The sequence below is a fragment of the Methanovulcanius yangii genome (assembly GCF_018687785.1).
GTDB lineage: Archaea > Halobacteriota > Methanomicrobia > Methanomicrobiales > Methanomicrobiaceae > Methanovulcanius > Methanovulcanius yangii.
The window spans coordinates 2,231,895-2,278,866 of the sequence record NZ_LTBL01000001.1 but is presented as its reverse complement, the minus strand read 5'-3'; the positions used below and the strand labels follow the sequence as shown (position 1 = coordinate 2,278,866).

Here is a 46,972-nt window from a genome sequence, read left to right as displayed (position 1 = left end):
CGCCGCTCCCACTCTTCCTTCCTGAGGATCACCTCTCCCTGAAGCGGATGACATCCTGCATATCGGAGCGCAGATAGGCCTCCGCCTCGGAGAGACTCCTCCTTTCATCCGTGTGAATAAAAATCCAAAGACCGGATACCGGGGATACTCTACCGGACGCAATTCAAGCGGTTCGGAAAACCCTGCGACAAAGGTTTCGTAATCAAACCCGGCAATCGTCTCCGGGACCGTGCCCGCAGGCGGCTGCACCACCAAGAGGGCATACACATCATCACCCACTTCCTGCAGCAACCGATCCCAGTCGGGCACCATCCCTTCGAAATAGAACCTGTAGACATTAATGCCCCAGGCATATTCCGCAATGTCCGTCGTGCACCACCCGGCAAAGCGGAGGGGGTTCACCTCGATGGGAACGACCTTTCCGTCATCATTCACCCGCAATTCAATATGCAGGGGAAAATTTGTGATTCCCATCAGTGCCTGAATCCGCCGGAGAAGGTGGGTTACCGGCGCAAGCTGCTCCGCAACAATCTTCCTTGAGGTCAGATAGACCCGGTCGTCGACATCATCAACTGAGGAGAAGAGATGGGCAAGAATATTGAGTACCACCGGTTCACCCTGCGCATTAAAATACGCATCCACCGCAAGTTCCGTTCCTTCGATATACTCTTCGATGATGAAGGTCCCGGCGTCACAGACTTCCGGCGGATAGCCTGCAGCGATATCTTCCATACCCGTCTTTATGGCGTCAAGGACGTCCGTCCATTCCTCGTCCGTGCGGACGACATGCACACCCGCACTGAAGAAGCCAACCGCCGGTTTGATGACAAACGGTTTCGGGAGGAGCGCAACATCAAGCATATCCAGTTCTCCGAAGGGGACCGACCGGAAGAAAAACGTAGGATACAGGCCGGAGATGAGTTTTCGAAATGCTGCCTTGTCCTTGAAGAGGGCGATGGTTTTCGCAAGGTCCGTTTCGCCCAGATGCTCCGCAATCCATCCTATCGCATGCTCCGAGTTGGTATACATCCGGCAATCGCCCTCGTGTACGCACCGCACTACTTCAGCTCCGTCGACGAGGCGCATCCGTCCGTCCGTGTTCATTCTCACTGATGTTGCATTTCTGAGAACAGGAAGGTCCATCGTCACTATGGTGTCCACAAGATACCGGGATACATAGGGTTCATCCAGTACTATCAAACCTCATCAGTCCTGTATTCATTTGCAGGACGAATGGCAAAAGAATGCCGGAAGAGGCGGTATTCACCCTCCCGGCCCCCGGACATCTTCTCAGCCCCCATGGGGATGCATCGCCGGTGACTGCTTGCCGGTGTCGCACCGGGAAGGGTCTGCCACATTTATCTGTCCGAACACTCCATTCTGCCATGTACGCTGTGCACGGCAGGTTTTGCCGGGCCATCCGCATCTGCCTGCAGCTGTCAGCCGGTGCGGGAGGAAATACTCTGAGATGGGATATTTGGAGAAGAGATGACTTTGAATGCGACAGACTGGAATACAAAATGGAAGCGGCAGTGGAACAGGTACCGCGATGCCAGCATGGAACAGACAGGGGCTGCCTACTGGGACAACGAGGATGCGGCACGTGATTATTACCGGAAATCACTGGAGCATCGTAATGCCCGTGTCGACCCCGTTCTCGCCGGCCTTCCTCTGGCCCCCACTGCCCGCGTGCTGGACATCGGGGCAGGACCGGGGTCAATTACCATCCCGCTTGCCCGGAAGGTCGCTCACGTCACCGCCGTCGAACCATCGGGGGGGATGTATACCGTACTCCGGGAGAACCTAGCGACCGAAAGTGTGTCAAACGTCGACACCCTGCAGAAACTCTGGGAGGATGTGGATGTTTCCGCCGATCTGGATGGGCCATATGACATCGTCTTTGCCAGAAACTCCCTGAACGTGCCGGATATCAAAGATGCCATCGGGACGATGATTGCAGCCTCGTCAGACTATCTCGCCATCTATTGGTTTGCGGGCCTGACCCCCTGGGAGATGATGTCATGTGCCCTGTGGCCGGCACTCCACGGCAGGGAATTTGCCAGCCCGCCGAAATGCGACATCATATACAACCTGCTCTATAGCATGGGGATTTACCCCAGTGTCGAATCCGTACCCTTCCCCCACACCTATGTCTTCCCGACCTCCGAGGCAGCCGTGGAGTACTTTGCCCCCAGGTCCTTGCAGCCACCACGGCCCAGAAGGACGTGCTCCGACAGTATATTCTGGCCCATATGGGAAGTGACGGCACCACATACACCATCCCCGGACACTCTCATCATGTGAAGATCTGGTGGAGAAAGAGGGAGTCGCCGCCGTCGGACTGAGCACCAGATGCCATCAGGGCCCCCTTCTCCATACCACCCGCCCTCCCCGGGGAGATGAAGGACATACGATGCCGATGAAGCAGAGCAGACCCTTTCGGGAGGCATCGCGTTGCCGGTTCTCCCGTCCCTGCATCTCCGAACCCCCCACCATACTCCTTTATACGGAGAAGAATCATTGTCCCCCCTATGGAGACGTTCACCCCTCCCCGCCCCATGATCACCTTCGCAGGATTCGACACGGGCCGCGAGAAGGCTCTGGAGGATCTCACATCAGTCATCAGGAACGGGGAGATCGACCCTCCGCTGCTGCCCCTCATACGGGCCTTCTCACGGGTGCCCTCCTGCTACACACTCCAGAGCTGCTACGGCCATTTTGTCCATGCAGGAACGCAGGACATCCACACTATCAGACGGCTGCAACCCGGCGCAACCCAGGTCAGAAGGGTAACCTACCGTATCGCCTACGTGGCATTCTGCATCGAAAACAGCCGCCGGGGCCATCTTCTCTGCGAGGATCTCCGTGTGATCGCAAGGAACGACCCGGAGTATATCCAGTTCGGGAGTGCCGACTGGTTCTGGGATCAGACTCCCAACACCTATGCCATTCAGGTTTCCCCGTCACGCTATCAGACACAGGATAGCTGTCTTTTGACCCTGGACGAGGCACTCGTCGTTCAGGATGTGAGGGACCGGTTATTCACGGAGCTGATGCGGCTCGTGAAGGAGCATACGCCGGCGGGCAGGTAGCCCCGGTTCACGGAAATTCACCACCCCTCTGCCGCGACCGAAAGAGGAGACATTCCCACTGAGGAAGGGGAGGGGGAAGGGGAGGGCCTTCCCCGCCAAAATCACTTTTTCCCCCCGTATGACCGGACATGCTTCCAGGCACGGTGATGGGCAGGGAAATGCTCCTTATCCGCGTACATGCCGATATCCTCACGACGGAAATGCACCCGATCCCGGCCAACAGGACAGACTTTCAGGCAGATACCGCAGGGGGCGATGCGCTTGCGGTGGAGGCGTTCACTGTTCTCTGCGCATGCCTTCTTGTCAGTCAGGACGGCGGGATATTCACCTTCCTCCAGTGCGCCCGCGGGACAGCGAAGCACGCACTCCATACATCTGGTACAGAGTTCCTCTTCCATGACCGGGTCCTCGGGCAGTTCGGCGGTTGTAAGTACCGAACCGAACCTGACCCGTGGCCCGTATTCCGGGGTCAGAAGCATGTTATTTACGCCGAACGTTCCCAGACCGGCCATGTACGCGGCATGCCGGTGAGAAAAGAAGGCAACGGGGTTTTCGAGCAGGACATCGATGCTCCCGTAGCCGTCGCGGGGGACGAAGACCGACGGATACCCCTCTCCATTCAGGTACGAGGCGAGCCGATAGGTATACTGGTCCAGGAGGGTATTGACAGTGGTGTAGAGCTCGTGATAATAGATGGAGGGTGCAGTCTCAAGGACAGGAAGGTCGACCGGAAGGCCGATTACGATCACCGACCTGGCCTCAGGAAAGATGGACTGCGGATAGAATGCCTCCGGCATCCATGGGGTAAAGGGCGGATGCTCCCACCGCTTCACACCGGCGATTCCCACGAGCGGGATGTCCATTGTACGGCACCGTTGACGAATCGACTCCCTGAGATCTTCATCCATTGTAATCACTATGAGCTATCGCAGTGGTATTTGAAAGATTCTCCGGAAGTCAGTGCCTCTTATCCGGTACCGGAATTCCTACATCCCTCCTGGCGATGCAACGGTCCGCCGGCACCCACGGATGATCATTCAAACCCACATTCATATCGCGATTGTTCTAAACGAACACATATCATGGCGAATACGGCATCCAGGTGATATTCACTCGTTTCATCCGATGAAATTGATAATACATACATGAATGACGAATATCTCCAAAAATACACTGCATTTTACCGATTCACTGATTCCCACAGGAGAGCATTTATCACCTCCACCACCATCATGACCCCCATGAGTGTCATTGCCGTAAGCAGGGATGACTGCACGAAATGCGGAGTCTGTGTCAATGTCTGCCCTGCCTTCATTATCTCGATGGAGAAGGGCGACTATCCTCTGGTGACCGAAGACAAGGAGAAACGCTGCATGAGATGTGGTCATTGCGAGGTTTTCTGTCCTTTTGACGCACTGAAAGTAGATTTCAAAGGAGACTATCCGGCAAACTTCAATCCCCGGGCCCTGGACATCAAACCGGACCAGTTCGGCAAGTTCATGCAGTCCCGCCGGTCCATCCGGCAATTCCGCAAAAAGCCGGTGGACCCCCGCGTCCTTGACGATGTGATGGAGACCGTGCGGTTTGCACCGACCGCTGCAAACCGGCAGAAGGTCCACTACATTGTCATCATGGACACCGAAAAGGTCCGGAGGATATCCGCCCTTGCCATCGAGTGGATGCAAAAAGTGATGAGCGAACAGCCTGATCACCCGTATGCCGACATCTTCAACGGAATGATAGAGGCCTATGATCAGGGAATCGACCTCGTCTGCCGGAATGCTCCGCATATCATCTTCGCGGCAGTACCCACCAACAACCCATTTGCCGTCACGGACGCTGCCATCGCCCTCACCTGGTTCGAACTCGTGGCCAAGGCCTACGGGGTCGGGTCATGCTGGCTGGGGACTCTCAAGCTGGCAGCGGAGGAATACCTCCCGATCCAGGAGGAACTGCATATTCCAAAAGGCTATCTCCCGAATTACGCACTGATATTTGGTTTACCCAAGCTCCGGAGCAAAGGAGTGCCGAAGAGAGATCCCCTGAGTGTCGAATACATCTGAATATTTTTTTGGATATTATACGGATCGGATGTCATTGCCCTAATGTTTCGTGCATCCCCACATCCCTCCCCCGCTCATCGGACGGGTCCTGTTCCAGCATATTCAAGTCATCAGGCAGAGAGATTTTCTGTACTATGGAGCACACGCCTGCGGCGGATTCGTCCGGAGCGCAGGAACAGGAACCCCATCACCCCGTAGACTTCCCGACGGGAAAACCACGGGTACATTCGTCCAGATGCTCGATTCTGTTTCCGGGTGACGAGGGGTCGGCCGCCATCGAAGAGGTTGGTGGAAAGGCATTCTCCCTCCTGGAGCTGTGCAGGGCAGGGCTTCCCGTCCCCCCGGGGTGTGTTCTCACCACCGCGTTCTTTGCGTCATGGTCCGCATCGGTGATGGCAACGGAGGTCTGGCGCTCCATGGCGGCATCCGGCACCCCGATCGCGGAATCCGGTGTGAAGGCACTGCAGGATCACTGCACAGGCCTTGCGTTTTCTCCACTTCAGGGAGAGGTGCTGGCGTCTGCACTCCGGCGCCTTGGCACCGATCCCGGCATCTGGGCGGTACGATCGTCGTCACCCGCGGAGGACGAGCAGGAGGCATCGTTTGCGGGCATCTACCGGACCGAGATCGGGGTGACGACGAACGGGCTCGAGGATGCGATTCGCAGGGTCTTTGCCTCTTCATTTGAGGGCCGGGTCCTCTCCTACCACAGGGCCCACCGACGCGACCCGGGCCCTCCGGCAATGGCGGTCATCGTCCAGAAACTGGTTCCCGCCGATATCTCCGGCATCGCGTTCTCCGCAAACCCGGTCACCAACAGCAGGGAGGAGATCGTTATCAATGCCGGATGGGGACTGGGGGAGACAATCGTTACCGGCCGGACATCACCCGATGAACTAGTGCTCACCCGGCAGGGGTCAACGATCGTCGACCGGAAGACCGGGGCGAAGGAGATCGCCTGCTTCGCCCGTCCCGGCGGCGGAGTGAGGGAATGTCACGGTTACCACAGCGAACGGTTCTGCCTGGATGGATACGACCCCTTCGTTCTGCGTGACCTCGTCCTGAAGGCGGAAGAGGTATTCGGTGATGCCGTCGATGTCGAATGGGCAGGAAAGGACGGCAATTTGATGATCCTCCAAGCCCGCCCCATCACCACCATGGTGCCGCTGCCGGAAGCCCTGAGGACCGGCGGCGGAGGGGAGCCGGTACGGATGTACCTTGACCTGACACTCGTCGAACACGGGATGCAGGGCGCCCTCTCGCCGCTCGGGTCTTCATGGATGGACGGGATTCTGGGTTGTACGGTAGAGTCGCTCACCGGCAACTCCTGTGCGGGCCGGGATGCAATCTGCGGCATTGCCCAGGTGACGGAGGGACGGATGTACCTTAACATCTCCAATCTCCTGTGGATCATGCATCCACGCATGATCGACCTTCTGTTTGGGGGACTGGACACCTCCTCCGCAGCGATCATACGGGACTGCGACCCCGCAGCATGGAAAAATCCCGTCCGTCCGGCTCTTCTCCGGGGCATGACGGCGGCCTCCCTCTGGCAGTCCCGCGACCTCCTTCTCCATGCGGGACGGGGATTTCTCTCCCCTGAGGCGGTATCCCGTGAGTGCAGGAGATCGGAGGCTGAGTTCCTTGCGTCACTCGATGAACTCGAGTTGCAGGATCTCCCGTTCAGTGAGTACTGTGAGAAGGCCGGGCGGCTGATCGTCTGGTGGGTGAAGGAGAAGACCGGTGCAACCCTGATCAACTCCGAGTGCGCCCGCATGACGGTCCGCAGGATGTTTGCCGGAGCACCCGATGACATCCGGGCGCTTGCCGACAGGGTTGACCGTGCCCTCCCGAATAACCGGACGACAGGGATGGCGCTCTCCCTGTCACGCCTCTCCCTTCTTGCAGGGGGCGAAATCGACGACGACGTCACCATGCTTGCGGAGCGGATTCGTCAGGGAGAGATGCCCGAGGAGTTCATGAAGGAATGGACGGACTTCATGGAAGAATACGGGTTCCGGGGACCGCGGGAGATCGATCCTGCATCACCGGGGTACGCCAACGACCCGCTCCTTGCCCTTTCCCAGATACGAACCTACAGAGAGGCAGATCTCAGGGGGCAGGGACCCGCGGAGCGGTTTGAGAACGAGCGCCGCCGCCGTGAGGAGGCGTGCCGCCTCCTGCGTGACTACAGCAGGAAAAAAGGCAGGCTGCAGGAACGTCTCTTCGTTCGGATGGAGACCCTGCTCGACATCTTCGGGGGCACCCGTGAAGATCATAAATATTACCTCGTCATGGTCACCGCAAGGGTGCGCAGGCGTGCCCTTGCCGCGGGAGAGATTCTCGCATCCAGGAACCAGATCGGGCATGCAAATGAGGTCTTCTGCCTCTCCATTGCAGATATCCAGGCCGCACTCGACAATCCCGGGGTCCGGATGCAGCCCGCCGTTGCCGCAAACCGGACACGCTTCGGCAGGATGAACCGGGTCAGCCGGTACCCACCGGTCATCGACTCCTCGGGGCGGATCATCCGCCCCAACACGGATGGGGAGGATAACGGGGCAGAGATTTCCGGATACGGCGTCTCCGACGGAACCGCCCGCGGTCCGGTCAGGGTGCTTCACCATCCGACTGAAAAAGAGGTTTTTCCGGGGGATATTCTCGTCATCAGCGCCTCGGACCCGGGGTGGACACCCCTCTTCCTGACAGCCGGCGGGGTCATCCTTGAGGTGGGGGGGCTCCTCCAGCACGGGTCGATCATCGCTCGGGAGTATGGCATTCCCTGCATCGTGGGGGTCACCCGGGCGACTGAGCGGTTTGAAGACGGCCAGTGGGTGGAGATGGACGGAGGAAACGGGATCATACACAGGATTTCACCGGAGGACATCCCCTGCACCGAATAACCGACGGGCAGGATGGGACCGACACCTCTCTATTGCATCCCATTTCGTTGTTTTGACATCGTACATTCCGAAATCTTATATTTTGGCATGCCGACTTTCAGGGAATGAGGTGGAAAGAATAGTTGCGGAGAAGACCGGACCACCCGGTCTTGCCGCCGATATGGCCCGCCGGATGTTCTCCGGGGATGCCGACCCCTTTGTCCGATGGTGGTATATACAGGGTTATTTTGAGGGGGAAGATTTTGGCCGGCGGGATTTTACCATCTGTTTCTTTTCACTCCGGCTTGCGGATGATGCCGGTCCGTCGGGTGAGGCAATACGGAGCCCTGGTGCGATGTATCTCTGCTCTGTTGTCGATGCGGCAACGGGCGTTCACCACCGGGAAGTGCGGGTGGATGCGTCGCTGCACAACTGGTACCTCAGGCAGCTCGACACGTTCCCGGACAGACTCGGCGTGAGCAGGTACGTCAGTGACACCATCAGGAGGGAGATTGAGGAGCACGGCCTCTATCCCCCCATTAACTGCCCGCCGACGACGATGGAGACCGAGAAGACCCCTTTCTCGGTGACTTGGGACGACGCCCGAATCACGTTTCTTGACGAGGAGATCATCATCACCTTCCATGACCCGACCCACGGGGAGATGATGTCATGCGCCCTCATTCCCCAGGTCCCGTTTACTGACCTTTCATCCATCGCGCCGTCGGGTGCCATCGGCATGGAATATGTCACCTGCCCGCGCCTGAAGCTCAATGGTGTCGCAGGAGGGGCGCCGGTCTCCGGGGAGGCATGGTGCGATTACCAGTCCGGCGGGACTGAATGGTTCCTCACAGAGCAGGAGGAGACCGGATGTATCGAAACGGACGGCCGACCCTGTTACCATCCTCTCGGCTGGGACTGGTGCGGCATACAGCTGGATGACGGGCGCTGCCTGATGCTCATGCACCGGCGAAACCTCCGGTCAAAGGAGACGGTCTCAACATTTTGCATCCTCTTTTCTGAGGACGGCACTGCAGAATGGCACCCCCGGATAACGGCACGCCCCATTCGTACGTGGGAGAGCCCGCGGACTCACATTCACTACCCGGTGAAATGGGAGTTTGCGATACCCGCTATCGATGCGATATTGCATTTCTCTCCCGCAACGGATCAGCAGGAGATCGAGATCATCGGGATGGACGGCGGTCTCTGGGAAGGGTCGGGGAGTGTCACGGGGAAGATAGGAGAAGAAGGCGTATCCGGACGCGGCCAGCTGGAACTCTGCGGCTATGGATTCATTGCGGACGTAGCGGACTTTGTCGGACGATTTGAAGGGAAGATCAACGAACGGCTCGAACAGCTCTTCCCCCGCGAGATCGATGAAGCATGGTGCGCCTCTCTCTTCGGTGAGACACAACCCATCCTTGATTACACTCCCTTTACCGAGACCATCTCGCGACCGGTCTGGGACCTCCTCTCACGGGGCGGAAAGCACTGGCGGCCGATCTTCGGCATTCTCATAGCCGATGCGGTAGGCGTCAGGTCCACCGAAGAGACGGAGAAACTCTTCGTGATGACCGAACTCCTTCATTCGGCGGCTCTCATCATCGATGATATCGAGGACGAGTCGCTGCTCCGGCGGGGTGACACCACCATTCACCAGAGATATGGAACGGATATTGCCATCAACGCGGCAAGCACCCTCTACTTCTTTCCTCAAAGCATCGTATCGTCCTGCCCGGACCTTACCCCCGACCAGAAGCACGACGTGCTCAGGCTGATGACCAATACCTCTTTGCGGGCGCACCTCGGCCAGGGGCAGGACATCTACTGGTCAAGGAATCTCTCCCCCGCCGCTCTGACGACGTGGCGGGAGGGGCACCTCGACGAGCAGATCCTCCAGATGTACGCCTACAAGACGGCATCGGCGACGGAAGGGGTCGCGGAGCTTGCCTGCATCCTGCAGGACGTGACACCGGAGACGAGAGCGGCCTGCCTCCGGTTCGGCAGGACCATGGGAATCGGTTTTCAGATCATCGATGATGTGCTGAACTTCTCCGGCGACGAAAAATGGGGAAAGGTGGCTGGCGAGGATCTCAGAAACGGCAAACCGACCTATGTCATCCTCCGGGCCCTCGATCTGCTGGACCGGGATCGCTCCGACCGGTTGACCGCCATCCTCTGCACACCCGAACTCCGGATGCAGGATGTCGTCCTCCAGGAAGGTATCGATCTTGTACGGGCATCGGGAGCCCTGGAAGACTGTTCCGGCGAGGCTATACGACATATCGAAGCGGAGTGGGCGGCATTCTCCCGCCGGATTCCCCCCTCGCCGGGAAAGCTCATGCTCCGCGTAATTTGTGCAAATCTCGTCAATATGGCCTATGAGGTGTGATTCAGTGAATGGTTGTGGCCCAATCCTCTCTACCTCATTCCTGTTTTCTTCGCCGGACAGGAAGTTCTGAAATGCATTCATAGACCTTCTCCGCAAGGTCGGGATTTCCCAGGAAGAGACGGGAGAGGTCCCGTTTTGAAATCTTCCTCAGATAGATATTGCCGAGGGCAGCAACGATGACCGCCCCCAGGAGGACGAAGATCATATCCAGCATGGTATCGTCAAGCCCGTGCTGCATCTCTATTCCCAGGAATGTGTCGACGGTATATTCAAAGATCTCCCAGAGCCCGCCGACTGCTACCGTCAGCATGACAATCAGGAAGATGATGACCGGACGGTTGAAGTTGTTCTCGGTGTATTGATCGAGGAGGAGCACCAGAGTAAATCCGATGAGCGCGACGGTCGTTCCCGATATGAAATGCGCTATTTTGTCGTAATACGGGTATAGTGTGGTATACCAGTCAAAATACTGGCCGCCGATATGGATGTAGAGGGAGAGAACGATGAGAAATGTCAGCCACCACGGGACTGTAATATGTACTTCCCGCTCCATGATCATCGGGACCATGGTGAGGAGAAGAACAATAAAACCGCCAAAGACATAGGAGTAGTTCCCGACCATCATACTGTCGATGATTATGAAGATGATCATCACCTGAAGGAATATCGTCATATATCCCCCGAAACGTGAACGGGACAGGTGCGGCATAGTCTTCTATTGACCATGCACCGATATCAAACCAGAGGGCGACCAGGCAATGTGGGGGCACCCCGGCAGCCAGCGGACATCCACAGGGACAACAGGAGGCTCAGGTTGAATCGGCGATGCGCGCATGCCTTCTGCATGTGCGGCGAATTCACAGAGAACGCCTAAAAACACTTTAATAAGATGAAATTTTAGGCGGCGCAGATAGCTTTATTACGTAAACAGAGGTACCATACATTTCATAAGGCAAATTAATGAGTAAAATTGCGCCTAATTCTAAAATAACCAGTTATATTGGCCCTGTTGAAAGCCTGGAGAGCTATGTCAGGGCCGACTGGTGGAGGGAGATCTTCAACGCAAACTACCTCCGTACGGATGGTGATGTGATCGAGGACACCTCCATTACCTCGGAAGAAGTCGATCTCTTTTGCAGTGCCCTGAACCTCTGTCCCGGCGATACCATTCTTGATCTCTGCTGCGGACAGGGACGGCACTCGCTCGAGCTTGCACGACGGGGATTCTCTGACGTTACCGGGCTGGATCGCTCCCATTATCTCATCACCCGTGCGAAGAAGCAGGCAAAAAATGAAGGACTGGCTATCAGTTTCCGCGAAGGTGATGCACGAAAACTTGCCTTTCAGGCCGACACCTTCGACCATGTCCTCATCCCCGGCAACAGTTTCGGTTATTTCGAATCATATGAAGATGATCAAAGCATCCTCAAAGAAGTGTTCCGGGTGGCAAAGCCGGGAGGAACACTCCTCCTGGATATCGCCGACGGCGCGTGGCTGAAGGAACATTATGAACCCCGCAGCTGGGAGTGGATCGACCAGAACTACTTCGTCTGCCGTGAACGAAGCCTCTCGGAGGACGGCGAAAAACTCATTTCACGCGAGGTGATCACTCATGTCCGAAAAGGAGTGCTTGCGGACCAGTTTTATGCGGAGCGACTCTATAGCCGGGAACGCATCGAAGAGATGCTTGGGGCATGCGGCTACCACGACATCACCTTCCACGACACCATCATCCCGAAATCCCGGAAAAACCACGATCTCGGCATGATGGGCAGGCGTCTGGTCATCACGGCACGGGTACGGAAGGAGTGGACGTCCAGAAAGCAGGTGGCAAAGGCAAAACGCAGCGTGACCGTCGTGATGGGTGACCCGCGGCTGAAGGACAGGGTCCGTCCGTCATGCGTCTTTGACGAGGATGATTTTTACACCATCGAGCAGCTTAAATCGGCCCTTTCGAAGTGCGATGGTTACTCATTCACCTACGTAGACAACCATGCGACACTTATCAAAACCCTTCAGCAGAAGGGTAAGAAGGCGGATTTCATCTTCAACCTCTGTGATGAAGGATATTTCAACGATCCCCTCAGGGAACTTCATATTCCGGCCGTCCTGGAGATGCTCGACATCCCGTATACCGGCGGGAACCCCCAGTGTCTTGCCTACTGCTACGATAAGTCCCTTGTGCGTGGTGTTGCGCATGAACTTGACATCCCGGTCCCGAAGGCATTCATGATCACTCCCGGCGACAGTTCATTCATCGAACAGCCTCTCAGGTTCCCGGTTATCGTCAAACCCAACCTTGGGGATTCCAGTGTAGGAATTACCAGGAAGAGTGTCTGTGGAGATATCGAAGAGCTGCAGGAGGCGATCGAGGATGTCAGGACCAGGTGTGGACAGGAGACCTCCATCCTCGTCGAGGAGTTCCTCTCCGGCAGTGACATCAGTGTCGGCATCATTGGAAACCTCCCGGACATGTATGAGGTGCTGCCGATCATCGAGGAGGACTACTCCGCACTCCCCTCGTCCTACCCGCGGATCTGCGGCTACGAGGCAAAGTGGGACCCGTCCTCCCCGTACTGGAACCTCAGGTCCGTACGGGCTCATCTCTCCGAGGATGTGCAGCGGTTCCTCGTGGCAAGCTGCCTCAAGCTCTTCGGGAGGCTGAAATGCAGGGACTATGCACGGTTTGACTGGCGTCTCGATCACAACGGCACCCCCCGGCTCCTTGAAGTCAACCCGAATCCCGGGTGGTGCTGGGACGGTCATCTCGCAAAGATGGCGGCCCTCGCGGGGGTATCATATCCGGAAATGCTGGAAAAGATCCTTAAGAGTGCCGAACACAGAATCCTCGACTAAAGCCCATTTCACCGTATTTTCCTTAATAATGCATCTGATTCCCCGGATATTCCCCTCATTCGGGCGAATTCCTCTTTTCAAGCAGGGATTGCCAAATAACGAGCCATCCCACAATACCCTTAAATATGAGGAATCTGTAGTTGAGGGTTGGTGATTGTGATGGATGCATATGCAGGCAATATTGCGTATATCGATCTGACAGCGGGGACGGTAAAGGTCAAACCTACTCCTGCGTCATTGAAAGAGGACTATATCGGCGGGAGAGGGTTTGGGATCAGGTTCCTGACCGACATGGTGCTCCCGGATATTGACCCGCTGAGCGAGGACAATGTCCTTGTCTTTGCCTCCGGGCCGCTCACAGGGACGGGCATTCCGCTGGGAAGCAGATATGAGATCTCAACCCTCTCTCCCCTGACTGGATGCGCCATCAGTTCCAACAGCGGCGGTGTCTTCGGATGGAAGATGAAGAAGGCGGGATTCGATGCGGTGGTTATCGCCGGAAAGGCACCCCGGCCGGTCTACCTCTTCCTGGACAACGGAGAGGTGTCCCTGTATGACGCCGCGGAGATCTGGGGAAAAACGACCAGTGAGACGACGGACATCATCCAGCAGATACATGATGACAAAAAGATACGGGTCGCCTGCATCGGACCCTCCGGCGAGAAGCTTTCCCTTATCACCTGCGTCATCAATGAAAAGTACCGGGCCGCAGGAAGGGGGGGCAGCGGGGCCGTCATGGGATCGAAAAACCTCAAAGCCCTTGCAGTACGGGGCGAGCAGGAGATTGCAGTCGCCGACGACGACAAACTCAATCTTGTCAAGGACCGTATACGGAAAAAGATTGAGGCCGACGGCATCGCGCAGGCCCTCCATGACTACGGAACCGCTGTTCTGGTCAACATCATCAACGAGAACTACATTCTCCCGACAAATAATTTCCAGAGCGCCCATTTTGAGGGAGCGGAGAAAGTGTCGGGAGAGACCATCAAGGAGACGATATTCAAAAAACCGAAGGGGTGTTATGCATGTATCGTCCAGTGCGGACGAATACATGATTTCGAGGGGATAACCGGGGAAGGGCCCGAGTACGAACCGGACTGGGCATTCGGCCCCGACTGCGGCATTGACGACCTCAAATCGATCACCCTCGCAAATAACATCTGTAACGAGTACGGCCTTGATGCAGTCTCAGCCGGAGCGACCATCGCCTGCCTCATGGAGATGGCAGAGAAGGGGTATATCACACATCCCATCCGGTTCGGCGATGCCGAAGGGATGCTCGCCGTGCTCAGGCAGATGGCGACACGCGAGGGAATCGGGGAAGAGCTTGCGGATGGTTCCTACCGGTTTGCCGAACGCCATGGCCACCCGGAACTTTCCATGAGCGTGAAAAAACAGGAGCTTCCGGCATATGATCCGCGGGGGCTCCAGGGACACGGGCTTGCCTATGCGACTTCGGTCCGGGGAGGCGATCATGTCTACGCGTATATGATATCCCCCGAGGTCCTTGGTGCACCGGAGAAACTCGACCCGTACGAGACCGTAAACAAACCGGAGTGGGTGAAGACCTTCCAGGACCTCACAGCGGCAATCGATGCAAGCGGCATGTGTCTCTTCACCTCCTTTGCCCTCGATGCCGATGACTATGCCGACCTCATGACCGCCGCGACCGGCATCCGGTTCGATGCCGCAGGGCTCATGAAGGTGGGCGAGCGGATTTGGAACCTCCAGAAACTCTTCAATCTCGATCGCGGGATTGGAATGGAGACCGATACCCTCCCTCCGCGGCTTCTGGCAGAACCCCTCCAGGAGGGGGCCCCGAAAGGAATGGTCTGGAAGCGTGACGAACTCCTGAAGGAATATTACGCTCTCCGGGGATGGGATGAAAAAGGAGTCCCAACCACGGAAAAACTGAAGGAACTGGCAATACACTGAAGAGAAAGGGAAATACCTGCGGAGAGCCGGGCCGGTCTGAAAATCCGGGACAGTCCATATCCGGGGAAAGACCGGCCCTTATCAAAGACCATGGCACAACAGCCCATATCGATCACCGTCAAAACCTTCGCAACCTTTCGCGAGGTTGCGGATGCGACCATTGCCCTCGACATTAACGGAGGAACCACCGTCGGCATGCTGCTGGATCTGCTCACCACCAGGTACGCCGGGCTCGGGGACATGGTGTTCACGGAAACGGGAGAACTCAAAAAGTATGTCAATATCCTGAAAAATGGACGGAACATTCATTTTTTAGATGGAATGGAAACGGTGATCGAAGACGGTGATATCATTGCCCTCTTCCCCCCTGTGGCCGGTGGATGAGCATTTCGGACCAATATACCCCATTTGGCGGAGATTATCCCTTCACTTGCTTCAGGGATCCCGTTCCCGGATATATCCCGAATATTATGTAGCATGAGAGGTTACATACCAGATACCAACGGACGAGGGCATCCGGTGAAAGCGCATGACCAAAACCCCACGGGTGTACATGCCATGTCGCGATGGCACGGCCGAACCACCATAACCCATCATGGCCGAGATTGAAACAGGGGAGACACATGTCATGAAACAAACGGCTGAAACCAGCGAGGGAGCATTTCCAGGAAGGGATTGGGATCAACCCCTCTCGATCGTCATTCAGGCAGGCCTTATCATCAGTGAAGCCCATTTTGAGACCGGCCGCGTGCTTGAGGGGATACGGGCGACCATCCTTCGTCTCGAGTCCATCCTGAAGAAGACCGACCATATGTATCGGTGGGTGATGCAGGGGACAGGGCTGTCCGCATCCTCGGCAAGGGGATCGGGCAGGTCGTATTCTTCGACAATGAGTTCGGAGATCGAAGGAAAGGCCTGCATGAAGACAGGATCATTATCATAATCACCTGCCTCAATGAGGGAGAGATAATATGGCGTGATGCAAAGAGGAAAGCGTGCAATGGTCTCTTCAAGCTCTTCACGGCGGTCAGCCGGGAACTGAATGCCAAGGAGGCGTTCAACCGTGTCAATGTCACGGATGGAGTGGCCAATTTGCCACTCCCAGTCTTTCCAGTTTGATTTGAGTGTTTCGGGATCGATTCGTTCGGCGATTTTCTGCTGATTTGATGAATACACGTGCATAAAAAAACATTCCCTGGAGGGTGGTCCGGTCTTCTAACCTATCTGTGCCATCCATATTAAGTGTTGAGGAAAAACCCAATAATTTTGTCCGGATGGGCAAAATACGTTCGAATTGAGATATTTTTGATCTCCCCCCCCGAATTGCAAATTGCGCTGATCTCAGCCATGGTATCCCTGTATCGGGGCAGGAGATCCCCCCCCTTACATATTCCCGGACAATACCCTGATCATTTGGAAGATCACCACATTTACATGGCCAAAAGTGAGTTTCAACCCAAATTACGCATCAGTTTTCGATTCAATCCATTCCGGGGATTTTCTGTGATGCCCCATATTCCCGTATTGCCAAACCACCGTCACCGTCGCATCCGGCAACCCGAGAGGAGAGCGCAGACGGGAGGGAGGAGAAAAGCCTGACCACCCGTGCAGCAGCCGTCGTAGACGCCGGTAATATTTTTTATATCATCACCTGCACTATTCCCTCATCCTCGTAAAGGGGTGATACCATTGAAAAAAGAAGAGTACAGGAGCATATTATCCGGAGCAATTGAAAAAGAGGTGGAATCCTACACCTTCTACCGCGAGATCGAAAGCTGCACAAATGACGAGACCCTGAAGAAGATCTTTGGAGAACTCGCAGACGAAGAACGCAAACACAGGGAAACCCTTGAGGAATTCCTGACAAAACCGATCAAGTCCCTGGAGTTCGACGAGGCACAGGACTACAAGATATCCGAAACCCTCGAACTTCCGACGATGACGACGGAGATGAAACCCGCCGACGGTATTGCACTGGCCATCAAAAAAGAGGAACTCTCACGCGATATGTACCGGGAACTGGCCGAGCTGAGTACCGGGCCGCAGCAGAAGCAGATCTTCACGAACCTGGCCAACATGGAGTCGCATCACAAGGCACGCCTGGAAGACATATTCACGAACATGGCATTCCCTGAAGTCTGGTAGACGCACTGCTTAATTTCCGCAAAAACGACAACTGCCAACGGAGGGGGGGGGCGGTTGTCTCTGCGCGACAGGCATACCACAAAGACGGACGGCCGTTTCGACAGCCCCGGACCCATTCGTTGAAGGAGGACGAAACCGCACGCGGGCAACCCTTTGCCTCCGCCACGGCAGGTATTTTGGCGCGGCACCACACAATCAGATATATGGATGTGAAGAGCAGTGCTATCAGGACATACCGGACCTTCCTGCAGATAATTCCCCAGATCATCGGCATAATTCTTCTCATCAGCCTTGCACTGACACTCATTCCGCCGGAGATGTATGGGACGGTATTTACCGGAAACCCTGTTGCCGATCCCTTTGCGGGGGCGACGATCGGCAGTATTGCAGCAGGAAACCCGGTCACGAGCTACGTCATCGGAGGAGAGCTCCTGAATTTCGGCGTAAGCCTCACAGCAGTGACCGCTTTTATCATCGCCTGGGTGACGGTGGGCCTCATCCAATTGCCGGTCGAGATGAATACTCTCGGAAGCAGGTTTGCAATCACACGCAACCTCTGCGGGTTTTTCTTTGCCGTCATCATCGCCGTCCTCACACAGGCCACCCTCATCCTGATAGGGGTGGGGGCATGAACGGGATGCAGAAAAAGACCTCGCAGGGAGACAGGATGAAAGACAACGGCACCGGTCCGAAGGGCGGGAGGGGGCAACCGGCGTTTCCCATGATCTTTCTGGGAATTGCCGTTGCATGCTACCTCATCCTGGCATTCCGGGATTACGGGGTCTTCAGTGAAGCCGTCCGGACATTCATCGGGATCATCCTCCAGATTCTCCCGGTCCTGGTTCTGGTCTTCGTGTTGTTCTTCGTAATCGACCTCTTTGTTCGTCCGCAGGCGATTGCCCGCCACCTGGGATATGAATCGGGTATCAAGGGATGGATTCTTGCAGTGGTGGCAGGCATCATCGCAACCGGCCCCGTCTATGTATGGTATTCAATGCTTGCCGATTTCCAGGAAAAGGGCATGCGCATCGCATTTTCGGGGGTCTTTCTCTATATGCGTTCGGTAAAGCTGCCGTTCATCCCCCTGATGATCTACTATTTCGGCGGTGCCTTCACTGCCGTCCTGACCCTCTACCTGATTATCTTCTCCTTTTTTGCAGGCATCTGCTGCGAAAAAGCGGTCCTGTGGGTCGGCCGGAGCCGTTGACCACCGGTTCGCCCATTCAGAACACCACGTGAATAATTCGATCAGGTGACCTGGGCGCTGCGACTCGGGGCGCCCGGTCCCAATCCGCCGCTCCCACTCTTCCTTCCTGAGGATCACCTCTCCCTGAAGCGGATGACATCCTGCATATCGGAGCGCAGATAGGCCTCCGCCTCGGAGAGGACTCCTCCTTTCATCCGTGTGAATAAAAATCCAAAGACCGGATACCGGGGATACTCTACCGGACGCAATTCAAGCGGTTCGGAAAACCCTGCGACAAAGGTTTCGTAATCAAACCCGGCAATCGTCTCCGGGACCGTGCCCGCAGGCGGCTGCACCACCAAGAGGGCATACACATCATCACCCACTTCCTGCAGCAACCGATCCCAGTCGGGCACCATCCCTTCGAAATAGAACCTGTAGACATTAATGCCCCAGGCATATTCCGCAATGTCCGTCGTGCACCACCCGGCAAAGCGGAGGGGGTTCACCTCGATGGGAACGACCTTTCCGTCATCATTCACCCGCAATTCAATATGCAGGGGAAAATTTGTGATTCCCATCAGTGCCTGAATCCGCCGGAGAAGGTGGGTTACCGGCGCAAGCTGCTCCGCAACAATCTTCCTTGAGGTCAGATAGACCCGGTCGTCGACATCATCAACTGAGGAGAAGAGATGGGCAAGAATATTGAGTACCACCGGTTCACCCTGCGCATTAAAATACGCATCCACCGCAAGTTCCGTTCCTTCGATATACTCTTCGATGATGAAGGTCCCGGCGTCACAGACTTCCGGCGGATAGCCTGCAGCGATATCTTCCATACCCGTCTTTATGGCGTCAAGGACGTCCGTCCATTCCTCGTCCGTGCGGACGACATGCACACCCGCACTGAAGAAGCCAACCGCCGGTTTGATGACAAACGGTTTCGGGAGGAGCGCAACATCAAGCATATCCAGTTCTCCGAAGGGGACCGACCGGAAGAAAAACGTAGGATACAGGCCGGAGATGAGTTTTCGAAATGCTGCCTTGTCCTTGAAGAGGGCGATGGTTTTCGCAAGGTCCGTTTCGCCCAGATGCTCCGCAATCCATCCTATCGCATGCTCCGAGTTGGTATACATCCGGCAATCGCCCTCGTGTACGCACCGCACTACTTCAGCTCCGTCGACGAGGCGCATCCGTCCGTCCGTGTTCATTCTCACTGATGTTGCATTTCTGAGAACAGGAAGGTCCATCGTCACTATGGTGTCCACAAGATACCGGGATACATAGGGTTCATCCAGTACTATCAAACCTCATCAGTCCTGTATTCATTTGCAGGACGAATGGCAAAAGAATGCCGGAAGAGGCGGTATTCACCCTCCCGGCCCCCCGGACATCTTCTCAGCCCCCATGGGGATGCATCGCCGGTGACTGCTTGCCGGTGTCGCACCGGGAAGGGTCTGCCACATTTATCTGTCCGAACACTCCATTCTGCCATGTACGCTGTGCACGGCAGGTTTTGCCGGGCCATCCGCATCTGCCTGCAGCTGTCAGCCGGTGCGGGAGGAAATACTCTGAGATGGGATATTTGGAGAAGAGATGACTTTGAATGCGACAGACTGGAATACAAAATGGAAGCGGCAGTGGAACAGGTACCGCGATGCCAGCATGGAACAGACAGGGGCTGCCTACTGGGACAACGAGGATGCGGCACGTGATTATTACCGGAAATCACTGGAGCATCGTAATGCCCGTGTCGACCCCGTTCTCGCCGGCCTTCCTCTGGCCCCCACTGCCCGCGTGCTGGACATCGGGGCAGGACCGGGGTCAATTACCATCCCGCTTGCCCGGAAGGTCGCTCACGTCACCGCCGTCGAACCATCGGGGGGGATGTATACCGTACTCCGGGAGAACCTAGCGACCGAAAGTGTGTCAAACGTCGACACCCTGCAGAAACTCTGGGAGGATGTGGATGTTTCCGCCGATCTGGATGGGCCATATGACATCGTCTTTGCCAGAAACTCCCTGAACGTGCCGGATATCAAAGATGCCATCGGGACGATGATTGCAGCCTCGTCAGACTATCTCGCCATCTATTGGTTTGCGGGCCTGACCCCCTGGGAGATGATGTCATGTGCCCTGTGGCCGGCACTCCACGGCAGGGAATTTGCCAGCCCGCCGAAATGCGACATCATATACAACCTGCTCTATAGCATGGGGATTTACCCCAGTGTCGAATCCGTACCCTTCCCCCACACCTATGTCTTCCCGACCTCCGAGGCAGCCGTGGAGTACTTTGCCCCCCAGGTCCTTGCAGCCACCACGGCCCAGAAGGACGTGCTCCGACAGTATATTCTGGCCCATATGGGAAGTGACGGCACCACATACACCATCCCCGGACACTCTCATCATGTGAAGATCTGGTGGAGAAAGAGGGAGTCGCCGCCGTCGGACTGAGCACCAGATGCCATCAGGGCCCCCTTCTCCATACCACCCGCCCTCCCCGGGGAGATGAAGGACATACGATGCCGATGAAGCAGAGCAGACCCTTTCGGGAGGCATCGCGTTGCCGGTTCTCCCGTCCCTGCATCTCCGAACCCCCCCACCATACTCCTTTATACGGAGAAGAATCATTGTCCCCCCTATGGAGACGTTCACCCCTCCCCGCCCCATGATCACCTTCGCAGGATTCGACACGGGCCGCGAGAAGGCTCTGGAGGATCTCACATCAGTCATCAGGAACGGGGAGATCGACCCTCCGCTGCTGCCCCTCATACGGGCCTTCTCACGGGTGCCCTCCTGCTACACACTCCAGAGCTGCTACGGCCATTTTGTCCATGCAGGAACGCAGGACATCCACACTATCAGACGGCTGCAACCCGGCGCAACCCAGGTCAGAAGGGTAACCTACCGTATCGCCTACGTGGCATTCTGCATCGAAAACAGCCGCCGGGGCCATCTTCTCTGCGAGGATCTCCGTGTGATCGCAAGGAACGACCCGGAGTATATCCAGTTCGGGAGTGCCGACTGGTTCTGGGATCAGACTCCCAACACCTATGCCATTCAGGTTTCCCCGTCACGCTATCAGACACAGGATAGCTGTCTTTTGACCCTGGACGAGGCACTCGTCGTTCAGGATGTGAGGGACCGGTTATTCACGGAGCTGATGCGGCTCGTGAAGGAGCATACGCCGGCGGGCAGGTAGCCCCGGTTCACGGAAATTCACCACCCCTCTGCCGCGACCGAAAGAGGAGACATTCCCACTGAGGAAGGGGAGGGGGAAGGGGAGGGCCTTCCCCGCCAAAATCACTTTTTCCCCCCGTATGACCGGACATGCTTCCAGGCACGGTGATGGGCAGGGAAATGCTCCTTATCCGCGTACATGCCGATATCCTCACGACGGAAATGCACCCGATCCCGGCCAACAGGACAGACTTTCAGGCAGATACCGCAGGGGGCGATGCGCTTGCGGTGGAGGCGTTCACTGTTCTCTGCGCATGCCTTCTTGTCAGTCAGGACGGCGGGATATTCACCTTCCTCCAGTGCGCCCGCGGGACAGCGAAGCACGCACTCCATACATCTGGTACAGAGTTCCTCTTCCATGACCGGGTCCTCGGGCAGTTCGGCGGTTGTAAGTACCGAACCGAACCTGACCCGTGGCCCGTATTCCGGGGTCAGAAGCATGTTATTTACGCCGAACGTTCCCAGACCGGCCATGTACGCGGCATGCCGGTGAGAAAAGAAGGCAACGGGGTTTTCGAGCAGGACATCGATGCTCCCGTAGCCGTCGCGGGGGACGAAGACCGACGGATACCCCTCTCCATTCAGGTACGAGGCGAGCCGATAGGTATACTGGTCCAGGAGGGTATTGACAGTGGTGTAGAGCTCGTGATAATAGATGGAGGGTGCAGTCTCAAGGACAGGAAGGTCGACCGGAAGGCCGATTACGATCACCGACCTGGCCTCAGGAAAGATGGACTGCGGATAGAATGCCTCCGGCATCCATGGGGTAAAGGGCGGATGCTCCCACCGCTTCACACCGGCGATTCCCACGAGCGGGATGTCCATTGTACGGCACCGTTGACGAATCGACTCCCTGAGATCTTCATCCATTGTAATCACTATGAGCTATCGCAGTGGTATTTGAAAGATTCTCCGGAAGTCAGTGCCTCTTATCCGGTACCGGAATTCCTACATCCCTCCTGGCGATGCAACGGTCCGCCGGCACCCACGGATGATCATTCAAACCCACATTCATATCGCGATTGTTCTAAACGAACACATATCATGGCGAATACGGCATCCAGGTGATATTCACTCGTTTCATCCGATGAAATTGATAATACATACATGAATGACGAATATCTCCAAAAATACACTGCATTTTACCGATTCACTGATTCCCACAGGAGAGCATTTATCACCTCCACCACCATCATGACCCCCATGAGTGTCATTGCCGTAAGCAGGGATGACTGCACGAAATGCGGAGTCTGTGTCAATGTCTGCCCTGCCTTCATTATCTCGATGGAGAAGGGCGACTATCCTCTGGTGACCGAAGACAAGGAGAAACGCTGCATGAGATGTGGTCATTGCGAGGTTTTCTGTCCTTTTGACGCACTGAAAGTAGATTTCAAAGGAGACTATCCGGCAAACTTCAATCCCCGGGCCCTGGACATCAAACCGGACCAGTTCGGCAAGTTCATGCAGTCCCGCCGGTCCATCCGGCAATTCCGCAAAAAGCCGGTGGACCCCCGCGTCCTTGACGATGTGATGGAGACCGTGCGGTTTGCACCGACCGCTGCAAACCGGCAGAAGGTCCACTACATTGTCATCATGGACACCGAAAAGGTCCGGAGGATATCCGCCCTTGCCATCGAGTGGATGCAAAAAGTGATGAGCGAACAGCCTGATCACCCGTATGCCGACATCTTCAACGGAATGATAGAGGCCTATGATCAGGGAATCGACCTCGTCTGCCGGAATGCTCCGCATATCATCTTCGCGGCAGTACCCACCAACAACCCATTTGCCGTCACGGACGCTGCCATCGCCCTCACCTGGTTCGAACTCGTGGCCAAGGCCTACGGGGTCGGGTCATGCTGGCTGGGGACTCTCAAGCTGGCAGCGGAGGAATACCTCCCGATCCAGGAGGAACTGCATATTCCAAAAGGCTATCTCCCGAATTACGCACTGATATTTGGTTTACCCAAGCTCCGGAGCAAAGGAGTGCCGAAGAGAGATCCCCTGAGTGTCGAATACATCTGAATATTTTTTTGGATATTATACGGATCGGATGTCATTGCCCTAATGTTTCGTGCATCCCCACATCCCTCCCCCGCTCATCGGACGGGTCCTGTTCCAGCATATTCAAGTCATCAGGCAGAGAGATTTTCTGTACTATGGAGCACACGCCTGCGGCGGATTCGTCCGGAGCGCAGGAACAGGAACCCCATCACCCCGTAGACTTCCCGACGGGAAAACCACGGGTACATTCGTCCAGATGCTCGATTCTGTTTCCGGGTGACGAGGGGTCGGCCGCCATCGAAGAGGTTGGTGGAAAGGCATTCTCCCTCCTGGAGCTGTGCAGGGCAGGGCTTCCCGTCCCCCCGGGGTGTGTTCTCACCACCGCGTTCTTTGCGTCATGGTCCGCATCGGTGATGGCAACGGAGGTCTGGCGCTCCATGGCGGCATCCGGCACCCCGATCGCGGAATCCGGTGTGAAGGCACTGCAGGATCACTGCACAGGCCTTGCGTTTTCTCCACTTCAGGGAGAGGTGCTGGCGTCTGCACTCCGGCGCCTTGGCACCGATCCCGGCATCTGGGCGGTACGATCGTCGTCACCCGCGGAGGACGAGCAGGAGGCATCGTTTGCGGGCATCTACCGGACCGAGATCGGGGTGACGACGAACGGGCTCGAGGATGCGATTCGCAGGGTCTTTGCCTCTTCATTTGAGGGCCGGGTCCTCTCCTACCACAGGGCCCACCGACGCGACCCGGGCCCTCCGGCAATGGCGGTCATCGTCCAGAAACTGGTTCCCGCCGATATCTCCGGCATCGCGTTCTCCGCAAACCCGGTCACCAACAGCAGGGAGGAGATCGTTATCAATGCCGGATGGGGACTGGGGGAGACAATCGTTACCGGCCGGACATCACCCGATGAACTAGTGCTCACCCGGCAGGGGTCAACGATCGTCGACCGGAAGACCGGGGCGAAGGAGATCGCCTGCTTCGCCCGTCCCGGCGGCGGAGTGAGGGAATGTCACGGTTACCACAGCGAACGGTTCTGCCTGGATGGATACGACCCCTTCGTTCTGCGTGACCTCGTCCTGAAGGCGGAAGAGGTATTCGGTGATGCCGTCGATGTCGAATGGGCAGGAAAGGACGGCAATTTGATGATCCTCCAAGCCCGCCCCATCACCACCATGGTGCCGCTGCCGGAAGCCCTGAGGACCGGCGGCGGAGGGGAGCCGGTACGGATGTACCTTGACCTGACACTCGTCGAACACGGGATGCAGGGCGCCCTCTCGCCGCTCGGGTCTTCATGGATGGACGGGATTCTGGGTTGTACGGTAGAGTCGCTCACCGGCAACTCCTGTGCGGGCCGGGATGCAATCTGCGGCATTGCCCAGGTGACGGAGGGACGGATGTACCTTAACATCTCCAATCTCCTGTGGATCATGCATCCACGCATGATCGACCTTCTGTTTGGGGGACTGGACACCTCCTCCGCAGCGATCATACGGGACTGCGACCCCGCAGCATGGAAAAATCCCGTCCGTCCGGCTCTTCTCCGGGGCATGACGGCGGCCTCCCTCTGGCAGTCCCGCGACCTCCTTCTCCATGCGGGACGGGGATTTCTCTCCCCTGAGGCGGTATCCCGTGAGTGCAGGAGATCGGAGGCTGAGTTCCTTGCGTCACTCGATGAACTCGAGTTGCAGGATCTCCCGTTCAGTGAGTACTGTGAGAAGGCCGGGCGGCTGATCGTCTGGTGGGTGAAGGAGAAGACCGGTGCAACCCTGATCAACTCCGAGTGCGCCCGCATGACGGTCCGCAGGATGTTTGCCGGAGCACCCGATGACATCCGGGCGCTTGCCGACAGGGTTGACCGTGCCCTCCCGAATAACCGGACGACAGGGATGGCGCTCTCCCTGTCACGCCTCTCCCTTCTTGCAGGGGGCGAAATCGACGACGACGTCACCATGCTTGCGGAGCGGATTCGTCAGGGAGAGATGCCCGAGGAGTTCATGAAGGAATGGACGGACTTCATGGAAGAATACGGGTTCCGGGGACCGCGGGAGATCGATCCTGCATCACCGGGGTACGCCAACGACCCGCTCCTTGCCCTTTCCCAGATACGAACCTACAGAGAGGCAGATCTCAGGGGGCAGGGACCCGCGGAGCGGTTTGAGAACGAGCGCCGCCGCCGTGAGGAGGCGTGCCGCCTCCTGCGTGACTACAGCAGGAAAAAAGGCAGGCTGCAGGAACGTCTCTTCGTTCGGATGGAGACCCTGCTCGACATCTTCGGGGGCACCCGTGAAGATCATAAATATTACCTCGTCATGGTCACCGCAAGGGTGCGCAGGCGTGCCCTTGCCGCGGGAGAGATTCTCGCATCCAGGAACCAGATCGGGCATGCAAATGAGGTCTTCTGCCTCTCCATTGCAGATATCCAGGCCGCACTCGACAATCCCGGGGTCCGGATGCAGCCCGCCGTTGCCGCAAACCGGACACGCTTCGGCAGGATGAACCGGGTCAGCCGGTACCCACCGGTCATCGACTCCTCGGGGCGGATCATCCGCCCCAACACGGATGGGGAGGATAACGGGGCAGAGATTTCCGGATACGGCGTCTCCGACGGAACCGCCCGCGGTCCGGTCAGGGTGCTTCACCATCCGACTGAAAAAGAGGTTTTTCCGGGGGATATTCTCGTCATCAGCGCCTCGGACCCGGGGTGGACACCCCTCTTCCTGACAGCCGGCGGGGTCATCCTTGAGGTGGGGGGGCTCCTCCAGCACGGGTCGATCATCGCTCGGGAGTATGGCATTCCCTGCATCGTGGGGGTCACCCGGGCGACTGAGCGGTTTGAAGACGGCCAGTGGGTGGAGATGGACGGAGGAAACGGGATCATACACAGGATTTCACCGGAGGACATCCCCTGCACCGAATAACCGACGGGCAGGATGGGACCGACACCTCTCTATTGCATCCCATTTCGTTGTTTTGACATCGTACATTCCGAAATCTTATATTTTGGCATGCCGACTTTCAGGGAATGAGGTGGAAAGAATAGTTGCGGAGAAGACCGGACCACCCGGTCTTGCCGCCGATATGGCCCGCCGGATGTTCTCCGGGGATGCCGACCCCTTTGTCCGATGGTGGTATATACAGGGTTATTTTGAGGGGGAAGATTTTGGCCGGCGGGATTTTACCATCTGTTTCTTTTCACTCCGGCTTGCGGATGATGCCGGTCCGTCGGGTGAGGCAATACGGAGCCCTGGTGCGATGTATCTCTGCTCTGTTGTCGATGCGGCAACGGGCGTTCACCACCGGGAAGTGCGGGTGGATGCGTCGCTGCACAACTGGTACCTCAGGCAGCTCGACACGTTCCCGGACAGACTCGGCGTGAGCAGGTACGTCAGTGACACCATCAGGAGGGAGATTGAGGAGCACGGCCTCTATCCCCCCATTAACTGCCCGCCGACGACGATGGAGACCGAGAAGACCCCTTTCTCGGTGACTTGGGACGACGCCCGAATCACGTTTCTTGACGAGGAGATCATCATCACCTTCCATGACCCGACCCACGGGGAGATGATGTCATGCGCCCTCATTCCCCAGGTCCCGTTTACTGACCTTTCATCCATCGCGCCGTCGGGTGCCATCGGCATGGAATATGTCACCTGCCCGCGCCTGAAGCTCAATGGTGTCGCAGGAGGGGCGCCGGTCTCCGGGGAGGCATGGTGCGATTACCAGTCCGGCGGGACTGAATGGTTCCTCACAGAGCAGGAGGAGACCGGATGTATCGAAACGGACGGCCGACCCTGTTACCATCCTCTCGGCTGGGACTGGTGCGGCATACAGCTGGATGACGGGCGCTGCCTGATGCTCATGCACCGGCGAAACCTCCGGTCAAAGGAGACGGTCTCAACATTTTGCATCCTCTTTTCTGAGGACGGCACTGCAGAATGGCACCCCCGGATAACGGCACGCCCCATTCGTACGTGGGAGAGCCCGCGGACTCACATTCACTACCCGGTGAAATGGGAGTTTGCGATACCCGCTATCGATGCGATATTGCATTTCTCTCCCGCAACGGATCAGCAGGAGATCGAGATCATCGGGATGGACGGCGGTCTCTGGGAAGGGTCGGGGAGTGTCACGGGGAAGATAGGAGAAGAAGGCGTATCCGGACGCGGCCAGCTGGAACTCTGCGGCTATGGATTCATTGCGGACGTAGCGGACTTTGTCGGACGATTTGAAGGGAAGATCAACGAACGGCTCGAACAGCTCTTCCCCCGCGAGATCGATGAAGCATGGTGCGCCTCTCTCTTCGGTGAGACACAACCCATCCTTGATTACACTCCCTTTACCGAGACCATCTCGCGACCGGTCTGGGACCTCCTCTCACGGGGCGGAAAGCACTGGCGGCCGATCTTCGGCATTCTCATAGCCGATGCGGTAGGCGTCAGGTCCACCGAAGAGACGGAGAAACTCTTCGTGATGACCGAACTCCTTCATTCGGCGGCTCTCATCATCGATGATATCGAGGACGAGTCGCTGCTCCGGCGGGGTGACACCACCATTCACCAGAGATATGGAACGGATATTGCCATCAACGCGGCAAGCACCCTCTACTTCTTTCCTCAAAGCATCGTATCGTCCTGCCCGGACCTTACCCCCGACCAGAAGCACGACGTGCTCAGGCTGATGACCAATACCTCTTTGCGGGCGCACCTCGGCCAGGGGCAGGACATCTACTGGTCAAGGAATCTCTCCCCCGCCGCTCTGACGACGTGGCGGGAGGGGCACCTCGACGAGCAGATCCTCCAGATGTACGCCTACAAGACGGCATCGGCGACGGAAGGGGTCGCGGAGCTTGCCTGCATCCTGCAGGACGTGACACCGGAGACGAGAGCGGCCTGCCTCCGGTTCGGCAGGACCATGGGAATCGGTTTTCAGATCATCGATGATGTGCTGAACTTCTCCGGCGACGAAAAATGGGGAAAGGTGGCTGGCGAGGATCTCAGAAACGGCAAACCGACCTATGTCATCCTCCGGGCCCTCGATCTGCTGGACCGGGATCGCTCCGACCGGTTGACCGCCATCCTCTGCACACCCGAACTCCGGATGCAGGATGTCGTCCTCCAGGAAGGTATCGATCTTGTACGGGCATCGGGAGCCCTGGAAGACTGTTCCGGCGAGGCTATACGACATATCGAAGCGGAGTGGGCGGCATTCTCCCGCCGGATTCCCCCCTCGCCGGGAAAGCTCATGCTCCGCGTAATTTGTGCAAATCTCGTCAATATGGCCTATGAGGTGTGATTCAGTGAATGGTTGTGGCCCAATCCTCTCTACCTCATTCCTGTTTTCTTCGCCGGACAGGAAGTTCTGAAATGCATTCATAGACCTTCTCCGCAAGGTCGGGATTTCCCAGGAAGAGACGGGAGAGGTCCCGTTTTGAAATCTTCCTCAGATAGATATTGCCGAGGGCAGCAACGATGACCGCCCCCAGGAGGACGAAGATCATATCCAGCATGGTATCGTCAAGCCCGTGCTGCATCTCTATTCCCAGGAATGTGTCGACGGTATATTCAAAGATCTCCCAGAGCCCGCCGACTGCTACCGTCAGCATGACAATCAGGAAGATGATGACCGGACGGTTGAAGTTGTTCTCGGTGTATTGATCGAGGAGGAGCACCAGAGTAAATCCGATGAGCGCGACGGTCGTTCCCGATATGAAATGCGCTATTTTGTCGTAATACGGGTATAGTGTGGTATACCAGTCAAAATACTGGCCGCCGATATGGATGTAGAGGGAGAGAACGATGAGAAATGTCAGCCACCACGGGACTGTAATATGTACTTCCCGCTCCATGATCATCGGGACCATGGTGAGGAGAAGAACAATAAAACCGCCAAAGACATAGGAGTAGTTCCCGACCATCATACTGTCGATGATTATGAAGATGATCATCACCTGAAGGAATATCGTCATATATCCCCCGAAACGTGAACGGGACAGGTGCGGCATAGTCTTCTATTGACCATGCACCGATATCAAACCAGAGGGCGACCAGGCAATGTGGGGGCACCCCGGCAGCCAGCGGACATCCACAGGGACAACAGGAGGCTCAGGTTGAATCGGCGATGCGCGCATGCCTTCTGCATGTGCGGCGAATTCACAGAGAACGCCTAAAAACACTTTAATAAGATGAAATTTTAGGCGGCGCAGATAGCTTTATTACGTAAACAGAGGTACCATACATTTCATAAGGCAAATTAATGAGTAAAATTGCGCCTAATTCTAAAATAACCAGTTATATTGGCCCTGTTGAAAGCCTGGAGAGCTATGTCAGGGCCGACTGGTGGAGGGAGATCTTCAACGCAAACTACCTCCGTACGGATGGTGATGTGATCGAGGACACCTCCATTACCTCGGAAGAAGTCGATCTCTTTTGCAGTGCCCTGAACCTCTGTCCCGGCGATACCATTCTTGATCTCTGCTGCGGACAGGGACGGCACTCGCTCGAGCTTGCACGACGGGGATTCTCTGACGTTACCGGGCTGGATCGCTCCCATTATCTCATCACCCGTGCGAAGAAGCAGGCAAAAAATGAAGGACTGGCTATCAGTTTCCGCGAAGGTGATGCACGAAAACTTGCCTTTCAGGCCGACACCTTCGACCATGTCCTCATCCCCGGCAACAGTTTCGGTTATTTCGAATCATATGAAGATGATCAAAGCATCCTCAAAGAAGTGTTCCGGGTGGCAAAGCCGGGAGGAACACTCCTCCTGGATATCGCCGACGGCGCGTGGCTGAAGGAACATTATGAACCCCGCAGCTGGGAGTGGATCGACCAGAACTACTTCGTCTGCCGTGAACGAAGCCTCTCGGAGGACGGCGAAAAACTCATTTCACGCGAGGTGATCACTCATGTCCGAAAAGGAGTGCTTGCGGACCAGTTTTATGCGGAGCGACTCTATAGCCGGGAACGCATCGAAGAGATGCTTGGGGCATGCGGCTACCACGACATCACCTTCCACGACACCATCATCCCGAAATCCCGGAAAAACCACGATCTCGGCATGATGGGCAGGCGTCTGGTCATCACGGCACGGGTACGGAAGGAGTGGACGTCCAGAAAGCAGGTGGCAAAGGCAAAACGCAGCGTGACCGTCGTGATGGGTGACCCGCGGCTGAAGGACAGGGTCCGTCCGTCATGCGTCTTTGACGAGGATGATTTTTACACCATCGAGCAGCTTAAATCGGCCCTTTCGAAGTGCGATGGTTACTCATTCACCTACGTAGACAACCATGCGACACTTATCAAAACCCTTCAGCAGAAGGGTAAGAAGGCGGATTTCATCTTCAACCTCTGTGATGAAGGATATTTCAACGATCCCCTCAGGGAACTTCATATTCCGGCCGTCCTGGAGATGCTCGACATCCCGTATACCGGCGGGAACCCCCAGTGTCTTGCCTACTGCTACGATAAGTCCCTTGTGCGTGGTGTTGCGCATGAACTTGACATCCCGGTCCCGAAGGCATTCATGATCACTCCCGGCGACAGTTCATTCATCGAACAGCCTCTCAGGTTCCCGGTTATCGTCAAACCCAACCTTGGGGATTCCAGTGTAGGAATTACCAGGAAGAGTGTCTGTGGAGATATCGAAGAGCTGCAGGAGGCGATCGAGGATGTCAGGACCAGGTGTGGACAGGAGACCTCCATCCTCGTCGAGGAGTTCCTCTCCGGCAGTGACATCAGTGTCGGCATCATTGGAAACCTCCCGGACATGTATGAGGTGCTGCCGATCATCGAGGAGGACTACTCCGCACTCCCCTCGTCCTACCCGCGGATCTGCGGCTACGAGGCAAAGTGGGACCCGTCCTCCCCGTACTGGAACCTCAGGTCCGTACGGGCTCATCTCTCCGAGGATGTGCAGCGGTTCCTCGTGGCAAGCTGCCTCAAGCTCTTCGGGAGGCTGAAATGCAGGGACTATGCACGGTTTGACTGGCGTCTCGATCACAACGGCACCCCCCGGCTCCTTGAAGTCAACCCGAATCCCGGGTGGTGCTGGGACGGTCATCTCGCAAAGATGGCGGCCCTCGCGGGGGTATCATATCCGGAAATGCTGGAAAAGATCCTTAAGAGTGCCGAACACAGAATCCTCGACTAAAGCCCATTTCACCGTATTTTCCTTAATAATGCATCTGATTCCCCGGATATTCCCCTCATTCGGGCGAATTCCTCTTTTCAAGCAGGGATTGCCAAATAACGAGCCATCCCACAATACCCTTAAATATGAGGAATCTGTAGTTGAGGGTTGGTGATTGTGATGGATGCATATGCAGGCAATATTGCGTATATCGATCTGACAGCGGGGACGGTAAAGGTCAAACCTACTCCTGCGTCATTGAAAGAGGACTATATCGGCGGGAGAGGGTTTGGGATCAGGTTCCTGACCGACATGGTGCTCCCGGATATTGACCCGCTGAGCGAGGACAATGTCCTTGTCTTTGCCTCCGGGCCGCTCACAGGGACGGGCATTCCGCTGGGAAGCAGATATGAGATCTCAACCCTCTCTCCCCTGACTGGATGCGCCATCAGTTCCAACAGCGGCGGTGTCTTCGGATGGAAGATGAAGAAGGCGGGATTCGATGCGGTGGTTATCGCCGGAAAGGCACCCCGGCCGGTCTACCTCTTCCTGGACAACGGAGAGGTGTCCCTGTATGACGCCGCGGAGATCTGGGGAAAAACGACCAGTGAGACGACGGACATCATCCAGCAGATACATGATGACAAAAAGATACGGGTCGCCTGCATCGGACCCTCCGGCGAGAAGCTTTCCCTTATCACCTGCGTCATCAATGAAAAGTACCGGGCCGCAGGAAGGGGGGGCAGCGGGGCCGTCATGGGATCGAAAAACCTCAAAGCCCTTGCAGTACGGGGCGAGCAGGAGATTGCAGTCGCCGACGACGACAAACTCAATCTTGTCAAGGACCGTATACGGAAAAAGATTGAGGCCGACGGCATCGCGCAGGCCCTCCATGACTACGGAACCGCTGTTCTGGTCAACATCATCAACGAGAACTACATTCTCCCGACAAATAATTTCCAGAGCGCCCATTTTGAGGGAGCGGAGAAAGTGTCGGGAGAGACCATCAAGGAGACGATATTCAAAAAACCGAAGGGGTGTTATGCATGTATCGTCCAGTGCGGACGAATACATGATTTCGAGGGGATAACCGGGGAAGGGCCCGAGTACGAACCGGACTGGGCATTCGGCCCCGACTGCGGCATTGACGACCTCAAATCGATCACCCTCGCAAATAACATCTGTAACGAGTACGGCCTTGATGCAGTCTCAGCCGGAGCGACCATCGCCTGCCTCATGGAGATGGCAGAGAAGGGGTATATCACACATCCCATCCGGTTCGGCGATGCCGAAGGGATGCTCGCCGTGCTCAGGCAGATGGCGACACGCGAGGGAATCGGGGAAGAGCTTGCGGATGGTTCCTACCGGTTTGCCGAACGCCATGGCCACCCGGAACTTTCCATGAGCGTGAAAAAACAGGAGCTTCCGGCATATGATCCGCGGGGGCTCCAGGGACACGGGCTTGCCTATGCGACTTCGGTCCGGGGAGGCGATCATGTCTACGCGTATATGATATCCCCCGAGGTCCTTGGTGCACCGGAGAAACTCGACCCGTACGAGACCGTAAACAAACCGGAGTGGGTGAAGACCTTCCAGGACCTCACAGCGGCAATCGATGCAAGCGGCATGTGTCTCTTCACCTCCTTTGCCCTCGATGCCGATGACTATGCCGACCTCATGACCGCCGCGACCGGCATCCGGTTCGATGCCGCAGGGCTCATGAAGGTGGGCGAGCGGATTTGGAACCTCCAGAAACTCTTCAATCTCGATCGCGGGATTGGAATGGAGACCGATACCCTCCCTCCGCGGCTTCTGGCAGAACCCCTCCAGGAGGGGGCCCCGAAAGGAATGGTCTGGAAGCGTGACGAACTCCTGAAGGAATATTACGCTCTCCGGGGATGGGATGAAAAAGGAGTCCCAACCACGGAAAAACTGAAGGAACTGGCAATACACTGAAGAGAAAGGGAAATACCTGCGGAGAGCCGGGCCGGTCTGAAAATCCGGGACAGTCCATATCCGGGGAAAGACCGGCCCTTATCAAAGACCATGGCACAACAGCCCATATCGATCACCGTCAAAACCTTCGCAACCTTTCGCGAGGTTGCGGATGCGACCATTGCCCTCGACATTAACGGAGGAACCACCGTCGGCATGCTGCTGGATCTGCTCACCACCAGGTACGCCGGGCTCGGGGACATGGTGTTCACGGAAACGGGAGAACTCAAAAAGTATGTCAATATCCTGAAAAATGGACGGAACATTCATTTTTTAGATGGAATGGAAACGGTGATCGAAGACGGTGATATCATTGCCCTCTTCCCCCCTGTGGCCGGTGGATGAGCATTTCGGACCAATATACCCCATTTGGCGGAGATTATCCCTTCACTTGCTTCAGGGATCCCGTTCCCGGATATATCCCGAATATTATGTAGCATGAGAGGTTACATACCAGATACCAACGGACGAGGGCATCCGGTGAAAGCGCATGACCAAAACCCCACGGGTGTACATGCCATGTCGCGATGGCACGGCCGAACCACCATAACCCATCATGGCCGAGATTGAAACAGGGGAGACACATGTCATGAAACAAACGGCTGAAACCAGCGAGGGAGCATTTCCAGGAAGGGATTGGGATCAACCCCTCTCGATCGTCATTCAGGCAGGCCTTATCATCAGTGAAGCCCATTTTGAGACCGGCCGCGTGCTTGAGGGGATACGGGCGACCATCCTTCGTCTCGAGTCCATCCTGAAGAAGACCGACCATATGTATCGGTTTGTCCTTCCCTTCCGCCCGGGCCCTGAACATGCTGTCCTTGAAACACTGCTCGACGACACCATCTGGGACCACATTTCCCACCGCCCGCAGGTCCTCCTGATTGCTGAACAGGGTCATGAAGAGCCGGAATTCTTTCCCTTTGAAGGGGAGATCTCATTCGACATCGCCCCCGTCGCACCGGAAGAGGCCATTTTCGGATACGACCCCGTCGACGATGCCATCATCGACCTCTCCAACCTGGTCATCCTCGTCGGCGAATGGGAGCCGGGAGCAACGACCTACCGCCAGGGGAGCATGTTCGAACTTGCACAGGTACACGGCACGACAGTCGTCGCCGTCGACCCCGGAACCGGGGAGACATACGAACTTTCCCATGATGACCGCATCTTCGAGACCTATACCCAGCTCGATGAATACAACCGGGAAACTATACCGTCGGCATTGTACCACGACACATACCGGAGGTACCGGAAAATGCTCAGGACGGAAGCCGAGAAGGCGGGCCTTCCCGAGGATCTGATCGAACCTGCATCGGACACTCTTCTCCCCTATTTTACCCGCACACAGCTCCTGGCACGCCGCTACCGGCGGTATTACACCATGGCAGGCACCTGTGTCTCACTGCTGTCGGCTCTCGCGGTGGCAACCATTACCTGCCAGACGCTCTTCTTCCCGGATGTCATCTGGCTGATCTGGCTTGAAGTTGTCGAGATTCTCTGCATCATCATCCTTATGGCTGCCTCACGACACGGCGATTTTCACAGGAAATGGATCGATTACAACTTCCTCGCCGAACGAATACGGGCAGCCTTTTTTCTGTGCATCGTCTGCATCCACTGTGAGTCGTCCGATACGCCCCCCCACATGAGCCTCTCCAACCGGCCCAACGACTGGATGGTGATCGCCTTTGAATCCATCATGGAGACACGCCCCATCTCCTATTGCCGTCTGGATATCCCCTTCGCTCCCATGAAGAAGTTCTTTCGCTCGGCATGGATCAGCAACCGGCTCCGGTTTTACGAGAAGGCAAGCGCCCATGCGAGCAGAACCTACATAATTATGCTCATCCTCGGGGAAGTCCTCTTTGTGGGCACCCTCATCTTTGCCGTGATGCATGCCGTCGGGCTCGGGCACGCTCCGGGAATGCCAGGAGGACTGAATGCCTCTCTCGCCCTTGCCTACTTCACCATCACTCTCCCGGCAATGGGTTCCGCCATCGCCGCCATCAGGCTGCAGAGGGAGTACCTTCGCAACGGTGAGCGGTATGCCCATGTGGTCCGGCACCTGACGGCCATACGCAGCAATGTGCGCCATGCCCACAGTATGGAAGACCTCTGTTCGCTCCTCGAGGAGATGAACGAACTTACCCTTAGAGAACAGCAGAACTGGAGAATTGTCTTCAGATTCCGAAGAATTGAGGCGATGTAACGGGGAGTTCCCTTCACTGATTCTCTGAATAGAAGGCAGATAAAAAAAAAGGTTTCCCGCTTAATCGCGGAACAGTATGTGGGTGGTGACCGAGGACGCCTCGAAGAAGGTTCTGCAGAACTCTGCGACAATCCGGGGCGAATACTCCTTGCAGCTGAAGATGTCAAGGTATGCGGCATTGGTTGCATTTGCGAAGTGGCCGGAGACCAGTGAAGTTTCAATGAGCTGGGTCATGGAGTACCCGGCCACCTTGTCGTTCGGTCCGAAGTGAACGACGGTGGGTTCTCCGAATCTCTTCATGTCAATTCTGTCGCACAGTTCGATGACAAACTCGCGGATCTTCTCCGCATCGCGGATGGTGGCGGGGTTGCATCCCTTCAGGTCCACACTGGTATAGAGGCCCCATGCTCCACTCTCCTTGAACGTCGTCTCGATCTCATCATCCGTCAGCGTTTCCGGATACGGCACCGGGACGTTCCCGGATGCCGCACCAATCGTGTCCATTACTTTGCTGGCTGTTTCCATTTCAACCCCCCTCCGGGAGCCGCCGTTGTGGCTAATTGCGATAAATACAATACATCATCAGGATTTAAAATTTTCCTTGATGATGCACCGACAGAATCAATTTTGGCATAATTTAATCCACCCGATTCAAAATCTATCAATTTAAAACTGCCACAATTCAAATTAAAGTTCATTTATAGCCACAATATAGAATATTGTCAAAATTTGCCCTTTAATTTATTGAAAAAATCACCACGAAAATATTCAGAATTTCTTCACAATTTCAGAGTTAAAATATCCCATTCTGAAGGATTATGGCCGATTTTTTGTAAGAATATCCATTTTTCGCAGAGGTCTCCCGCCCAATACCGACATTGTGCATAAATTAACCCCTCTTATGACAATAATTACCGAAACATCCCCATACCGGTCATGAAATGAATCGGCGTCCCGGGCCCCCCACTCTCACCGGAAGGATCAATCATACGGCAAAAAGCGCCTGCGAAACGCAGACCACACCAAAAAATTCGCATCCATTTCCAACCACCCCGTTCTGACCCCCGAGAGAATAAATTGACAAAATGGGGTATCTGAGGGATTATTCGCCTCCCGGGGCGGTGCCGCACCCCAAAAGAGGTGCCGCACCGAGAATGCAGGGAGCCCTATACGCCCGGGGTATCCTCAATTTCTGTTAATACAGCCATATGGGGAAAATTGTGGGTCAGGCTTCAATGTGGACGGCATCCGGCAGGCCGCACGCAGCAGGAATGACAATTGGTACGACTCCACCTCACCCTGAGTCCTCCGGTCGGGGGGACAGAGGAGTGACTTTCAGGACTCTGCACGGCCTGTGTACGGCCATCACCTCAATACCACATATAAAGAACCCCGGGGTCCAATACATACAGAATGGAAGACACCTATTCTTTCTCCGAATTTAATATATCCCCGACAATTCTCAGGGCAATTAAAGATATGGGGTTTGAGGAGCCCACCCCGATTCAGATACGCGCAATTCCCACAATACTTTCCGGGCGTGATGTTACCGGTCAGGCGCAGACCGGGACTGGCAAAACCGCAGCATTCGGCATCCCTGCAATCGAGACCATCGATGCGGACATGGATGCAACCCAGGTCATCGTCCTCTCCCCTACCCGTGAACTGGCCATTCAGACGGCAGAGGAGTTCGGACGCCTGGCGCATTACGAGAAGAAGATGCATGTCGTCCCGGTGTATGGCGGGCAGCCGATCGAACGACAGTTCAAGGCGCTCAGATTCGGTGCGCACATCGTTGTGGGGACCCCCGGACGTGTCCTTGACCACATCAACCGGGGCACCCTCCGGCTCGATGACATCAAAATGATCGTCCTTGACGAGGCGGACCAGATGCTCGACATGGGCTTTCGGGACGACATCGAGACCATCATCAGGGAGACGCCGAAGGATCGCCAGACGATTCTCTTCTCGGCAACACTTCCAAAGCCCATTCTGGAGATCTCGAAGAAGTTCCAGACCAATCCCGAGATGGTGAAGGTCCCCCACAAGACCCTGACCGTCCCGCAGATCGAACAGCAGTATATCGAACTTCGCAACAGTGACAAGCTCGAGATCCTCTCCCGCCTTCTGGATATTTACAACCCGAATCTGGCCTTGATCTTCTGCAACACCAAACGCGCGGTCGATACCCTCACCAGTCAGGCACAAGCGCGGGGATACTGTGCGGAAGGATTGCACGGCGATATGAAACAGGTCCAGCGGGACCGGGTCATGAATAAGTTCAGGAAGGGTACCATCGACGTTCTCATCGCAACGGATGTTGCGGCACGGGGCATCGATGTCGATGATGTCGAACTGGTAATCAACTACGACGTCCCACAGGATGTGGAATACTACGTCCACCGCATCGGCCGGACGGCACGGGCTGGCCGCGAGGGGCGGGCAATCACCTTTGTAGGCCCCAAGGAGTTCTACAAACTCAAGACCATACAGAAGTATGCCAAGATCCACATCGCCCGCATTCCCATCCCCACCGCGGATGATGTGGAGGAGATGCGGATGAGGACTCTTACGGAAGAAGTCAGGGAGACCATCAAAGAGGGAGGCCTGGACAAGTATGCAAACCTCCTCGAGCGGATGATGATGGATGATTACACATCCCTCGAGATCGCTGCAGCCCTCCTGAAACGCGAAATTGAGGCCGGTTCAGACCCGGAACCGGTTTCGGAAGAATTTGAAAAGCGGGATCGTGGTATCGAACCAGGCATGACCCGCCTCTATCTTAATTTCGGAAAGGATCAGCGTATCCGGCCCAAGGATGTTGTGGGGGCCATTGCCGGTGAAACGGGCATCAACGGAAAGGATATCGGATCCATCAGCATCTACGGGTCCTATTCCTATGTCGAGATTCCTGATGACCTGGCAAAGATGGTCGTCGAGGAGATGACCGGCAAGTCCATCGGCGGAGTCCCCCTGACGAATGGAAACACCATCGGTTTTTCCGCCCCGAAACGTGGCGGCTATAAGAATTCAAGGAAATAATTCCGGTTACCCGGAAAAAACTTTTTATTCCCGGATATGGTTTAGATCCGGTCGGCACTTTCATACCGCCAGGTTCCAGGAGGGATATTCAACTCAAAAGATGCCCCTTCCCCTTCCGTACCTGTTTCGCTGATGGAGATCCCCGTAATTGAGAGGACTTCCCGTGCAAGAAAGAGCCCATACCCGGTGTTGACACCATATTGTCGGTGAAAGATCAGCTCCTTCTCTGCCGCGGGAATCCCTTTGCCGTCATCGGTAACACTCAGAATGCAGCGGTCGCCATGCACACGGGCATTCACTGCGATTTTTGTAACAGCCCCGCCATGGCGCAGTGCATTTTCAAAGAGTGTGTACAGCACTTTTTCCATGAGTGGATCAGCAAAAACCTCCAGATTCTCCAACCCATCTCCACCGGCGACAAGATTGGTACCTGCCATTTTTGCTGCGCTTTTCACCGTTTGCGCACAGTTCTGCCAGTCAGGAGCGTGGACACCAATATCCTGATAATCCTTGGTAAATTCGATCAGCTGCCGGATGGAGAGGGCTGCCGTATTCATTTTCTTCAGATAAAGGACCCGTTCCGGGGCGTCCTCTGCACCGCTCATGATCTCCATGTATCCGAGGAGGACCGTCAGCTGGTTCAGGACATCGTGCCGGGTGATGCTCGAAAGAAGGTTGAGCTTGCGGTTTGCAAGGCGCAGGGCATCTTCTGCCTGTCTCTTTCCGGTGATATCCCGGCAGACCATGCGGTATCCTCCATCACCGGTTCCCTGAATGATGGGGGTCCCGTTCATCTGGGCGACGATGATCTTACCATCCCGCCGAGCCAGCGGGTGTTCGGCAAGCTGGAACGAGGCACCCTCCTGCCGGACCCTGATGAAGTCATCAACAGCACCCGCGCGATTCGCCTCGGGAATCAGTTCATACATCGACGTGCCGACAAGATCATCGGGGCGGTAGTCAAGCAATGTCTCCACCTGTGGACTGACATAGCGGATGGTTCCGGCTGCATCGGTCTCGCAGAGCACATCAAAGATGTTTTCCACCAGATCGCGGTACATTGCCCCGGTTTCCGCAAGTTTTCGTTCCCGTTCCTCTGCCTCAGCAATATAACGGGAATACTGTTTGTTGGCATAGGAGAGTCCGGCGACAATGACAATGACACCGATGATCTTCAGTGCGCCTTCAATCTGGGTATTGAGGATATCCGGTTCTTTGGTGAATTCGTCAAAAAAGTCAATCAGGTACCCGAAGATGAGGATGCCAAAACCCGCCTCGAGAAGCGGAATTTGAAGGCGATGGACATAATAATAAGCCGAGATGAATGTGCAGAGAATAAGCCCCTCGATGAGAACGTCCTGCATGTCGAATGGCAGCTTCAGGGGGAACACCAGAAACCAGAGAATTGTTGTGATGGCCCCCACTGCAAGGAGGAACCACGGAATATGGTGATGATGTTTCCTGAGAATCTGCATAGTAATATTTCTTTTGCTCTGGTATTACATAACAACAACAGTCCCATTTCTCATTTTACCTCCATTTAATATCGTGAAGGTGTTTTTTTTACCGTAGGGGTCCATACCGCACCATTTTGCGCGCGAACGAAGCAGTCTGTTCTTCCCCGGGCGTCTGTCCGAATACATCTTCACACGCCGCAGGCCATGGCATTATTCAAAACAGGCTTCGTGCAGAACACCATTCTCCATCGGTGCCGTTTACTGACGGTTCACTGCCGCTTTTCCAACCATACAACCCCCCGTCATTCCTCCGGACTTCCGGTTCCGTCATTCTCTTCGTCAACAGTGATTTCAAACCGGCATTCCTCATTTCCCATTCCATAGCACCGGGTTTCGGCAACCGTCACTTCCATTTTGTAAAAATCACTGAATATTGCCCCGAAAACACCCTTCCCAAATGCACAGACAGGCCGTCCAAGATGGGGGAGATCGGAACATTCAAAACAGCCGGTGGCGATGATGACAAGCGGCTCATATGACACCACTGAAAGCTGTCCCAGACCATATCGCTCCCAGAATTCACTGAGTCCGGCACAACGTGCAGACAAATCATCCGGGTCAAGCCTCTTCGCAACGGATCTCCCGACGGACTCCCCGACGGACCGCATGATGGGCTCAATGTTGACACCTGCATCCATCAGGGCGATTCGAAACTGGCAGCACATGAACCGGTACAGCGATGAAACATCAGCAAATTCATCTGCGGATTCGGGCTGACGATGAATCCCCGAGCTTCGATCCTGCACCGAGAGGGCCCCCACCCTCCGCCCCGAGAGGCGATACGTTTTCCTTCGTCCATCGTCGGGGTCTGTCCGGACATCGACCACCCCGTCTTCCGAGAGCCCTTTCAGGTGGACGGAAACCGTGGATTTCGCCTTTCCAAGCCTGCCCGTGATCTCATCAAAGGAGAGAGCCCCTTCTTCCTCCAGCATTGAGAGTATGTCCTGTTTCACCGGACTTTCTATGGCATACACCGCATCCCGGGTGCTGTACAACCCTACGTCCTCCCCCGCCTTTCCAGCGCCCCGCAAGAATACTCCTCCTATGTACCGCATTATCTGTGAGTACAATAAGGCTTTTGTTCGTACCCGTGGGAACCGTTCGGGGTACACATGAGGAGAGGCAATCCGAGGGAACGGACTGCCATCAGACTCAGAAAACCGATCAAATTCCGGGTATCAACGCAGCATCAGAACACATCGGTCACTGATGCACGAGTTCCTGTGCCTTTTTGAGAAGATCGGCCACACCTGCAGAATCGGCAAACCCCTTGCCCTCCCACCGGATAATACCGTCCCGGTCAAGAAGGAAGAGATAGGCAAGGGAACGGTCGTCCATTCCAAGGGTCTCCCTGTAGGCTGCCCCGTTCCCATACCATGTCATGACATACTCATGTTTTCCAGCGGGAATCCCTGAACGCATCCCGCCGTCAATCATCGCACGCACCGGACGCCAGAGAGGCGATTCGATCATCGGGACCTCATATACAACGACCATATCTTCCCGCAGAAATTCCTCCTCAAAGGGCAACACCCACGAATTGATCATCCCCTGTGCCTCCCGGACGAAGGCCACCGCGACCAGGGCAACCTTACCTGCCGCCGCTTCAGGAAGCGTCTTCATCGTCCCTGAGAGCGTACGGGCAGAAAGAACGGGGAATCGGATACCGGTTGGCATGGATGCCTATAACCCCCTCCCTCCAATTGAATCTGCCGGAGAGGATGAGCATGAAGAACTGCGCCGGGAGGTGACCGCAGATATTTATATCATGCCCACATGATTGGAACACGTCCCTGTACGGACTCCTGACGAGGTGAGGTGATTATGACAAAAGTACCCGACACCGCCGAACATCTTGAAATATGTAGGCAGTTCTGTGGGACATGCCCGACATTCCGGGAGAATAAGCTCATGGAGGTCGCACCCCATGCACTTTTCTGTGCCCGTGGGGCCTCGGACAAGAAGAACGCCATCAATAAAGGATGCAACTGCATGGATTGTCCCGTTGCACAGAAGTATGGTCTCAAGGGAGGCTGGTTCTGCTTCCATGCTTCTGAGGAATGAGGATATCCGGGCAATCATTGTAATCCGACAATCAAAGGCCATGGCCCGATTTTTCGTCTGTGATGACAGCGTCCTGAACCGCACCTCCGGAACCACCAGGAGTACCGATGGAGAAAACTGAAGTCCGCCTCGAAGTCGCCCGCAAGGAGATGGTCACCGGGCAGCTTGTTGCCCGGGGAATTCATGACAAATGCATACTCCGGGCGATGGCAACCATCCCACGCCATCTCTTCGTTCCCGGGCATCTCAGGGATGCCGCCTATCAGGACTGCCCGCTTCCCATAGGGTACAATGCAACCATCTCCCAACCCTATATCGTCGCCTACATGAGCGAACTTCTCTCACTCTCCAAAAATGACCGGGTCTTTGAGCTTGGAACAGGGTCCGGGTATCAGGCGGCCATTCTTGCCCTCTGCGCCAGGGAAGTAATCTCAATCGAACGGGTACCCGAACTTATCCCCATCGCACGCAGAAATCTTGCCGCCGCAAACGTCGAAAACGTCCGTATCTTCAAGGGGGACGCGACAACCATCGCTCCGGATTATGCCCCGTATGATGCTGCACTTATCACCGCTGCATCACCCGCACTTCCCGAATATCTGTACCCATATATGAACGATGGAGGACGTATCGTCGTTCCCGTAGGGGACATGTATGTACAGGAACTCTTTCTCATCACCGTCCATGACGGGAGAGGAAAGGAGGAAGCAAAAGGAGGAGTCAGATTTGTTCCGGTCATCGGCAGGCATGGGTTTCCGGAACGATGATGATCCGCAGACGGCTTCTGATACGTTCTTCATTGTCTGTCTGCCAATAAATTCCGCCTTTTCACCGTCCTGTCATCCGACCACAAGGTTCAGGGATGATTCTGCCGAACACTCACACTACCCATGGTGGAGAGATGCAGGGAACAGGAGGAGACCCGGAGGAGGGATATGGTCAGATACCACCTCAGGGAACGTGGCATTTGCAGCCCTGCCGTCCTTGCCGCAATGACCGCAATCCCCCGTCATATGTTCGTTCCCTCGCACCTTCGAAGCAGCGCTTACCATGACCGCCCCCTTCCGATCGGTCATAATGCCACCATCTCACAGCCATCTGTTGTTGCTCTCATGACCGAACTTCTCACCCTCTCACCAACCGACAGGGTCTTTGAACTGGGGACGGGGTCCGGGTACCAGACCGCCGTGCTCGCCTCCTGTGCCGGGGAGGTGTTCAGCGTTGAACGGGTCCCCGAACTTGCAGCCATGGCCCGGCAGAACCTAGCAGCAGCCGGGGTGACGAATGCCCGGGTATTTACCTGTGACGCCACGACGATTACCGGCAGATACGCTCCCTACGATGCTGCCATTCTCACCGCTGCATCCCCCGCTCTTCCCACCTATCTCTACCCGTTCATCCGTGACGGCGGGAGAATCGTCGCACCGGTGGGTGAACGGGACGGGCAGCAACTCGTCCTGATCACGGTGGATGGTGGCATCGGCAGCGTGGAAGAACGAGGGAAGGTTCGTTTTGTTCCGGTCATTGGAAGGCATGGGTTTGCCGACGAGTGAGAGGCAATCGCACAATGTTCCCCCAATCACCCGGTTTTTACGCGCATGCGTCCACAAAAATGATGAAAAGAACATATTATGATCGAAAAGCAATCGAATACGGACGAAATACAAATAAAACATAAATCAGGGATTATTTTCAATTTTACCCCCATATCAGCATCTTTTCCGGTTCATTTTTCGGGGAGGGCACACCAGCTCGGACCCACTATATAATAATTGCCTCGCAAAGAGTTAATAATAAATAGAGTATATTCATTCTTAGGATACGAACACCCGGGGGGGAGTTCACGCATATCCTGCCATGATGCCTGCAATGCAGAGACCATGGCATTACATACGCAAACAACGGGGGAATGTCATATGAAACCTGATTATGGCAACACACCGAAAAAAGAATTCGACCACAGTGAACGGAAGGTATCGATACGAACGGCTGCACTGCTCTCCTTAGTGCTCGTTCTTGTCGGGGCCATGGCTGCGGGAGCCGCAGCAGCACCGCTGGAAATCTCCATGAACGAATATGTCTCGACCTCTATCGTCGGGGACACCGCCACCACCGGGGTGACGGGCGAGATCACGGTTCTCAACAACGGGACGGATGACATCTACGATATCTGGGTGCCCGTAACCCTCGCGAATTACAACAGTACATTCGGTCTTAAGGTGACCTTTGAGAATGCATCCTCAGAGGTCTTTGTCTACAGCGCAAAACCGGCCTCCGCCCCCGCGATGGACGACACAGGGGCAAACTTCTGGATACAGATTCCCCAGCTTCGGGCAGGTCAGTATGCCGTTCTTGCCTACCTTGTCGATGCCGGGAGTATTCCCATCTACGGCTCGACGCTTGCGACCACTTCGCCCATCCTTGTCGACACCTATACCGATGCATCCCGCATCGTCTCCGGAAGGGATGTTTCCTGGACAGTGTATTTCAACGCGACCACCAACTCCGACTTCTTCACAGACGGGGATACGGTGGCAATGGAGATCAATCATTACCTGAGCAGAAACAGTACGCATTTCGGTTCGGAGGCATGGACCACGCTCGGACCGATCTCCAGCAACCGTACGTCACAGGGAACATCCGTGCTTCTTGACGGCCTCTATGATACCACAGCACCGGGCCGGATGCAGGTGACCGGCTTTGCCCTGACGCAAGGAAGCGAAATCTGGGTCAACACGAGCTATGATGTCGCGGCCTTCCACCAGGAGATGACGGGAAGCATCGACGAACCCTTCGGATTTTCGACGATTGCATTCAGTGCGGAAAAATCCGGAACAGGAGAGGAAGACGGGGTCATCAGCGGCTCCGTTGTCCATGACTGCCAGGCAACCGGTGAAGCCCTTGTTTCGGTGACGAAGGAACACCTCGAGGGCTCGTGGAAGGGCAATGCAACTTTCACGAACGAAGCAGCGGGCCTTGTCTATGTCCTTACGGACTATGCGGTGTGGGCGACCGAGCAGGGAACATTCGGAACCTACATCGAGGATGCCGGGTGGACACCGGGCTATGAAAGCTCCGACATTGTCCTCTACAAGCCTGCCGACGGCCTTGCAACGATCCTGAACCCCGGCGAATCCGCAGGCACCGAAACCATCGAATTTGCCTTTGACGGCGTCCCGGTCATCTGGGCAAACGCCACCTTCGTCCTCGGCCAGAACGGCACCCATGGATGGGTACGGAACTACACCGTCGAGACACAGTGGAATGCAACCTACGGGTCGGATTTCATCGTCTCCCAGAGCATCTGGGTGGTCGGCGATTACCTGATCAAGGCGACCAAGCACGTGGTGCCCTTTGCAGGGGAGGATACGAAGTTCAGGGTCTACATCGTTGTCGAGAACATCGGAGGAACACAGACGCCGAACGCCTATATCTACGACATGATCCCGACCAACATGTCGGTTGTCGATGACAGCGGTAAGTGGGACGATGGCATAAGCAACTTTGTCAACAGCTCCGCCCTCTTTACCACCAACAGCACGGTCGCCACCCCGATGGCAGGCTATGATGCAGGTCAGATCTGGGGTCTTGCCCCGCTTCAACCGGGAGCAATTGGAGACGGCGACTATGATGACTGGACACAGATCACCGACAACCAGCAGGTCGTCATCGCCTACAACATGACCGGCAGCGGCGACTTCCGCCTCAGTGACGTCTATATCGTCGGTGTTGACCCGGTCAATTCGCTCAATGACCACACTTCACCCATCGTCACCCTGTTTGGCGGCTCCAAGTCGGCCAATTATGAAGGCATCTTCATTCTGCTCTTCGGAGCGGTGATGGTGGCGGGTGTCGTCATCCGAAGAAAGAAATAACCCAACAATACCAAAGAATCCCTATGGACAGCAGGATTGCGAGATGGGGGGTGACCCTTGTGGTGGGGGTCATCTGCCTCACACTCATGACAGGCGCTGCACAGGCGCAGACCATTGACGTCGAAACGATCTCCCACTATGATGTGGAGGTGACGGTAGGGGACACTGTGCACCAGAAGACGGTGGTGACACTGAAAAACATCATCGACAAACCGGTCGTCCCCGGCATCGGAGAATTCAGGCTCCAGACATATTCCCCCTCACAGGTCCTCTTCTTCTCCATTCCGGGCTCGGCATCCCCGAAACCGGTTACAGTTGAAAATCTGAGGGCCATTA

The 46,972-nt window shown here is 55.9% G+C and carries 39 protein-coding genes (1 of these 39 running past the window's edge); 26 read left to right on the top strand and 13 right to left on the bottom strand.

The window, feature by feature from the left end; genetic code table 11:
- Together AZH53_RS11260 and AZH53_RS11255 are read right to left on the bottom strand one after the other, a co-directional pair.
- A partial coding sequence (locus tag AZH53_RS11260; RefSeq protein WP_319643606.1) for an ATP-grasp domain-containing protein occupies positions 1-1,200 on the bottom strand: 1,200 nt, incomplete at its 3' end.
- The gene (locus AZH53_RS11255; RefSeq protein WP_319643605.1) at positions 1,197-1,358 is read right to left on the bottom strand and encodes a hypothetical protein; all 162 of its coding nucleotides are present in this window, start codon (positions 1,356-1,358) and stop codon (positions 1,197-1,199) included. The genes AZH53_RS11260 and AZH53_RS11255, both read right to left, overlap by 4 nt.
- Positions 1,359-1,488: 130 nt before the next feature.
- On the opposite strand from AZH53_RS11255, the gene AZH53_RS11250 reads away from it, so the two are divergent.
- Positions 1,489-2,304, top strand: a complete 816-nt coding sequence (locus AZH53_RS11250) for a class I SAM-dependent methyltransferase (protein ID WP_319643604.1) — start codon at positions 1,489-1,491, stop codon at positions 2,302-2,304.
- Here AZH53_RS11250 and AZH53_RS11245 read toward each other — a convergent pair.
- Positions 2,297-2,521, bottom strand: coding sequence for a hypothetical protein (locus AZH53_RS11245; protein ID WP_319643603.1), 225 nt, complete (start codon positions 2,519-2,521; stop codon positions 2,297-2,299). The two genes, AZH53_RS11250 and AZH53_RS11245, sit on opposite strands and share 8 nt — an antisense overlap.
- Before the next feature lie 10 nt (positions 2,522-2,531).
- Here AZH53_RS11245 and AZH53_RS11240 point away from each other — a divergent pair, with 10 nt between their 5' ends.
- A complete protein-coding gene (locus AZH53_RS11240) occupies positions 2,532-3,092 on the top strand; it encodes a tRNA wybutosine-synthesizing 3 family protein (protein WP_319641524.1) in 561 nt (186 codons plus the stop codon).
- A 101-nt stretch (positions 3,093-3,193) separates the two neighbouring features.
- On the opposite strand, the gene AZH53_RS11235 is transcribed toward AZH53_RS11240, so the two are convergent.
- On the bottom strand, positions 3,194-4,000 hold the full coding sequence (locus tag AZH53_RS11235; RefSeq protein ID WP_319641523.1) for a 4Fe-4S binding protein: 807 nt from the start codon (positions 3,998-4,000) through the stop codon (positions 3,194-3,196).
- 333 nt (positions 4,001-4,333) lie between these two features.
- Between AZH53_RS11235 and AZH53_RS11230 the strand changes: the two genes are divergently transcribed.
- The 3 genes from AZH53_RS11230 to AZH53_RS11220 all read left to right on the top strand — a co-directional run bounded on the left by AZH53_RS11230 (position 4,334) and on the right by AZH53_RS11220 (position 10,432).
- Positions 4,334-5,155, top strand: a complete 822-nt coding sequence (locus AZH53_RS11230; RefSeq protein WP_319641522.1) for a nitroreductase family protein — start codon at positions 4,334-4,336, stop codon at positions 5,153-5,155.
- 134 nt (positions 5,156-5,289) lie between these two features.
- A complete protein-coding gene (locus AZH53_RS11225) occupies positions 5,290-8,058 on the top strand; it encodes a PEP/pyruvate-binding domain-containing protein (RefSeq protein ID WP_319643601.1) in 2,769 nt (922 codons plus the stop codon).
- A gap of 109 nt (positions 8,059-8,167) precedes the next feature.
- On the top strand, positions 8,168-10,432 hold the full coding sequence (locus tag AZH53_RS11220) for a polyprenyl synthetase family protein (RefSeq protein WP_319643600.1): 2,265 nt from the start codon (positions 8,168-8,170) through the stop codon (positions 10,430-10,432).
- Positions 10,433-10,466: 34 nt separating this feature from the next.
- Here the strand turns inward: AZH53_RS11220 and AZH53_RS11215 are convergent, their stop codons facing one another.
- A complete protein-coding gene (locus tag AZH53_RS11215; protein WP_319643599.1) occupies positions 10,467-11,105 on the bottom strand; it encodes a DUF2238 domain-containing protein in 639 nt (212 codons plus the stop codon).
- A gap of 287 nt (positions 11,106-11,392) precedes the next feature.
- On the opposite strand from AZH53_RS11215, the gene AZH53_RS11210 reads away from it, so the two are divergent.
- The 3 genes from AZH53_RS11210 to AZH53_RS11200 all read left to right on the top strand — a co-directional run bounded on the left by AZH53_RS11210 (position 11,393) and on the right by AZH53_RS11200 (position 15,607).
- Positions 11,393-13,288 carry a methyltransferase domain-containing protein gene (locus tag AZH53_RS11210; protein ID WP_319643598.1) on the top strand — a complete coding sequence of 632 codons (1,896 nt, stop codon included), beginning with the start codon at positions 11,393-11,395 and terminating at the stop codon, positions 13,286-13,288.
- A 159-nt stretch (positions 13,289-13,447) separates the two neighbouring features.
- Positions 13,448-15,223 carry an aldehyde ferredoxin oxidoreductase family protein gene (locus AZH53_RS11205; RefSeq protein ID WP_319643597.1) on the top strand — a complete coding sequence of 592 codons (1,776 nt, stop codon included), beginning with the start codon at positions 13,448-13,450 and terminating at the stop codon, positions 15,221-15,223.
- Between the two features lie 90 nt (positions 15,224-15,313).
- A complete protein-coding gene (locus AZH53_RS11200) occupies positions 15,314-15,607 on the top strand; it encodes a ubiquitin-like small modifier protein 1 (RefSeq protein ID WP_319643596.1) in 294 nt (97 codons plus the stop codon).
- Between the two features lie 318 nt (positions 15,608-15,925).
- On the opposite strand, the gene AZH53_RS11195 is transcribed toward AZH53_RS11200, so the two are convergent.
- The gene (locus AZH53_RS11195; protein ID WP_319643602.1) at positions 15,926-16,399 is read right to left on the bottom strand and encodes a hypothetical protein; all 474 of its coding nucleotides are present in this window, start codon (positions 16,397-16,399) and stop codon (positions 15,926-15,928) included.
- 504 nt (positions 16,400-16,903) lie between these two features.
- On the opposite strand from AZH53_RS11195, the gene AZH53_RS11190 reads away from it, so the two are divergent.
- The 3 genes from AZH53_RS11190 (at position 16,904) to AZH53_RS11180 (ending at position 18,575) form a co-directional block, all read left to right on the top strand.
- Entirely contained in the window at positions 16,904-17,368 is a 465-nt protein-coding gene (locus AZH53_RS11190; RefSeq protein ID WP_319641529.1) for a ferritin family protein, read from the top strand.
- Between the two features lie 203 nt (positions 17,369-17,571).
- A complete protein-coding gene (locus AZH53_RS11185; RefSeq protein WP_319641528.1) occupies positions 17,572-18,000 on the top strand; it encodes a hypothetical protein in 429 nt (142 codons plus the stop codon).
- Entirely contained in the window at positions 17,997-18,575 is a 579-nt protein-coding gene (locus tag AZH53_RS11180) for a hypothetical protein (protein WP_319641527.1), read from the top strand. The genes AZH53_RS11185 and AZH53_RS11180 overlap by 4 nt, the downstream gene beginning before the upstream one ends.
- A 113-nt stretch (positions 18,576-18,688) precedes the next feature.
- On the opposite strand, the gene AZH53_RS11175 is transcribed toward AZH53_RS11180, so the two are convergent.
- Entirely contained in the window at positions 18,689-19,861 is a 1,173-nt protein-coding gene (locus AZH53_RS11175; RefSeq protein ID WP_319641526.1) for an ATP-grasp domain-containing protein, read from the bottom strand.
- A gap of 289 nt (positions 19,862-20,150) precedes the next feature.
- Here AZH53_RS11175 and AZH53_RS11170 point away from each other — a divergent pair, with 289 nt between their 5' ends.
- Both AZH53_RS11170 and AZH53_RS11165 read left to right on the top strand, forming a co-directional pair.
- Positions 20,151-21,008 carry a class I SAM-dependent methyltransferase gene (locus tag AZH53_RS11170; protein WP_319641525.1) on the top strand — a complete coding sequence of 286 codons (858 nt, stop codon included), beginning with the start codon at positions 20,151-20,153 and terminating at the stop codon, positions 21,006-21,008.
- A 187-nt stretch (positions 21,009-21,195) separates the two neighbouring features.
- Positions 21,196-21,756, top strand: a complete 561-nt coding sequence (locus tag AZH53_RS11165; RefSeq protein WP_319641524.1) for a tRNA wybutosine-synthesizing 3 family protein — start codon at positions 21,196-21,198, stop codon at positions 21,754-21,756.
- Positions 21,757-21,857: 101 nt separating this feature from the next.
- Here AZH53_RS11165 and AZH53_RS11160 read toward each other — a convergent pair whose 3' ends face one another.
- The gene (locus tag AZH53_RS11160) at positions 21,858-22,664 is read right to left on the bottom strand and encodes a 4Fe-4S binding protein (RefSeq protein ID WP_319641523.1); all 807 of its coding nucleotides are present in this window, start codon (positions 22,662-22,664) and stop codon (positions 21,858-21,860) included.
- 333 nt (positions 22,665-22,997) lie between these two features.
- Between AZH53_RS11160 and AZH53_RS11155 the strand changes: the two genes are divergently transcribed.
- The 3 genes from AZH53_RS11155 to AZH53_RS11145 all read left to right on the top strand — a co-directional run bounded on the left by AZH53_RS11155 (position 22,998) and on the right by AZH53_RS11145 (position 29,096).
- Positions 22,998-23,819, top strand: a complete 822-nt coding sequence (locus tag AZH53_RS11155; RefSeq protein ID WP_319641522.1) for a nitroreductase family protein — start codon at positions 22,998-23,000, stop codon at positions 23,817-23,819.
- A 134-nt stretch (positions 23,820-23,953) separates the two neighbouring features.
- Positions 23,954-26,722, top strand: a complete 2,769-nt coding sequence (locus tag AZH53_RS11150) for a PEP/pyruvate-binding domain-containing protein (protein ID WP_319643601.1) — start codon at positions 23,954-23,956, stop codon at positions 26,720-26,722.
- A gap of 109 nt (positions 26,723-26,831) precedes the next feature.
- Positions 26,832-29,096, top strand: a complete 2,265-nt coding sequence (locus AZH53_RS11145; protein ID WP_319643600.1) for a polyprenyl synthetase family protein — start codon at positions 26,832-26,834, stop codon at positions 29,094-29,096.
- A 34-nt stretch (positions 29,097-29,130) separates the two neighbouring features.
- Here AZH53_RS11145 and AZH53_RS11140 read toward each other — a convergent pair whose 3' ends face one another.
- The gene (locus AZH53_RS11140; protein ID WP_319643599.1) at positions 29,131-29,769 is read right to left on the bottom strand and encodes a DUF2238 domain-containing protein; all 639 of its coding nucleotides are present in this window, start codon (positions 29,767-29,769) and stop codon (positions 29,131-29,133) included.
- Positions 29,770-30,056: 287 nt separating this feature from the next.
- On the opposite strand from AZH53_RS11140, the gene AZH53_RS11135 reads away from it, so the two are divergent.
- From AZH53_RS11135 to AZH53_RS11120, 4 genes are all read left to right on the top strand, one after another.
- Positions 30,057-31,952: a methyltransferase domain-containing protein gene (locus AZH53_RS11135; RefSeq protein ID WP_319643598.1), complete on the top strand. Its 1,896-nt coding sequence runs from the start codon at positions 30,057-30,059 to the stop codon at positions 31,950-31,952.
- A 159-nt stretch (positions 31,953-32,111) separates the two neighbouring features.
- Complete coding sequence (locus AZH53_RS11130; protein WP_319643597.1) at positions 32,112-33,887, top strand: aldehyde ferredoxin oxidoreductase family protein; 1,776 nt, start codon at positions 32,112-32,114, stop codon at positions 33,885-33,887.
- 90 nt (positions 33,888-33,977) lie between these two features.
- Entirely contained in the window at positions 33,978-34,271 is a 294-nt protein-coding gene (locus AZH53_RS11125) for a ubiquitin-like small modifier protein 1 (protein ID WP_319643596.1), read from the top strand.
- Between the two features lie 244 nt (positions 34,272-34,515).
- Positions 34,516-36,138 (top strand): hypothetical protein, encoded by a 1,623-nt coding sequence (locus AZH53_RS11120; protein ID WP_319643595.1) that lies wholly within the window; start codon positions 34,516-34,518, stop codon positions 36,136-36,138.
- A 60-nt stretch (positions 36,139-36,198) separates the two neighbouring features.
- Here the strand turns inward: AZH53_RS11120 and speD are convergent, their stop codons facing one another.
- The gene (speD, locus tag AZH53_RS11115) at positions 36,199-36,663 is read right to left on the bottom strand and encodes an S-adenosylmethionine decarboxylase (RefSeq protein WP_319643594.1); all 465 of its coding nucleotides are present in this window, start codon (positions 36,661-36,663) and stop codon (positions 36,199-36,201) included.
- A gap of 954 nt (positions 36,664-37,617) precedes the next feature.
- On the opposite strand from speD, the gene AZH53_RS11110 reads away from it, so the two are divergent.
- Positions 37,618-39,180 (top strand): DEAD/DEAH box helicase, encoded by a 1,563-nt coding sequence (locus AZH53_RS11110; RefSeq protein ID WP_454557337.1) that lies wholly within the window; start codon positions 37,618-37,620, stop codon positions 39,178-39,180.
- A gap of 41 nt (positions 39,181-39,221) precedes the next feature.
- Here AZH53_RS11110 and AZH53_RS11105 read toward each other — a convergent pair whose 3' ends face one another.
- From AZH53_RS11105 to AZH53_RS11095, 3 genes are all read right to left on the bottom strand, one after another.
- On the bottom strand, positions 39,222-40,655 hold the full coding sequence (locus AZH53_RS11105) for a PAS domain-containing sensor histidine kinase (protein ID WP_319643592.1): 1,434 nt from the start codon (positions 40,653-40,655) through the stop codon (positions 39,222-39,224).
- 284 nt (positions 40,656-40,939) lie between these two features.
- Positions 40,940-41,728 carry a V4R domain-containing protein gene (locus tag AZH53_RS11100; RefSeq protein ID WP_319643591.1) on the bottom strand — a complete coding sequence of 263 codons (789 nt, stop codon included), beginning with the start codon at positions 41,726-41,728 and terminating at the stop codon, positions 40,940-40,942.
- Between the two features lie 172 nt (positions 41,729-41,900).
- On the bottom strand, positions 41,901-42,374 hold the full coding sequence (locus tag AZH53_RS11095) for a hypothetical protein (RefSeq protein ID WP_319643590.1): 474 nt from the start codon (positions 42,372-42,374) through the stop codon (positions 41,901-41,903).
- A gap of 147 nt (positions 42,375-42,521) precedes the next feature.
- Between AZH53_RS11095 and AZH53_RS11090 the strand changes: the two genes are divergently transcribed.
- The 5 genes from AZH53_RS11090 to AZH53_RS11070 all read left to right on the top strand — a co-directional run.
- Complete coding sequence (locus tag AZH53_RS11090) at positions 42,522-42,761, top strand: DUF2769 domain-containing protein (RefSeq protein WP_319643589.1); 240 nt, start codon at positions 42,522-42,524, stop codon at positions 42,759-42,761.
- Between the two features lie 107 nt (positions 42,762-42,868).
- Positions 42,869-43,528, top strand: a complete 660-nt coding sequence (locus tag AZH53_RS11085) for a protein-L-isoaspartate(D-aspartate) O-methyltransferase (protein WP_319643588.1) — start codon at positions 42,869-42,871, stop codon at positions 43,526-43,528.
- Positions 43,529-43,651: 123 nt separating this feature from the next.
- Positions 43,652-44,314 (top strand): protein-L-isoaspartate(D-aspartate) O-methyltransferase, encoded by a 663-nt coding sequence (locus tag AZH53_RS11080; RefSeq protein ID WP_319643587.1) that lies wholly within the window; start codon positions 43,652-43,654, stop codon positions 44,312-44,314.
- 363 nt (positions 44,315-44,677) lie between these two features.
- The gene (locus tag AZH53_RS11075; protein ID WP_319643586.1) at positions 44,678-46,636 is read left to right on the top strand and encodes a hypothetical protein; all 1,959 of its coding nucleotides are present in this window, start codon (positions 44,678-44,680) and stop codon (positions 46,634-46,636) included.
- Positions 46,637-46,659: 23 nt separating this feature from the next.
- Positions 46,660-46,972, top strand: partial view of a hypothetical protein gene (locus AZH53_RS11070; RefSeq protein ID WP_319643585.1) — the beginning only. 428 nt of this gene lie beyond the right edge of the window; 313 of the gene's 741 nt are visible here — the first part of the coding sequence; its start codon is at positions 46,660-46,662; its stop codon lies beyond the right edge, outside the window.

Coding starts and splice junctions, on each gene's coding strand:
- AZH53_RS11255 (WP_319643605.1), bottom strand. CDS start 1,358: ATGTGGCAGACCCTTCCCGGTGCGACACCGGCAAGCAGTCACCGGCGA.
- AZH53_RS11250 (WP_319643604.1), top strand. CDS start 1,489: ATGACTTTGAATGCGACAGACTGGAATACAAAATGGAAGCGGCAGTGG.
- AZH53_RS11245 (WP_319643603.1), bottom strand. CDS start 2,521: ATGATTCTTCTCCGTATAAAGGAGTATGGTGGGGGGTTCGGAGATGCA.
- AZH53_RS11240 (WP_319641524.1), top strand. CDS start 2,532: ATGGAGACGTTCACCCCTCCCCGCCCCATGATCACCTTCGCAGGATTC.
- AZH53_RS11235 (WP_319641523.1), bottom strand. CDS start 4,000: ATGGATGAAGATCTCAGGGAGTCGATTCGTCAACGGTGCCGTACAATG.
- AZH53_RS11230 (WP_319641522.1), top strand. CDS start 4,334: ATGAGTGTCATTGCCGTAAGCAGGGATGACTGCACGAAATGCGGAGTC.
- AZH53_RS11225 (WP_319643601.1), top strand. CDS start 5,290: ATGGAGCACACGCCTGCGGCGGATTCGTCCGGAGCGCAGGAACAGGAA.
- AZH53_RS11215 (WP_319643599.1), bottom strand. CDS start 11,105: ATGACGATATTCCTTCAGGTGATGATCATCTTCATAATCATCGACAGT.
- AZH53_RS11210 (WP_319643598.1), top strand. CDS start 11,393: ATGAGTAAAATTGCGCCTAATTCTAAAATAACCAGTTATATTGGCCCT.
- AZH53_RS11205 (WP_319643597.1), top strand. CDS start 13,448: ATGGATGCATATGCAGGCAATATTGCGTATATCGATCTGACAGCGGGG.
- AZH53_RS11200 (WP_319643596.1), top strand. CDS start 15,314: ATGGCACAACAGCCCATATCGATCACCGTCAAAACCTTCGCAACCTTT.
- AZH53_RS11185 (WP_319641528.1), top strand. CDS start 17,572: ATGGATGTGAAGAGCAGTGCTATCAGGACATACCGGACCTTCCTGCAG.
- AZH53_RS11180 (WP_319641527.1), top strand. CDS start 17,997: ATGAACGGGATGCAGAAAAAGACCTCGCAGGGAGACAGGATGAAAGAC.
- AZH53_RS11170 (WP_319641525.1), top strand. CDS start 20,151: ATGACTTTGAATGCGACAGACTGGAATACAAAATGGAAGCGGCAGTGG.
- AZH53_RS11165 (WP_319641524.1), top strand. CDS start 21,196: ATGGAGACGTTCACCCCTCCCCGCCCCATGATCACCTTCGCAGGATTC.
- AZH53_RS11160 (WP_319641523.1), bottom strand. CDS start 22,664: ATGGATGAAGATCTCAGGGAGTCGATTCGTCAACGGTGCCGTACAATG.
- AZH53_RS11155 (WP_319641522.1), top strand. CDS start 22,998: ATGAGTGTCATTGCCGTAAGCAGGGATGACTGCACGAAATGCGGAGTC.
- AZH53_RS11150 (WP_319643601.1), top strand. CDS start 23,954: ATGGAGCACACGCCTGCGGCGGATTCGTCCGGAGCGCAGGAACAGGAA.
- AZH53_RS11140 (WP_319643599.1), bottom strand. CDS start 29,769: ATGACGATATTCCTTCAGGTGATGATCATCTTCATAATCATCGACAGT.
- AZH53_RS11135 (WP_319643598.1), top strand. CDS start 30,057: ATGAGTAAAATTGCGCCTAATTCTAAAATAACCAGTTATATTGGCCCT.
- AZH53_RS11130 (WP_319643597.1), top strand. CDS start 32,112: ATGGATGCATATGCAGGCAATATTGCGTATATCGATCTGACAGCGGGG.
- AZH53_RS11125 (WP_319643596.1), top strand. CDS start 33,978: ATGGCACAACAGCCCATATCGATCACCGTCAAAACCTTCGCAACCTTT.
- AZH53_RS11120 (WP_319643595.1), top strand. CDS start 34,516: ATGAAACAAACGGCTGAAACCAGCGAGGGAGCATTTCCAGGAAGGGAT.
- speD (WP_319643594.1), bottom strand. CDS start 36,663: ATGGAAACAGCCAGCAAAGTAATGGACACGATTGGTGCGGCATCCGGG.
- AZH53_RS11110 (WP_454557337.1), top strand. CDS start 37,618: ATGGGGTTTGAGGAGCCCACCCCGATTCAGATACGCGCAATTCCCACA.
- AZH53_RS11105 (WP_319643592.1), bottom strand. CDS start 40,655: ATGCAGATTCTCAGGAAACATCATCACCATATTCCGTGGTTCCTCCTT.
- AZH53_RS11095 (WP_319643590.1), bottom strand. CDS start 42,374: ATGCCAACCGGTATCCGATTCCCCGTTCTTTCTGCCCGTACGCTCTCA.
- AZH53_RS11090 (WP_319643589.1), top strand. CDS start 42,522: ATGACAAAAGTACCCGACACCGCCGAACATCTTGAAATATGTAGGCAG.
- AZH53_RS11085 (WP_319643588.1), top strand. CDS start 42,869: ATGGAGAAAACTGAAGTCCGCCTCGAAGTCGCCCGCAAGGAGATGGTC.
- AZH53_RS11080 (WP_319643587.1), top strand. CDS start 43,652: ATGGTGGAGAGATGCAGGGAACAGGAGGAGACCCGGAGGAGGGATATG.
- AZH53_RS11075 (WP_319643586.1), top strand. CDS start 44,678: ATGAAACCTGATTATGGCAACACACCGAAAAAAGAATTCGACCACAGT.